At 61.5% G+C, this 55102-nt stretch carries 42 protein-coding genes; 32 read left to right on the forward strand and 10 right to left on the reverse strand.

The annotated features are described in order from the left end of the window. Window positions 1-115: 115 nt before the first annotated feature. The 22 genes from OSA81_10770 to OSA81_10875 all read left to right on the forward strand — a co-directional run bounded on the left by OSA81_10770 (window position 116) and on the right by OSA81_10875 (window position 26507). Window positions 116-1432: a glycine--tRNA ligase gene (locus OSA81_10770; GenBank protein MDE0899491.1), complete on the forward strand. Its 1317-nt coding sequence runs from the start codon at window positions 116-118 to the stop codon at window positions 1430-1432. After that, the gene (locus tag OSA81_10775; protein MDE0899492.1) at window positions 1432-1875 is read left to right on the forward strand and encodes a YtoQ family protein; all 444 of its coding nucleotides are present in this window, start codon (window positions 1432-1434) and stop codon (window positions 1873-1875) included. The genes OSA81_10770 and OSA81_10775 overlap by 1 nt, the downstream gene beginning before the upstream one ends. 70 nt (window positions 1876-1945) lie before the next feature. Next, window positions 1946-3412 (forward strand): sodium-dependent transporter, encoded by a 1467-nt coding sequence (locus OSA81_10780; GenBank protein ID MDE0899493.1) that lies wholly within the window; start codon window positions 1946-1948, stop codon window positions 3410-3412. Between the two features lie 50 nt (window positions 3413-3462). Further along, window positions 3463-4197 (forward strand): metallopeptidase family protein, encoded by a 735-nt coding sequence (locus tag OSA81_10785; protein MDE0899494.1) that lies wholly within the window; start codon window positions 3463-3465, stop codon window positions 4195-4197. A gap of 8 nt (window positions 4198-4205) precedes the next feature. Further along, window positions 4206-5009, forward strand: coding sequence for a hypothetical protein (locus tag OSA81_10790; protein ID MDE0899495.1), 804 nt, complete (start codon window positions 4206-4208; stop codon window positions 5007-5009). 13 nt (window positions 5010-5022) lie between these two features. Beyond that, window positions 5023-5673 (forward strand): endonuclease III, encoded by a 651-nt coding sequence (gene nth, locus OSA81_10795; protein ID MDE0899496.1) that lies wholly within the window; start codon window positions 5023-5025, stop codon window positions 5671-5673. A 77-nt stretch (window positions 5674-5750) separates the two neighbouring features. Continuing rightward, entirely contained in the window at window positions 5751-6320 is a 570-nt protein-coding gene (locus OSA81_10800; GenBank protein ID MDE0899497.1) for an HD domain-containing protein, read from the forward strand. Window positions 6321-6379: 59 nt separating this feature from the next. Then, the gene (locus OSA81_10805; protein ID MDE0899498.1) at window positions 6380-8881 is read left to right on the forward strand and encodes a M6 family metalloprotease domain-containing protein; all 2502 of its coding nucleotides are present in this window, start codon (window positions 6380-6382) and stop codon (window positions 8879-8881) included. Beyond that, on the forward strand, window positions 8881-9270 hold the full coding sequence (locus tag OSA81_10810) for a hypothetical protein (GenBank protein MDE0899499.1): 390 nt from the start codon (window positions 8881-8883) through the stop codon (window positions 9268-9270). The genes OSA81_10805 and OSA81_10810 overlap by 1 nt, the downstream gene beginning before the upstream one ends. 313 nt (window positions 9271-9583) lie before the next feature. Further along, window positions 9584-12826 (forward strand): carbamoyl-phosphate synthase large subunit, encoded by a 3243-nt coding sequence (gene carB / locus OSA81_10815; protein MDE0899500.1) that lies wholly within the window; start codon window positions 9584-9586, stop codon window positions 12824-12826. Between the two features lie 50 nt (window positions 12827-12876). Next, on the forward strand, window positions 12877-13884 hold the full coding sequence (locus tag OSA81_10820) for a histone deacetylase (GenBank protein ID MDE0899501.1): 1008 nt from the start codon (window positions 12877-12879) through the stop codon (window positions 13882-13884). A gap of 25 nt (window positions 13885-13909) precedes the next feature. After that, window positions 13910-14926 carry a methyltransferase domain-containing protein gene (locus OSA81_10825; GenBank protein ID MDE0899502.1) on the forward strand — a complete coding sequence of 339 codons (1017 nt, stop codon included), beginning with the start codon at window positions 13910-13912 and terminating at the stop codon, window positions 14924-14926. Next, window positions 14919-16112 (forward strand): M24 family metallopeptidase, encoded by a 1194-nt coding sequence (locus OSA81_10830; GenBank protein ID MDE0899503.1) that lies wholly within the window; start codon window positions 14919-14921, stop codon window positions 16110-16112. The genes OSA81_10825 and OSA81_10830 overlap by 8 nt, the downstream gene beginning before the upstream one ends. 20 nt (window positions 16113-16132) lie before the next feature. Continuing rightward, complete coding sequence (priA, locus tag OSA81_10835; protein ID MDE0899504.1) at window positions 16133-18637, forward strand: primosomal protein N'; 2505 nt, start codon at window positions 16133-16135, stop codon at window positions 18635-18637. 97 nt (window positions 18638-18734) lie between these two features. Beyond that, window positions 18735-19334: an HNH endonuclease gene (locus OSA81_10840; protein MDE0899505.1), complete on the forward strand. Its 600-nt coding sequence runs from the start codon at window positions 18735-18737 to the stop codon at window positions 19332-19334. Between the two features lie 401 nt (window positions 19335-19735). Beyond that, window positions 19736-20164 carry a hypothetical protein gene (locus OSA81_10845; GenBank protein ID MDE0899506.1) on the forward strand — a complete coding sequence of 143 codons (429 nt, stop codon included), beginning with the start codon at window positions 19736-19738 and terminating at the stop codon, window positions 20162-20164. A gap of 661 nt (window positions 20165-20825) precedes the next feature. Next, on the forward strand, window positions 20826-21239 hold the full coding sequence (locus OSA81_10850; protein ID MDE0899507.1) for a hypothetical protein: 414 nt from the start codon (window positions 20826-20828) through the stop codon (window positions 21237-21239). A 2-nt stretch (window positions 21240-21241) separates the two neighbouring features. Next, window positions 21242-21679, forward strand: coding sequence for a hypothetical protein (locus OSA81_10855; GenBank protein ID MDE0899508.1), 438 nt, complete (start codon window positions 21242-21244; stop codon window positions 21677-21679). Between the two features lie 22 nt (window positions 21680-21701). After that, window positions 21702-23009, forward strand: coding sequence for a TolC family protein (locus OSA81_10860; protein ID MDE0899509.1), 1308 nt, complete (start codon window positions 21702-21704; stop codon window positions 23007-23009). Window positions 23010-23014: 5 nt separating this feature from the next. Beyond that, window positions 23015-23710 (forward strand): ABC transporter ATP-binding protein, encoded by a 696-nt coding sequence (locus OSA81_10865; protein ID MDE0899510.1) that lies wholly within the window; start codon window positions 23015-23017, stop codon window positions 23708-23710. Further along, a complete protein-coding gene (locus tag OSA81_10870) occupies window positions 23707-25278 on the forward strand; it encodes an efflux RND transporter periplasmic adaptor subunit (protein ID MDE0899511.1) in 1572 nt (523 codons plus the stop codon). The genes OSA81_10865 and OSA81_10870 overlap by 4 nt, the downstream gene beginning before the upstream one ends. Window positions 25279-25292: 14 nt before the next feature. Continuing rightward, window positions 25293-26507, forward strand: coding sequence for an ABC transporter permease (locus OSA81_10875; GenBank protein ID MDE0899512.1), 1215 nt, complete (start codon window positions 25293-25295; stop codon window positions 26505-26507). 21 nt (window positions 26508-26528) lie between these two features. Here OSA81_10875 and OSA81_10880 read toward each other — a convergent pair whose 3' ends face one another. From OSA81_10880 to OSA81_10895, 4 genes are all read right to left on the reverse strand, one after another. Next, window positions 26529-27809, reverse strand: a complete 1281-nt coding sequence (locus tag OSA81_10880) for a PDZ domain-containing protein (protein MDE0899513.1) — start codon at window positions 27807-27809, stop codon at window positions 26529-26531. Window positions 27810-27816: 7 nt separating this feature from the next. Next, on the reverse strand, window positions 27817-28467 hold the full coding sequence (locus OSA81_10885; protein ID MDE0899514.1) for a hypothetical protein: 651 nt from the start codon (window positions 28465-28467) through the stop codon (window positions 27817-27819). Further along, window positions 28455-29036 carry a sigma-70 family RNA polymerase sigma factor gene (locus OSA81_10890; protein MDE0899515.1) on the reverse strand — a complete coding sequence of 194 codons (582 nt, stop codon included), beginning with the start codon at window positions 29034-29036 and terminating at the stop codon, window positions 28455-28457. Before OSA81_10890 ends, OSA81_10885 begins: the two co-directional genes overlap by 13 nt. Window positions 29037-29422: 386 nt before the next feature. After that, window positions 29423-29578: a hypothetical protein gene (locus OSA81_10895; protein MDE0899516.1), complete on the reverse strand. Its 156-nt coding sequence runs from the start codon at window positions 29576-29578 to the stop codon at window positions 29423-29425. A gap of 25 nt (window positions 29579-29603) precedes the next feature. Here OSA81_10895 and OSA81_10900 point away from each other — a divergent pair, with 25 nt between their 5' ends. From OSA81_10900 to OSA81_10915, 4 genes are read left to right on the forward strand one after another with little or no spacing between them, the layout of a single operon-like run. After that, complete coding sequence (locus OSA81_10900) at window positions 29604-29960, forward strand: hypothetical protein (protein ID MDE0899517.1); 357 nt, start codon at window positions 29604-29606, stop codon at window positions 29958-29960. Next, on the forward strand, window positions 29935-30819 hold the full coding sequence (locus tag OSA81_10905) for a type II CAAX endopeptidase family protein (GenBank protein ID MDE0899518.1): 885 nt from the start codon (window positions 29935-29937) through the stop codon (window positions 30817-30819). Before OSA81_10900 ends, OSA81_10905 begins: the two co-directional genes overlap by 26 nt. Further along, window positions 30816-32003, forward strand: a complete 1188-nt coding sequence (locus OSA81_10910; GenBank protein MDE0899519.1) for a threonine synthase — start codon at window positions 30816-30818, stop codon at window positions 32001-32003. Before OSA81_10905 ends, OSA81_10910 begins: the two co-directional genes overlap by 4 nt. After that, complete coding sequence (locus OSA81_10915) at window positions 32003-32260, forward strand: hypothetical protein (GenBank protein ID MDE0899520.1); 258 nt, start codon at window positions 32003-32005, stop codon at window positions 32258-32260. Before OSA81_10910 ends, OSA81_10915 begins: the two co-directional genes overlap by 1 nt. An 11-nt stretch (window positions 32261-32271) precedes the next feature. Here the strand turns inward: OSA81_10915 and OSA81_10920 are convergent, their stop codons facing one another. Continuing rightward, entirely contained in the window at window positions 32272-32772 is a 501-nt protein-coding gene (locus OSA81_10920) for a hypothetical protein (protein ID MDE0899521.1), read from the reverse strand. A gap of 138 nt (window positions 32773-32910) precedes the next feature. Between OSA81_10920 and OSA81_10925 the strand changes: the two genes are divergently transcribed. Further along, window positions 32911-33810, forward strand: a complete 900-nt coding sequence (locus OSA81_10925; GenBank protein ID MDE0899522.1) for a phosphodiester glycosidase family protein — start codon at window positions 32911-32913, stop codon at window positions 33808-33810. Between the two features lie 7 nt (window positions 33811-33817). Here the strand turns inward: OSA81_10925 and OSA81_10930 are convergent, their stop codons facing one another. Next, entirely contained in the window at window positions 33818-35908 is a 2091-nt protein-coding gene (locus OSA81_10930) for a TonB-dependent receptor (protein ID MDE0899523.1), read from the reverse strand. A gap of 187 nt (window positions 35909-36095) precedes the next feature. Here OSA81_10930 and OSA81_10935 point away from each other — a divergent pair, with 187 nt between their 5' ends. Both OSA81_10935 and OSA81_10940 read left to right on the forward strand, forming a co-directional pair. Further along, window positions 36096-37424: an aminopeptidase P N-terminal domain-containing protein gene (locus OSA81_10935; protein MDE0899524.1), complete on the forward strand. Its 1329-nt coding sequence runs from the start codon at window positions 36096-36098 to the stop codon at window positions 37422-37424. After that, the gene (locus OSA81_10940) at window positions 37421-38263 is read left to right on the forward strand and encodes a hypothetical protein (protein ID MDE0899525.1); all 843 of its coding nucleotides are present in this window, start codon (window positions 37421-37423) and stop codon (window positions 38261-38263) included. The genes OSA81_10935 and OSA81_10940 overlap by 4 nt, the downstream gene beginning before the upstream one ends. Before the next feature lie 41 nt (window positions 38264-38304). Here OSA81_10940 and OSA81_10945 read toward each other — a convergent pair whose 3' ends face one another. Together OSA81_10945 and metH are read right to left on the reverse strand one after the other, a co-directional pair. Continuing rightward, window positions 38305-40149 carry a bifunctional homocysteine S-methyltransferase/methylenetetrahydrofolate reductase gene (locus OSA81_10945; protein ID MDE0899526.1) on the reverse strand — a complete coding sequence of 615 codons (1845 nt, stop codon included), beginning with the start codon at window positions 40147-40149 and terminating at the stop codon, window positions 38305-38307. Next, the gene (gene metH, locus OSA81_10950; protein ID MDE0899527.1) at window positions 40146-43886 is read right to left on the reverse strand and encodes a methionine synthase; all 3741 of its coding nucleotides are present in this window, start codon (window positions 43884-43886) and stop codon (window positions 40146-40148) included. Before metH ends, OSA81_10945 begins: the two co-directional genes overlap by 4 nt. 447 nt (window positions 43887-44333) lie before the next feature. Here metH and dapF point away from each other — a divergent pair, with 447 nt between their 5' ends. Further along, window positions 44334-45281, forward strand: coding sequence for a diaminopimelate epimerase (gene dapF / locus OSA81_10955; GenBank protein ID MDE0899528.1), 948 nt, complete (start codon window positions 44334-44336; stop codon window positions 45279-45281). Here dapF and OSA81_10960 read toward each other — a convergent pair. Both OSA81_10960 and OSA81_10965 read right to left on the reverse strand, forming a co-directional pair. Then, complete coding sequence (locus OSA81_10960) at window positions 45278-46348, reverse strand: LptF/LptG family permease (GenBank protein MDE0899529.1); 1071 nt, start codon at window positions 46346-46348, stop codon at window positions 45278-45280. The two genes, dapF and OSA81_10960, sit on opposite strands and share 4 nt — an antisense overlap. Further along, window positions 46348-47763, reverse strand: a complete 1416-nt coding sequence (locus OSA81_10965) for an LptF/LptG family permease (GenBank protein MDE0899530.1) — start codon at window positions 47761-47763, stop codon at window positions 46348-46350. Before OSA81_10965 ends, OSA81_10960 begins: the two co-directional genes overlap by 1 nt. A 42-nt stretch (window positions 47764-47805) precedes the next feature. Here OSA81_10965 and OSA81_10970 point away from each other — a divergent pair, with 42 nt between their 5' ends. Together OSA81_10970 and OSA81_10975 are read left to right on the forward strand one after the other, a co-directional pair. Then, a complete protein-coding gene (locus tag OSA81_10970) occupies window positions 47806-53934 on the forward strand; it encodes a hypothetical protein (GenBank protein MDE0899531.1) in 6129 nt (2042 codons plus the stop codon). Window positions 53935-54299: 365 nt separating this feature from the next. After that, on the forward strand, window positions 54300-55055 hold the full coding sequence (locus tag OSA81_10975; protein ID MDE0899532.1) for a sulfite exporter TauE/SafE family protein: 756 nt from the start codon (window positions 54300-54302) through the stop codon (window positions 55053-55055). Window positions 55056-55102 lie beyond the last annotated feature (47 nt).

The raw sequence follows: 55102 nt of genomic DNA on the forward strand, positions 1-55102 counted from the left end.
ACCCCGATTGGGTTCGACCCCTGACCGGATTCGAACCCGTTGATCGTCGTATGTGCCAAGGGTACCTTTCTCGGCCTCCGAACACCCGGAAAACACCGAAGATACAAGGCTTTTCATGGCTACCGCCGATCTGATGGACAAGCTCGTTTCCCTCGCCAAAAGGCGCGGATACGTATTTCAGTCTTCGGAGATTTACGGCGGAACCGGATCAGTGTGGGATTATGGTCCTCTCGGAGTTGAGCTCAAGCGCAACATCAAGGACCGGTGGTGGTCCTCCATGGTGCATCGCCGGGCCGATATCGAAGGGCTCGATGCAGCCATCCTGATGCATCCGAAAGTCTGGGAGGCATCGGGGCACGTCGAGAGCTTCACTGACCCCCTCGTCGAATGTACGAACTGTCACCGACGCTTCCGCGCGGACCTGCCCGAGGTAGAGAAAGGCCAGTGTCCATCGTGTGGGACCAGGGACGTGTTCACCGAGCCTCGCCTGTTCAACTTGATGTTCAAGACCTTCATGGGACCGGTCGAGGATTCGTCCGCCACGGTCTACATCAGGCCCGAAACGGCTCAAGGAATTTTTGTAAACTTCCTGAACGTGCAGGGGGCGGCTCGGCAGAGGGTCCCGTTCGGGATCGCGCAGATCGGAAAAGCCTTCCGGAACGAAATCACGCCTGGCAACTTCATCTTCCGTACGCGTGAGTTCGAGCAGGCGGAGATGCAGTTCTTTGTGAAGCCTGGTGACGACGAAGAGTGGTTCGATCGCTGGATGGAGACGCGCATGCAGTGGCATCTCGACCTCGGTATCAGGGAAGAGAAGCTTCGCTTCCATGAGCACGGACCGGACGAACTCGCCCATTACTGCAAGAAGGCCTACGACGTGGAGTATGAGTTCCCGTTCGGCTGGAAGGAATTCGAGGGCATCCACAACCGCACGGACTACGACCTCTCGCGTCACCAAGAGTTCTCGGGCAAGCGCCTCGAGTATATCGATGCGCCGACGAATGAGCGATTCATTCCCTTCGTGGTCGAGACCTCGATGGGTGTGGATCGTACGACCCTCGTCGTACTCGCTGACGCATACCGCGAGGAGGAGATCGAGGGAGACACGCGAGTCATGCTAGCGCTCAACCCGTCGATCGCTCCGATCAAGGCCGCCGTCTTCCCACTCGTGAAGAAGGATGGAATGCCGGAGATCGCCCACAAGCTGAACGACGACCTGCGGGCGGCAGCGATCCCTTCGTTCTACGATCAGGCGGGTGCGATCGGACGGCGCTACCGCAGGCAGGACGAAATCGGGACGCCTTGGTGTGTGACCGTCGATGGCGAGTCCGCCGAAGAAGGGACGGTCACGATTCGTGATCGTGACTCACTCAAGCAGGTGAGGATATCGACCGAGAAGGTGGTGTCCTGGATTCGAGAGCGGCTACTCTGATGGGTGATATCGTCGTCTATGCTGCGGGTGAAATTCATTCTAAATGGCGCGAGGAACTCCGTAGTCATCTGGAGTCGCTCGCGGTCGAGGTGGAGATCGTGGGGCCCCACGCGGTCCACGACCGTTCGGACACCGTTGGTGAGGACATTCTCGGTGAGCAACCGGGACCGATGTATCGCGACCTGATGGGCGCGCGTGTGAATGCACTGCGGACCCGAGTGCTGATGCAGCGCGCCGATCTTTGCGTGGCGTTCTTCGGTCCCAAGTACAAGCAGTGGAATACCGCGTCTGACGCTGGGGCTGCAGTGGCCAGTGGTTTGCCGCTGGTCTTGGTACGTGCGGATGAGCATGTGCACGCACTCAAGGAAATGGATGCGCTCGCGACGCTCACCGTAGAGACGCTGGAGCAGGCGGCACAGGCAATCGCGTACATCTTCGAGTAGGCCTATAATCTCAGCCGGCACCGTCACGTGTTCGTGACGGGTCTTTCTCACCGTGTGTCGGAGTGCATTCGTGTCGTCGAAATCCGAAGTCTTTACCTCTCGCTGGGGCATGCTCCTGGCCATGCTCGGAATGGCTGTCGGGACGGGAAATATCTGGCGCTTCCCCCGCATAGCGGCGAGCAATGGAGGGGGGTCCTTTCTTGTCGCGTGGGTGGTGTTCCTCATCGCCTGGTCCATTCCTCTTCTCATTCTCGAGTTCGGGATGGGCAAAGCGACACGGCAAGGTGCGGTCGGGTCGTTCGTGAAGACCCTGGGGCCGGGTTTCGCGTGGATGGGCGCGTGGGTCGCGTTTGTCGCCACCGCGATCATGTTCTACTACAGCGTCGTCATGGGATGGACGCTCCGCTTCTTCGTCGGGACGCTCACAGGCGAGGTTCCGGGTGCGACGCCAAGCGCTTTCTGGGACAGCTTTCACTCCACGCCCGGTGCGATTTTGACGCATGCGATCGCCATGGCCATGGCCCTCTTCGTGGTCTCGAAGGGAGTCAGAGGCATCGAGACGGCGGCTAAGGTGCTCATTCCCAGCTTGATCGCGCTCGTGCTGGTTCTGGCGATTCGTGCGGTCACATTGCCGGGAGCTACAGAAGGCCTCGCGTTCTTATTCACACCCAAGCTGTCTGACCTCACGAACTACTCGATCTGGATTGAGGCGCTCACGCAGAACGCCTGGGACACGGGGGCCGGGTGGGGTCTGGTCCTGACGTACGCCATCTACATGCGCGCAAACGAAGACACGGCCCTCAACGCCTTTGTCATCGGATTTGGCAACAACGCGATGTCCCTCCTCGCGGGCATCATGGTTCTCTGCACGGTATTTTCCGTGATGCCGGCCGCGGAAGCGACAACGATGCTGGCCACGTCAGGCAACGAAGGACTCACCTTCATATGGGTGCCACAGCTCTTCGCGCAGATCCCCGGAGGGCGCTTCTTTCAAGCGCTCTTTTTCCTAGCGCTCGTGTTTGCCGCGTGGACGAGCCTGGTGGCCATGATCGAGATGGCGTCCCGCCTGCTCATGGATCTGGGTGTCGAGCGAGGAAAGGCCATCAAGATGGTCGGGGCCGCCGGACTGCTCTTCGGTATTCCGAGTGCGCTTCGGCTTGAGTTCTTCCAGAACCAGGACTGGGTCTGGGGTGTAGCACTAATGGTCAGTGGCTTTTTCTTCGCCTTCGCGGTGCTGCGTTATGGCGTCACCAAGTGGCGGGAGACCTTCATCAACCAGGAAGGCTCCGACATTCATATCGGCGCCTGGTGGGACTGGGCGATCCGACTTGTCGCATTCGAGGCGGTATTCCTTGCGGGTTGGTTCCTGTGGGCGGCTCGCGGCGAGGACTTCCAGTCCACGTGGACGCTGTTCAGCCCATACAACGTGGGTTCGGTCGTCATTCAGTTCGCGATCGTCGCCGGGGTGTTCCTGATGTTGAACAAGAAACTCGCCGCTGCGGTCGAACGAGGACATTCCCTGCGCTCCGGTGACTGACGCTGGCGGTCTTGGCGCATCCCATGCTACCCCGGAGGCGCCGACAGGACATGACGTTCGACGCATTTATGTTGTTTGCGCAGGACGCTTTCGAAGAAATCCCTGCGCTCTACCGGGAGGGCGTGGACGGATTGTCCGTACGAAGGGACGCACCGTCTCATCCGGATCTCGAAGGTGTATGGACGCTCGGCGAGTGTCTGACTGAAGAGCACCCTTCGGACTTCGGCAGTGCCGAGACGACGCGCTCCGTTCTGGCTCTCTACTGGGGGGCGTTCCGCGAGGTCGCGACGGAGGACCCGGATTTCGATTGGGAGGGCGAGATCTGGGAGACGCTGACCCACGAACTTCGTCACCACCTTGAGTCACTTGCTCGGGAAGACGACCTCGAGGGCGTCGACTACGCGATGGACGAGACGTCCAAGCGGTTTGACGGCCAGGACTTTGATCCGTGGTACTACCAGTACGGGGAAGAGGTCGAGGCAGGGACGTACCGGGTCGAGAACGCCTGGTATCTAGAGAAAGAGTGGACAGCCGGAGAGCGAGCGGCGCTCACGACCATGACGTTCGACTGGGACGACGGACACTACGCCTTCACCAGTCCGCCTCAATGGACTGACGTTCACTTTGTCCTGATTCACGGCATCGACATCGGTGACCGGACTCTCGAGATCGTGCTCGTGATGAAGCGCTCGTGGCGGCAGTCGCTAAGGCGATTGTTCGTTCGGGTTGGACGAGAAGCGACCGAGAGTGAGGCCCATGCGGAACCGCTCGACGGAGAGGGGTAGGTTTCGGCATGTCACTTCATGATGCGTATGCGCGGGTCACCCCGTTCGAGTTCGCCTTCCGGGACCAGTCTAGGGCGGATCAACTCGTCGCGGATGTCGAGGAGGAAGCAAGGGGCCGCGGTGCCGACGTGGCTGCCCCTCACGCATTCGTGACGATGGGGGCGGTGGCGGGGTTTGTCGCTGAAATCGAGGGCCCCGACGCTCCTGTCGGCGCAACCCATCAGTATGGCGCGCTGGCCTTTCAGGGGTATCACTTCACCAAGGCGTCCTTTCCTCTCTACCTCCTGACGACCCACGCGGTCAGATATCTCGTAGAGGGCTCGCCGGGGGGCGTGGCCTCGGCCCCGACTCCCGCCGGCTATCTGCAGCTTCCGCAGCACCTGTTCTGGACGGACAGTGGCCAGGGTCCGGAGTCTGTGGACGGCGTTTTCTGGACCACCACCGAGGACGGCGCGCTCCACGCGCTTCTCGCTTCGGGGGTTCGCTCGGATGGCTCGGGGCTCGGTGTCGTTCCCCTGCCTGAGGCCCCGATGGCGGATGCGAGCGACTGGTTGGGGCTCGACGCTCGCGGTGATGGCCGTGACTTCGCGAGTGATCTGCCCGGAGCCGACATCGACGGCCTTTATTCCGTTGCCTCCTCCGGAGAAGTTCTCAAACTTCTCTCTCGGTTCTGGGCGTACATGGAGGCGGTCCCAGGCGCGGCCGAGCGGAGTGCCCCGACGACGGAGGTCGCCGCAGGTGATGATGGGAGCCAGAATGCCGACCCAGAGCCATCTGCTCTACCCTATACGAGAGTCACTTTGTCCGGCTGAGGCCTGACCGCGAATGCCCCGAGAATCGAAGAAAGCGCGAATCGAGAGAGCGGCCGAGGTCTATGGCCTTCTCGAGTCCGAGTATCCGAATGCCCACTGTGAGTTGACGTTCGGGAACCCGTTTCAACTGGCAGTTGCGACGATTCTGTCGGCTCAGACGACAGATGTCAGGGTCAACATGGTCACCCCACCGCTTTTCGCGCGGTACCCGACGGCCGAGGCTCTCGCCAACGCTCAGCAGGAGGACGTTGAGGGGATTGTCCGAACGACCGGTTTTTTCAGGAACAAGGCGAAGAACATCATCGGGTTCGCGCGCGGGCTCATGGGGGAGCACGGGGGAGTCGTCCCCCAGACCATCGCCGAACTGTCAGCACTGCCGGGCGTCGGACGGAAGACTGCGAATGTCGTGCTGGGCAACGCGTTCAGCATCAACGAAGGTGTGGTCGTTGATACGCATATCAAGCGTCTGTCCACGCTCATGCGCCTTACGAAAGAAAAGACGCCCGAAAAGATCGAGCTGGATCTCATCAGGACGTTCCCGAGGGAGCAGTGGACCATGCTGGCCCATCTTCTCATCTGGCATGGCCGTCGCGTCTGTGATGCTAGGAAGCCACGTTGCGAGGCCTGTCTCGTGTCCCACCTGTGCCCATCGTCCCGCGTGTAAGCATGCCATTCCATGGGAGCACTCGTCCCATCTCACACTTTTCCTGGCCGCCATCGAGCGGCCGATGAGAACACTTTATGCCTGACCGAAATGACGCTGTCGTCCTCGTCGAGGAGTGGGTCGAGAATGACGGACTCAGGAAGCACATGTACTCGGTAGAGGCGGCGCTTCGGCACTATGCCCGCATGCGAGGCGAGGACGAAGATCTCTGGGGGATGGCAGGATTGCTGCACGATCTCGATTGGGAGAAGTACCCAGATCGACACCCACTGACCGCCGTTGAGCATCTGCGCGAAGCCGGGTACCCCGAAGAAATTCTTCAGGCGATCCTGGCGCATCGAGCCGACTATACCGGCGTCAATCCGACCACTGATCTGCAGAAGCACTTGGTCGCCTGTGACGAACTCTCAGGACTGGTGTTCGCGACCTGCCTAGTTCGTCCTTCGGGAATCGACGATCTCAAGCCGAAGTCGGTGACCAAGAAGCTCAAGGACAAGGGTTTCGCAGCTGGTGTGAGCCGAGACGAGGTCCAGAACGGGATCGAGCTGCTCGGATTAGATCGTGTGGAGCACATTCAAAATGTCATCGATGGCCTGAGAGTGGCGGCTGCCGAACTTGGGATCCGCGGAGAAGACGTCAGTGGCTAGCGGAACCGCGGTTTTCACGACTGGGTAGGTACCCCGCCCGCTTCTCTCGGCCGACACCCATGCCTCGCACTCTCGTCCTCCTCGCCTTCGGACTCCTAGCGACGCTCCCAATTGGGATGCGTGCGCAGGATGTCGAGATGCTGGGGGAGCGATATGGCACGCCCGTGCCCGATGGATATCGCCGAATGAGGGCTGCGGATCCGGGGGCATTCGAGTTCGAGCGTGCCTGGGTGGCTCGAGGCGTGGGCGAGGCGATGCTCGCGCCGTATATGGCTGCGGGTGCAGCCGCGATACGCGGGGCCCCACTCCCGCTCGGTCCTCGCGATGGTCCGGTGCAGGGAACGTTCGAGATCCCGGTCGTGCTGGGGCTCTTCAGCAACTCCGGATCTCAACCTCCGTTTTCCCGGGATACCATCCAGGAGGCGTATTTTGGCGCGGTTGGACAGACGATTACCGACTACTACGAAGAGGTCTCAGGTGGTCGGGTGACGCTTCGGGGTGACGTGCTCGACTGGGTTCAGACAGACCGGCCAGACACTGCGTACACGGTGGGTGAGAGCGGGCTGGTTGGCGACTCCCTGGGCGGTGGTGGTACCGGAAATTTTATCGTTGACCTGCTTGACCGGATCCCTCCGGTCGACTGGGGCCTCTACGACAGCGACGGCCCTGATGGGATTCCCAACTCCGGTGATGACGACGGATTCGTCGATTTGCTCGCACTCGTGCAGCCTACTCGTGGCGGTGAATGTGGCGGGAGCGGATCTGAGAATCGTATCTGGTCGCACCGCTGGTCCCTGTCCTCCGCGACGAGCGGGATGCCGCACACCACGGCGACACCCGCGGCCGGCGGAGGCTTGATCCGAATCAACGACTACACTGTCCAGCCGGCGGTCGCGTGCTCAGGTGGCGGTCTGTCCCAGATCGGTGTGTTCACGCATGAACTCGGTCACGCTTTCGGCCTTCCCGATCTCTACGACCCTGATCTGATCCACGCTGGCGCAGGAGCGTGGGATCTGATGTCCTCGGGTTCGTGGGGCTGCAACAATGTGTCGCCTCAGACGCCGTGCCACATGGGTGCGTGGAGCAAGGCTGCCCTGGGCTGGGTGGACGTCATCACCCTCGCGCCGGACACGGATCATGGAACGCTGGTCGTGGACCCGGTGCAGGGCAGTGGCACCGTGTACCGAGTTGACGCTGTCGATGGCTCTGGGGAGTACTTCCTCGTCGAAAATCGACAGCGTGAGGGCTACGATCTCGAGATCTTCTCAGAAGGTCTTCTCATCTGGCAGATCGATCCGGCTTTGATCGAGACGAAGTGGCCCGCGAATCGGGTGAATGCCGGCGAGCACATGGGAGTCTGGCTCCGTCAGGCCGACGGTCTTGGGGATCTCCAAGCGGGGTCCGGTCGAGGCGACGCCGGGGATCCGTTCCCAGGACAGTCCGGGAATCGAGCGTTCCATTCGATCACGACGCCGAGTGCGCTGTCCTGGCCGGGGGCTGAGACCGGCTTCACGCTGTTCGACATCGTTCCCGCTGGTGACCAGATCAGCCTTCACGTGGTGACGGGCTTTTCCGAGGTGACGGTTCGTGCCGATGGCGCTGCGAGCAGCGACGATCTGTTCACGGTGAACGGAGTCCCGGTTAGCCCCCCGGCGACGACCTTTCTCTCGTCTCCGTTCGTTGAGCACGCGATCGAGGCGGCATCGGGTGAGTTTACCGGCCCTGGGGTTCGAACGCCGTTCCTGTCATGGGCGGACGACGATGACGCGATGCGTGCACGCACCATCATCACATCGGTCACCGATGTGGAATACGTAGCGAACTATTCGGGTATCGAGTACGAGTTGGCGCTGACTCTGACCGGGGGCGTCGCTGGAGTCGAACCAGCCTTGTTCTCGAGCAAGCCGGTGGGAGAGGACCTCTGGTTTGGCCCAGGTGAGGCCGTAACCCTGGAGGCCGTCCCCGTCACTGGATTTGAATTTCTTTCCTGGTCAGGGGCTCTGGCAGGGCAGCCGAATCCGGCTGTGTTCACGATGGCAGGACCGCTGGCTGCCGGCGCAGACTTTGCTCTCACATATGCCGTTCCGGAGACCACACTCGAACTGCCTTCTGGGACGCACTTGGAGGTGCAACTCGAGGTAGCGAACGGGACCGCCCCTATTCGGTGGACGCTGGTTGATGGTACGCTCCCTGACGGGCTGGCGCTCTCAATAGTGGGGGAGATCACGGGCGCGGCTCTCGACCTTGGACCGGTCCCGCTCACTTTCGACGCCGTAGATGCGAACGGGCTACCGTCCACCGGGGTGATCACGCTCGATCTCGTGCCCCCGCTGATACCGATTGAACAGTTGGTGCAGCAATTTCTGCTCGTTGGAGAGGGGCTGAACAGCGCCCAGATCAGTTTGCTCAACCGGCAGGGCAACGGAATCGGCGCGTACGATCTTGGCGATTTCCGCGCCTGGGTTTTGGGTAATCCAGTGTTAGCGCTTAGTGCCAATTTTTCGGCGGTACACAGAGAGACCTTGGTGATCCCGATGGGCCCGAAGAACAGGAAGTGGTGATGAGACCGTTCAGATCGCGACTTCGGGTGGTGGCTATCGCGGGCCTCATTGTCTCGGCGGCGTCCTGCGATTCGGGACCGAAGGGCCCGGGCAGCCTGCTGGCTCGAGCGACCGGCGAAGAACTCGCTGGGGTTCTGATCCAGGTGGAGGGCCTAGGTATCCAGAGCTTTTCTGGACGTGGCACGACCCGGGTGTACGCAGCGGAGACCCCCGGGGCCGCGAACACGCACCGCGTACTTCTGATCGATCCCGTTGGAGGCGATCTCGGCTTTGAAATTTTCGTCGAGGACCGAGCGATGGAGGGGCCGATCATCACTGTACTCCAAGCCTCTCTCCTAAACGATCGTACGGCGTCCGCAGCCGTCGCCACAGTTGCCATCGAGCGCTGAAGCTCCGGTCTAATCGGGGCTGTCGGACCGCTTGCCGACCTATCCTCGTTCCACCATCTTGCGCGGGCCGTTTTTCACACCCTGCGGGGTGTGTGGTGCGGTCCGCCAGAAGTGCCTTAAAACTGATCATTTGGCCGCCCGTGAGGCGGAGGAACCGCCCATGACCGCATCGACTTGGATCACCATGATCGTGGTCATGACGTTCATTTGGGGTGGTTTCGCGACGGTGCTTCTCACCGCGATCCGGAAAGAATCCGGCAAGAGCGATGGGTAACATCCGCTACTCCGTGCGACCGCGGCATCTGCGAGGCCCGTGCCCCGACGCGACGACCTAGAGACCATACTCATTCTGGGGTCCGGCCCGATCATCATCGGCCAGGCCTGTGAGTTCGACTATTCCGGTACTCAGGCCGTTCGCGCCCTGAAAGAAGAAGGCTACCGGGTCGTCCTGGTCAATTCGAACCCTGCCACCATCATGACCGATCCGGATCTCGCGGATCGGACCTACATCGAGCCTATTACGGCCGAGTGGGTTGAGATGGTGATCGAGCGGGAGAAACCTGATGCGCTCCTTCCGACCATGGGCGGTCAGACCGCGCTGAATGTCGCGATGGATCTACACCATGCCGGGGTGCTCGGAAAGCACGGCGTGGAGCTGATCGGGGCCAATGCTCGCTCGATCGAGATGGCAGAGGACCGCGAGAAATTCACGGAGGCGATGCATCGTATCGGCCTGAAGGTGCCGACCGGGGGCTTCGCCAAGACGATCGAAGAGGCGTTCGAGGTCGTCGAGACGACGCACTATCCCGCGATCGTGCGCCCGTCGTTCACGATGGGCGGGACCGGCGGTGGCATCGCGTACAATCGCGAAGAATTCGAAATCCAGGTCCGCAAAGGCCTCGACGCATCTCCGATCACCGAAGTGCTCATCGACCGCTCCGTCATCGGGTGGAAGGAATACGAACTCGAGGTCGTTCGCGACGGCAACGACAACGTCATCATTGTGTGCTCGATTGAGAACTTCGACCCGATGGGCGTACATACCGGTGATTCGATCACCGTTGCACCCGCTCAGACGCTCACCGACGTCGAGTACCAACACATGCGTGATGCCTCGATCGCGATCATTCGCGAGATCGGTGTCGAGGCTGGTGGCTGTAACGTCCAGTTCGCGGTGAACCCGGACAATGGCGAGCTCCTCGTAGTGGAGATGAACCCGAGGGTCTCTCGGTCTTCTGCGCTCGCTTCGAAAGCGACGGGATTCCCGATCGCCCGGGTTGGGGCGAAGCTCGCCGTGGGATATCACTTGGACGAGTTGCCGAACGACATCACGGAGACCACACCGGCCTCGTTCGAGCCCACGCTGGACTATGTCGTCGTCAAGCTGCCCCGCTTTGCGTTTGAGAAATTTCCGGGAGTCGACGACACCCTCGGTGTCCAGATGAAGGCCGTCGGCGAGACCATGGCGATCGGCCGTACGTTCCGGAGTGCCTGGCAAAAGGGATTCCGTGGACTTGAGACCGGAAGGCATGGCTGGGTCACCGGTAAGACTTTGGAGGACGACGGACTCGCGAATGGTGAGGTCTCGACGTTGGTCTCTTCGCTACGACGCCCGACTGCTGAGAGGCCATATCAGTTGAAGCGAGCCTTTGAGGCTGGGCTCGGCGTTGAAGAGATTTTCGAGGCGACGAAAATCGATCGATGGTTTCTGGACCAGCTCCAGCAGATCCTGGAGTGGGAAGGGCGTTACTCCGGGGCAGACGAGGTCAGCACCGACTTCCTCCGGGCGATGAAGCGCGAGGGATTCAGTGACCTGCAGCTTGCCGAACTGCGCAACGAAGACGAAGTCGCGGTGCGCGAGCGGCGCTGGGACGTGGGTATTCGAGCCACGTTCAACGTCGTCGACACGTGTGCCGGAGAGTTCCCTGCGGAGACGACCTACTACTACTCGTCGTACGAAGACGAGACTGAGAGTGTGCGGTCGGAACGGGACAAGATCGTGATCCTCGGCAGCGGGCCGAACCGCATCGGGCAGGGCATCGAGTTCGACTACTGCTGTGTCCAGGCGGTCCTCGCGTTGAAGGAGGCAGGGTACGAAACCATCATGATCAACTCCAACCCTGAAACTGTTTCCACGGACTTCGACGTCAGCGACAAGCTCTACTTCGAACCGCTCACGCTCGAGGATGTCTTAGAGATCCTCCATCTCGAGCAGCCCAAGGGCGTCATCGTCCAGCTTGGCGGACAGACGCCGCTCAAACTGGCGGAGGGCCTTGAGGCCTTCGGTGCCCCCGTACTGGGCACTCCAGTCGACGCGATCGATCGCGCAGAGGATCGAGACCGCTTCGATGAAGTCTGTCGGATCATTGGGGCTCGTACACCAGACAACGGCATGGCAACGAGCGAAGAGGAAGCCATTGCCGTGGCTGAAAAGATTGGGTTCCCGGTTCTGGTCCGCCCAAGCTATGTCCTCGGCGGCCGTGCCATGCGGATCATCTACGACGAACCCTCGCTCAAGCAGTACTTCGAGGAGGCCGTAAAGGCGTCTCCGGACCACCCGGTGCTGATCGATCGATTCCTCGAAGACGCGTTCGAGGCAGATGTCGATGCGCTTTGCGACGGCACCGACGTAGTGATCGGCGGAATCATGCAGCATATCGAGGACGCAGGAGTTCACTCGGGCGACTCGGCCTGTGTTATCCCTCCGTACGCCTTGTCCGGCGATTCGCTCGAGGAGATCCGTGCTCTGACCCGCAAGTTCGCGCTCGAACTCGGAGTCATTGGACTCATGAACGTGCAGTATGCCATCCGAGACGGGGTGGTCTACGTGCTTGAGGTGAATCCGCGAGCCTCCAGAACGATACCGTTCGTCAGCAAGGCTACAGGCTACCCGCTGGCCCGTATCGCATCGCGAATCATGGCCGGAGAGCGACTTGCTGATCTCGACGTCCCAGAGGAGCCGCCGGTGCCCGGGGTCGCGGTGAAGGAAGCGGCCTTCCCGTTCAACCGGTTTGACGTCGATGTCCTTCTGGGTCCCGAGATGAGATCTACCGGTGAGGTCATGGGTTTTGATGACTCCTTCGGGATGGCATTCGCAAAGGCGCAGGTATCCGCGGGCAACGATCTTCCGGAGGCCGGCAAGGTTATCGTCACGGTGAACGAGCGTGATCGCGAGACGGTGACGCCCATGCTGCGGCGCCTGCGGGACCTCGGATTCGAGTTGATGGCGACCAAAGGCACACAGGCGTATTTGAGCCGCCTCGGCGTACCTGCCGAAATGGTTTACAAGGTCGGCGAGGGGCGTCCGAACATCGTCGACCACATCGTGACGGGTGATATCGCGCTGCTCATCAACACGCCGCTCGGCAAGAAGTCGCAGTACGACGATTACGCCATGCGACGGGCTGCGATCACCCACAGTGTCCCCTATCTAACCACGATGTCGGCGACGTCGGCGGCCTGTGATGCACTGATCGCTCTGAAGTCCCGACGCCGCGAGGTTCTGTCGATCCAGGAACGTATCGCCTCCCTCCAGACGCCTGTCGGCGCAGCCTAGGACTGCGCAGCACACAACCGCGCCGACGCTGAACCCAGGGCAGGACCAGCATGACTGATCGGACCGGCTTCTTTTTGCACCATGCCTCGCCGCTGCATGACACAGGCTGGGGGCATCCTGAGCATCAGGGCCGCCTGCGCGCACTGGCTTCGACCGTGGGAAGGGACTTGCTGACGCTCCACGGTCATGTAGAGCAGATGGCCCCTGCCGATGCGTCACTCGTCGATATCGGCCGTGTTCATTCCGAGTCTCAGATCGCCAACGTGCGGGCTGCGTGCGATCAGGCTTCGGCCTCGGGCAGCATCGCGGCAATCGATCCCGATACGAAAGTGTCTTCCGCGTCGTGGGAAGCTGCTCTCGGCAGTGCTGGGACTGCGATCGTTGCGGTCGCTGCCGTGGCGCGCGGCGAGCTGGCGAATGCGTTTGTTGCCACACGGCCGCCGGGGCACCATGCCACGCCAGATCAGGCGATGGGCTTCTGTCTGTTCAACAACGTGGCCGTGGCGGCCCGCTTCCTGCAGGCCGCAGGACTTGCCGAGCGGGTGCTCATCGTCGACTGGGATGTCCACCACGGAAACGGCACTCAGGACACGTTCTATTCCGATCCGACCGTGTTTTTTCTGTCGTTGCACCAGTGGCCGCACTATCCCGGATCCGGCGCGGTGCATGAGACGGGCGAGGGGCCAGGCGTGGGCACGACCCTGAATGTGCCTCTCCCTGCGGGCACGAGCGCAGATGTCTATCTCAAGCACTTCGAGGCGGCGATCCAGACCGCTCTCGAGCGCTTCCAGCCAGATTTTGTGCTGGTCTCCGCGGGATTTGATTGCATGGCAGGAGACCCGCTCGGGGAGTTCCTGCTGGAGCCGGAGCACCTCCACGGCATGACCCGTTTCATTATGGACAGGGCGGCCGCTACCTGTGGTGGGCGGGTGGTGGCGCTCCTGGAGGGTGGGTACGACCCGTCACGTCTTGGCCACGGCACGGTTGCCGTCATTCGTGCGCTGGCCAGCCTAGAAGGACCGGTCAGCGGTAGCGACGCTACGCGCGTTGCCCCGTAGGCGGGCGCAGGTACCTTTCTCCCCCATGTCATCCGCCGAAGACACCGAGGTGTACGCACCCTCAGTCCCGTCCATGCTCGACCTCGTCCGGATGAGTCCCAAGCGGCTCTTTCCTCCGGGCGGTGTCGATCTGTACAGGCAGATCGCAGTTCTCACTGAGATGGCGCCGGGGGTTGAAGTCCTCGACGTCGCTGCGGGGAAGGGCGTTCCACTCGAATATTTCGCCACTGAGTTTGGTGTCACGGCCTCTGGCGTGGACGTCAACCCCGAGATGGTCTCGGAAGCTGAATGGTGGAGTCGTGAGCTTCAGCAGGGCCAGCGGATGCAGTTTCAGTCCGGACGGTCCGATGCCTTGCCCTACCGCGACGGCATTTTCAACACCACAATCGGCGAGATCGGCTTCTCCAACCATTGTGAGCCGGCCGATGCGATTCGCGAGCTCGTACGGGTAACGAAGCCCGGTGGTTTCGTCGTGCTGGTTCAGCTGGTCTGGAAAGCACCCGTAGACGCGAGTCGCCGCGAGGTGTTAGCAGCGCACCTCGGGGCCCGACCGCTCATGGTTGTGGAGTGGAAGCGACTTTTGAAGGAGTGTGGCGTCGGCGAAGTGCACGTAGAGGACTGGTCGGACGATGAGACCGCCTTTCGGCCGGCCGTAGTGAAACCCTTTTCGGATTTAGCCGAGATGTTCTCGCTTGGTGAGCGCATCGGCATTCTCCGTCGGGTCTGGCGTCGGTGGGGCTGGAGGGGTGTGAGCTCGGCGATTGCTCGAGGGAACGAAGTCCACAAACTCCTCACGAGTGAGAGAATTCTCGGGCTGGACCTGCTGCGCGGTCGGAAGGAGGGTGGGCGGGTGGCGGAATCGAGTGCCGAGGTCAGCGACAGTGAGACTTCCGATACTGTGGAAAGTCCAGAATCCGTCGCAACGCTCCCGCATCCAGCAGATCTCGACTCCAGTCAATCAGAAAACGAAGAGAGTGAAATGGCCGATACGCACGGTCTCCCGCTCTTCCAAGGTGAACCGCAGGGAGAAACCGATGAGTGACGCATTGTTGTGCACACAGGAAGGTGTTGAGCGGGTCCAAGCCGCGCTTTGCGATCAGGGGCTTGATGGCTGGTTGTTGTACGAGTTCCATCATTTGAATCCCATTCCCGTCACACTGCTTGGGCTAGGCAAGACTACCCGCCGGGCCTTTGTGCTCATTCCGGCTGAGGGGGAGCCCGTGGCGATGATTCACGCCATCGAAGCCTCGTCCTGGCGGCACTGGCCCTTCGGTCGAAAGAGCTACTCCGGCTGGAGGGACATGGAGGAGCAAATCGCGGAACTGGTCGAGGGTCGAGCACGACTGGCCATGGAGGTGTCGCCAGGTGCAGCGGTGCCTACGCTCGACTACGTGCCTGCCGGAATCGCGGGTGTCCTGCTCGGGCACGGGGTCGAGATCTCGAGTTCAGGTGATCTGATCTCGCAGTTCCACTCTGTCCTTTCCGACAAGCAACTCGACGATCACCGGCAAGCTTCTGAAATCGTAAAGGACGTCGCTCGACGTGCCTTTGACTTTGCCGCAGATGCCATTCGCGCGGCCGCACCGATGACGGAAGGTGCGGTGTCGGAGTGGATCGTTTTGGAGCTCAATGCTGCGGGGCTGGTCGATCAGGTGTCGTGCATCGTCGCGATCGGGCCACGCGCCTCGGATTCTCACTACGCTCCGATTGGTGATGGGGAGACGATCAAGCGTGGGGACCTTCTTCTGATCGACCTCTGGGGGTCCTTCGAAGGTTCTGTAGCGGCAGATCAGACGTGGATGGGCATCATGGCATCGTCGGTCGACACCCGGACTCAGGAGATCTGGGAAGCGGTCCGTGATGCACGTGACGCTGCCGTGACGTTCTTGCAGGAGCGGTCCGATGCCGGCGAGGAGGTCAAGGGCTTCGAGGTGGACGACGTCTCGAGAGCGGTCATCACCGAGCGCGGATATGGCGAGTATTTTGTCCACCGTACGGGCCACTCCATCGACACCGACCTGCACGGCAGTGGTCCGAACTTGGACAATCTAGAGAGCCGAGATGACAGACGCCTCCTGCCTGGCGTGGCATTCTCGATCGAGCCCGGGATCTACATCACCGATGATATCGGTGTGAGAAGTGAGATCAACGTCCATTGGGGCGTTGAGGGCCCAGAGGTCACACCCCTAGAGTATCAGACCGAAATCTTCTTGCTACTGGACGATTGAACCACGCTGGTCCTGAAAAGGTGCGGTCGTCTGTTCGAGTCGACGTCGCGCTTCCGCTTCCTATTTATAGGACCTTTACCTATCGGGTCGATGGAGTAGCTCCCCCGGTGGGGACGCGTGTACTCGTGCCGTTCCGCCAAGAGGAACGCATCGGGTGGGTGGTCGGACCGGGTAGTGATGCAATGATTGATCGTATCAAGCCTGTCTTGGCGGTCCTCGACGAGACTCCGACCGTTCCGCCCGATCTCCTCGAGCTTTGTCGATGGATCGCGTCGTACTACGTCGCCCCGCTGGGCATCGTTCTGAAATCAGCTCTTCCCGCTGTGTTGTCGGATGTGTCCCGCGACATGGTGACGCTCCAGCCGGGCCCTAGCAAAGGGCTTCGCGGGCGGGAAACAAAGCTCCTTGACTGGCTCTCGACGAAGGACGGTCCGCAGCGGGTCAAATCGATGCGAAAGGCCTTGGGCATGGGCTCCGTCTGGCCTGAAATCCGATCACTGACTGCTCGGGGCCTTCTACACCACGAGACCGTAGCCCCGCCGCCGCCTTCGGTGAAGACCCGCCGGACTGTGACGTTGGTCCGGCATCTTGAGACCCTCGCGGAGCGCGAAGAGGCGTTTGGTCGAGCGGGTCGGCAGAGAGAGGCCTACGAATACCTAGAGGCCGGCGGAGGTGCAGCCGAACTATCTCGCCTGACGGGCACCGAGGGCTTCAGTCGGCCCGTGATCACAGGACTTGAGGAGAAAGGGCTCGTGTCCGTGACGGACGAGGAGGAGTACCGGGATCCTTTCTCCAATACCCCAGTGGTGCCGCCGCCCAACTTCACCCTCACCGATCACCAACGCGTTGCGCTCGACGAACTGACATCGGCTCTCGGTGTCGAAAAGCCTAGGCCTTTTCTCCTGCAGGGCATCACGGGCTCGGGCAAGACGCTCGTGTACATCGAGCTGCTGCGCAAAGTGTTGGCTCAGGGGCGCACGGCCATCGTGCTCGTGCCCGAGATCTCTCTCACCCCGCAGACGGTGACCCGTTTTCGCTCACACTTCGGCGACGAAGTTGCTGTGCTTCACTCGGGACTCTCCGACGGCGAACGATACGATGCCTGGCGCCGCCTTCGACGAGGCGAGCGTCGGATCGCTGTGGGAGCGCGTTCAGCCTTGTTTGCGCCCCTGGAGAACATCGGTGCGATCGTCGTTGATGAGGAGCATGACGGGAGCTATAAGCAGTCGGACGCTCCGCGGTACCACGCGCGCGATCTTGCTGTCGTTCGTGCCCACGCTCACGGGGCGATCTGCGTTCTCGGGAGTGCCACCCCGTCACTCGAAACATGGCATAACGCGAACACCGGAAAGTTTGGGAGATTGCTCCTGCCGGAACGCGCCGGTGGAGGGAGCCTGCCTGAGGTCCGGCTTGTCGATCTGCGCACGGAGCGGAAGAAGCGAGGAGGAGGGGATTCCAGAGGTCAGGTGAAGGGCCGGCGATCGGAGCGTGGGGCCGGCGTGCTGTCCAAAGAGCTGGTGGAGGCCGTGGACGAGAGGCTCCGTAAGGAAGAGCAGGTCATACTTCTGCTCAACCGAAGGGGTTACTCGGCATTCGTTCAGTGCCGGGAGTGCGGTGAGGTCGAGCAGTGCGAGAACTGCTCTATCTCGCTCACCTACCACAAGGTCACGCAACGGATCGTGTGTCATCACTGTCGCTTTGAGGCCGCGGCGCCGAGTCGTTGCCCACGTTGCGGGTCCGATGACCTGTCATTTCGCGGTCTCGGTACGGAACAGGTCGAGCGAATCGCCACCGAGACCTTCCCGACCGCGCGTATCGCCCGAATGGATGTCGACACGACGTCGGGCAAGTGGGCCCACCAGCGTATTCTGGAGCGGGTTGAGCGGCTCGAAGTCGACATTCTCCTCGGCACACAGATGATCGCGAAAGGACTCGACTTCCCGCGGGTCACACTGGTGGGCGTCGTCAACGCGGACGTCGGGATGAATCTCCCCGACTTCAGGGCGAGCGAGCGCACCTTCCAACTCCTCAGTCAGGTGGCAGGCCGAGCAGGTAGGAGCTCGCTTGGAGGCGAGGTCTTGATTCAGACGTCGCTGCCTGATCACTACGCGATTCGGGCCGCGGTCACGCATGACCTCGAGACGTTCGCGAAGCGCGAACTCTCAGAGCGCGCGCACCCGAGCTATCCGCCGCACGTGCGAGTCATCAATGTGGTCATCAGCAGTCCCGACCAACTTCTGGCGGCGAGCGCGGCCGAGGGTGCGGCCGGGTGGATGCGCCGAGGGCTGACGGGACAGGTCGCGTCGTCTGGTGAGGCCAGCCAAGCGGCAGGTCAGGTCGAGATCGTTGGCCCGGCTCCCGCCCCGATCGAGCGACTGCATGGCCGCTGGCGGTGGCACTTCCTGCTCCGTGGGAGCTCCCCGGCGGCACTTGGGCACGCGGCTCGGGCTCTGGCCGAGTATCACCGGCTACCGTCCGGAGACGTCAGGTTGTCCCTGGACCGGGATCCCGTGGCGGTTCTGTAGTGCTCCACCCGGGCGATGCGAGGGATTGAGAGCGCTCCGTCCGCACCGTAGCTTCGTCAACTAGGGTTGATGACTGGCGAAGGTGAGGAGGGGGAGCTTGGGCTGCCTTGCACTGAACGCATCATTTGAGCCGTTGACGATCGTCCCGACCAGGCGTGCGGTTCGCCTCGTGCTCGACGGGAAGGCTGAGATCCTAGAGCAGGAAGAACTTCGTACTTACCGGTCGGCGCGACGCTCCGTTCCTTGTCCGTCCGTGATTCGGCTCGTCCGCTATGTGCACGTCCCGTACCGGTTCAGGCGTCAGGTCACGAACACATTCCTCTTTGCCCGCGATGAGTACACTTGCCAGTACTGTGGCCGGCATCGGAGCGACCTGCGCGGCCGGCAGGTTCTGACCCGAGATCACATCGTACCGGTCTCACGGGGCGGTGAGAATCGGTGGGACAACGTCGTGACCAGCTGCTCATCCTGTAACAACCGGAAAGCAGACCGGCTGCCGCGCGAGGTTGGATTGCACCTGCGCTCGGAGCCAACTGAGCCAAATTACGTACACTTGGTGTGGGTCGTCCGCCGGGTCACCAACACGCAGTCGAAGTACATCCAGATGTTCTATGGCCAGGATGCGCTCGATGCAGTGGACCTTGACTCCTCTTGGCTCGACTCGGAGAGCCCGCCCCAGTCTTCTAGCCAAGCATAAAGACGCTCACAGATCTGCGAGTACCCGCGTATGGTTCCCTTATGCGTGTACTCTGTTCCAACAGATCATTCACCCGTGGACCGGGTCCTGAACCGCTTAGTACGTGAAGCCCGGCTGGTCGGCGTGCTACGCTAGGAATCACTGCAGTGCATAGGAAAATTCGAAATTCCCTGCATGTCAAAGGATGCGTCGGCGTGGGTTTTGACGACCACAACCTCCTGATGATGGAGCCTCGCACTGGCATGCGCAGGGAATCGAAGGTAGTTAGGTGAGTCCAGTCCGGCCTGCAACCTTCCGACCTCATGGCTGAATTACCCGAGTGCCCAGAATACTCCCAGCGGCCGCCGGCACCGATTCCGGCCCGGGCGAAGCCAGCTGTTATCGTCGAGGGGAAGGAGGGTATGACCCCTAATTCCACCGATCCCGTTCTCTCGCAAATGGATCGGGCGGCAGGCGCTCCGCTGACTTCGGCACGTGAGATGACTGCGACGGATGCCCTGGTGGAGCCACCGGAGACCCCGGACGAAACCGAGCATACCGAGGCTGACGGGCAGGATTGGGTGATCCGGGTGCTTGGCAGTTCCGGGGGGTCGCGTGGATCCTCGGCTCCGCTCCTGCTCCTTGGCTTCTGGAAGTCCGGTGAAGAAGATGGCCCGCACGCGCTCGAGACTCTTACCGTTGGCCACACGATGTCTGGACTCTCGAGATCCACTTTGGAGCATGCACTCAGCGTGGCCGGGCCGCCGACAGTGCGACCGGACCGCTCGCGCGACCCTGAACCGCGAAAGCGTGGTGGAAAAAGTAGTGCGGGCAAGCCCCGCCGCAGGTAGATTTGTCGGTCAGACTTTCGAAATCCGATCCGCGACCGGTGGATCGCAGCTGGGTCCCCTCAACACGGTACCGCAACACGGTGTCAAATAAGTTGTCCGAGCCCTCGACAGATGGGGAACTGGTTCTCAGAGCGCGGAAGGGTGATGAAATCGCCTTTGGTCTCTTGGTGGAGCGGTATCAGCGTGCTGTATATGCAGTCGCTGTGTCGGTCACAGGACGGCATGAAGATGCCGAGGATGCGGCTCAGGAAGCCTTTTTGGTCGCACTGCGTCGTCTCGACGAATGCCGGAGTCCCGATCGTTTCGGGGGATGGTTGATGACCATAGTGAGAAATCGGTCGAAAAATCTCATTCGGAGAGAATCGCTACGGGAGACCGATCAGGTTCCGCCAGGCGCTCGTTCCTGGGCGCCGATGCCGGATCGAATCGCGGAGACGAGAGAATTGAGAGACCTTCTGGAACAGGCTTTGGCTGGCCTGCCGGAAGTGCAGCGACAGATCGTACTTTTACATGACTTGGAAGGTTGGAAACATAGGGAGATCGCGGATAGGCTGGAGCTCCCAGCTGGGACTGTCCGGTCTCACCTTCACTTCGCAAGAAAAACGCTTAGGCTGGCGTTGAAAGAGATGCCCGGTGTGCCTGAAGTACTGAGGAAAGTGCAATGAATAGAACATTCGATCGCTCAAGCGGCTCGCCTGCCGAACTCGGCCGCGACATGGTCCTCGCGGAAGCCTTGGCTTCATTGGATCCCGCGACTAAGGACCCGAACTACTGGTTACTATTTCGTGGCTGGGTCATGACTGGCGCGGCTGGTGAGCTGGCGCGCCGCCGTGTGATGGCGGAGTTGACGGTCTCCGACGTCTTGACCTCTTGGTCTCGGACGGTAGTCCCGACGGCACTCCTCGCGGCGGCCATTGCCGGGATCATGTTGTTACAGGCGGGAGACGCTCCCAGCGCGAGGCATGTCGGGGTCGAGGAATTACTGGTCTCCGAAGTCTCCAGTGAGACTGTGGCAACGCTCTTGTTCGACAACGGCGCGGAAGGCGTTGTGATGTTTGCCTCGGACGGCTTCTAATCATGGGACACAGCGCATGGACTCGGTTCGTGACCGTGCTGGTTTTGGTTGCGGTATTCGGCGCCGGCGTGCTGCTCGGCTTCGCGGCGGACAGCGATCTCGATGAGGAGACGCACGACGGGGTGGAATCTTCCGCAGTTGCGGGGGAAGCCACTGCTGAGGAGACGGCGGATCCCCGTCCTCCGCAATACACGCTGGTCGGTCCTAACGAAGCGCAGCTCGTGCGCATCGACTCTATAGTGGCGGAGCATCGCACCCGGACAAACGCATTAGCGGAACAGAACGAAGAGACCCGCACCCAGTACCAAGAAGACTTTGCGGAGATCGTTCACTCCACGCGTGAGGCCATCAAGGGTGTGCTGTCTCCGGACCAGGCTTCGCAATACCAGCGGTTGCTCGATGAGCGCTACGGTAGATCCGACGCCGTTCGAGAGAACTAGGACCACCGGAATCCAACCTGACATGAAGAATGTGGTAAGAGGATATTCCCTCCCATTGGCCTGTGCCTTGGTGTGCAGCGCCTTCGCCTTACCGGAAGCTGTCGGTGCCCAGCAGAGCATCTCACTCGACGAGGCCCTCGATCGGGCACTCATTCGCAGTCCGGTCATGGCGCAGCAGCAGCAATCAGTCGACAACGCGTATCTGACGCGGAAGACCACGTGGGCGACGTTTCTACCATCGCTGAGCGCGAGTGGCTCCGGGTCTTTACGCAGTGCGCAGACCTTCAACGACGCGACCGGCGTGCTTGAGTCCGGAAGCTCCGATTCCTACGGAGCCGGGTTCTCAGGCAGCTGGACCGTATTTGAGGGCACGCGGCGATTCCGTGAGTACGATGCGGCCAAGGCAGATGTCCGTGCCGCGGAAGCTCGATATGCGGACTCCCGCTTTTTGGTCACACTCCAGACAAAAAATGCGTTTTTCAACGCCCTGCGGCAGGCTGACCTGTTAGAGGTTCTGGTTGAGCGGGTCGCGCAGGCGGAACAGAACATGGCCATCGTCCGCACACGGACGCTTGTTGGCGAGGCCACCGTATCTGACTCCCTGCGTGCGCGTCTCGACGTCATGAACGCTGAGCAGGCGGTGCTTCAGGGGCAGACATCGGTCAGGGCGGCTCGCTTTGCACTCGGTCGACAGATTGGGATGGCGGAGCCCGTCCTGCCACTGCGTCCCGGGGATCTTGATCCGACACAGCTTCCATTGACTGAAGACGAGATCATGCGGCTTGCCGAATCGGTCTCCCCCCGAGTGATTGCGGCTAAGGAGGCCACGGTTGCGGCCGGAGCCAACGTGTCGTCGGCCAAGACGGTGTATATCCCCAGTCTTCGCATGTCATCGGGGTACAACTGGTCGAACCAGACCGTGTCGTTCAGCGGTGGCAACACCAGCTGGAACATGTCGCTCAGCATGAGCTACCCGATATTCAACGGCTTCCAGCGTGAAACAAGTATCGATCGGGCTCAGTACGTACAGAGAGTGACGTCGCTTCGGGAGAACGACGCGCGGCTTGCTGCACGGGAAGAAGCAGATGCTGCGCTTCAGAATCTTCTGACGGCTGAACAGGCGATTGTAATTGCAGAAGGCGCCGCATTGGTAGCAGCAGAGGATCTCCGTGTCGTCCGCGAGCGTTATGCGGTCGGAGCAGCGACGATTCTCGACATCCTCGTGAGTCAGAACGCCGTGACGCAGTCGGACGTGGACGTGATCACCACGAGGTATGACTACATCCTGGCCCGAGCTGAGCTCGAGGCGATTCTGGGGAGGGAATTGTGAGCGAAATCATTCGCACACAGGGACTGACGAAGCATTACGTACTCGGGGCCGAGACGGTTCGTGCCTGTCGAGAAATTGATCTCCTCATCGAGAGGGGCGAATTCGTCGCGATCATGGGCCCGTCCGGTTCTGGAAAGTCGACCTTCATGAACATGATCGGCTGCCTAGACACCCCGACTTCTGGCGAATATTGGCTGAATGATCAGCCGGTGAGTTCGCTCTCCGATGATCAACTCGCGAGGGTTCGTAACCGCGAGATCGGATTTGTCTTTCAGACCTTCAATCTTCTGCCCCGCGCCACTGCGCTTCACAATGTCGAACTCCCGCTGATTTATGCGGGCGTTGGAAAGAAGGAACGTAGACGCAGGGCTACCGAGAAGCTTGAGTTAGTGGGACTTGGTGATCGTATGGGCCACAAGCCTCCGGAAATGTCAGGCGGTCAGCGCCAACGTGTCGCGGTGGCACGAGCGCTGGTGAACGAGCCGGCCCTTCTCCTAGCAGATGAACCAACAGGCAATCTCGACTCAGTTACCAGTGACTCCATCATGCGCCAGCTCGGGGAGCTTAACCAAGCGGGGCAGACGATCGTCATCGTAACACACGAACACGACATTGCACTTCATGCGAGGCGGCAGGTGCACCTGAAAGATGGCTTAATTGAGCGAGATTTTCTCAATGAGCCTATGGAGACTCCAGTATGACGCGGTTCACGAAAAATCTTGCTCTCGCTTCGTTCGGCTTTCTCTCGGTGGCTGGTTGCCAAACTGGCGAGTCCCCTGAGGACACCGGGCCGACACTGATCACTGCGACGGCGTCGATCGGCGATCTGCTGATCCGAGCCGAGGCGACCGGCACGGTGGAGCCGGTCCGCGAAGTGGAAGTGAAATCAAAAGCGTCGGGCGAGGTACTGCGGCTTTATCACGACATCGGGGCCGTCGTTACTCGTGGCACACTGCTCGCCGAAATTGATCCCCGTGACGTCAGGAATCGTTACAACCAGACAGAAGCGGACCTCGCGGTAGCGCAGGCTCAGCTTAAAATCTCCGAAGCGCAGCTCACCCGTCAGCAGCGGCTGTTGGACGCTCAGGTCATTACTGAGGCGGAGTTCGAAAACGCCACGTTGTCCTTTGCGAATGCGCAGGCCTCACTCGTTCGCGCGCAGACGAGCTTCGACCTGGCCGAACTACAGGTGGCAGATGTCAGCATCCGGGCCCCAATGGACGGCACGATTCTCCAGAAGAACGTCGAGGAGGGCGCCGTGATTCAGTCGGCTTCCTCGAACGTCTCCGGGGGAACGGCATTGTTCGTCATGGCGAACCTCGCCGACATGCAGGTGCGCACCCTGGTCGATGAGACTGACATGGGAGAACTGGCGCCAGGCCTGATCGCGGACGTCCGGGTGGAGGCTTTTTCCGATCGGAACTTCCGCGGTGTGATCGACAAGATCGAGCCTCAGGCGACGGTCGTACAGAATGTCACCATGTTCGCTGTCATCGTGTCGATCGATAACCAATCAGGGCTCTTGAAACCCGGCATGAATGCGGAGGTTGAGGTGCACATCGACGAAGCCAGAAACGTCGTTGTTGTGCCGAACAACTCGATTGTGCAAAGGTCAGACGTCGGACCGGCAGCGATGGCACTCGGTCTGGATATGGAGTCGATCGATCTGACTCCGTTCATGAGTGCAGGCCGAGGTGGTCGCGGGGGACGTGGTGGTGCGGCCGCAGGGAGCCGGGGGCGTGAAGCTCGCGGTGCCCTTGAGAGTGCGCAGGGCGGGGCACCTGCTGAGGGAGCGGCGGATGCATCCGGTGGTGGTCGACAGGGAGGCTCAGGAGTTGAAGACGGTGCCGCTATGGCTCAAATGCAGGGACTCCGTGCGCAGTTGGAGGCCGGTGAGATCACTCAGGACTCGATGAGGACTGCCATGCAATCACTCCGAGCAGCGGGTGGATTCGGTGGTCGTCGGGATGGCGGACAATTGGATGCAGGTGGCGATGCCGGAAGCGGCCCTCCGGAAGAGTCGCAGCCCGCGGTCGTGTTCGTACTTGGCCCGGACAGCATTCCTCAGCCCCGTGCGATTCGAATTGGACTCGGTGACTGGGACAACACGCAGGTCGTGAGCGGTCTCGACGAAGGAGAGACACTCGTCATCGTCGGTGCTGCCCAGCTTCAGGCTCAGCAGCAGGCCTTCCTTGACCAGATGCGTTCTCGGATGGGCGGAGGTAGTCCCTTTGGTAGCGGTGGTGGCGGCTTCGGCCGCGGCCGTTAAGGAGACAAGGCGACATGCTCGTATTTGAGATCATCATGGTTGCGATGAGTGCCGTGCGCGCGAACGTCATGCGCTCGATCCTCACGACTCTGGGAATCGTGATCGGCATCGCTGCCGTGATCACCATGGTCGCGCTCGGAGAGGGCGCTCAACAGCGTGTCGAGCAGCAGATCAGCCGGATGGGTACGAGCATCCTCACGATCCGACCGGGCCAGCAGATGTTCGGGGGCGTCTCGCGAGGAGATGCCGAGCTGTCAATCGAAGACGCCATTGCTCTGCGAGCGGAGTCAGGCGGGCTGCTTAAGGTCTCGCCGGAGCAGCAGTCTCGCCTGCAGGTAGCGTACAAGCGCTGGAACTCGAATACACAGATCATGGGTGTGTGGCCTGAGTACTTTGAGATATACAACCATAAAGTGAAAGTCGGGCGATGGTTCGATCAGGGGGAGGTCCAGGGCCGTCGTCGCGTCGCCGTGCTCGGATTCAACCTGCCCGAAACGCTCGGTGACACACCAGCGGAGCTCCTGGTCGGCGAGACGATTCAGATTCGAGGGATCCTCTTCGAAGTTATTGGTGTGCTTGAGGAGAAGGGGGATGCCGCTTGGGTGCGTCCTGATGATCAGATCTTCGTGCCCCAGTCGACCGCTCAGTACAGGGTCATGGGGGGGCGCGATCGCCTCAACTCGATTTACGCGGCGACCGAAACGCCCCAAGAGCTTGATCTGGCCTTCGCGGAGATCGACCGGATCGTTCGGCGGGAGCATCGCTTGAAGATGGGTGAGGACGCCGACTTCAACATCCGAAACTCCGCCGATTTAATCGCGACGTTCAACGAGGCGAATCAGACGATGAATGTGCTCCTCGCGGGCATCGCCGCTGTGAGCCTTCTCGTCGGGGGCATCGGCATCATGAACATCATGCTGGTCTCCGTGACGGAGCGGACGCGTGAGATTGGGGTGCGAAAAGCCTTGGGTGCCACGCGCGGAGGGATTCTGACGCAATTCCTCGTCGAGGCGCTCTTCCTCTGCATTATGGGTGGGATTATCGGCGTCGCGGCTGGGTACGGCGCGGCTGAGGTTGTGACGCGAATCACTTCATGGGATACCGCCGTCGCGCCGGAAGCGGTGTTCATAGCGATCGGATTCTCGGCCGCGGTCGGGCTGTTTTTTGGAATTTGGCCCGCGAGCCGAGCTGCAATCCTCAACCCGATCGACGCGCTGCGCCACGAGTAACCCGCAGGCGCGGATCCGCTACTAACGCCTGAGTAGCACCTGGACGCTGGCGCCCTGACGAACTAGCGAAACTGGAAGGGATTCTCCGGCCATCGAGATGCCGAAGCGCAGGTCTTCAACGGACCGCACACCCACCTGATCGAGCCTCGTGATCACATCACCCGGCACGATCCCGGCCAGGGCTGCAGGCGTACCCGCTGACACGTCCAGCACGAGGACGCCACCGCTCACACCGAAGTACTCAGCCAGCTCAGGTCGGATGTTGGTGACCTCCGCACCCGCGACCCGATTCCGTCCCACAAGATACGGTGTGAGGGGCCGAAACTCGGCCCGGGGATTCCCTCCTTCTGGGACGAGAACGTTGGGTTGCCCGCCGGAGGGCGCAATCGTGTACTCTAGGCCCGCTGTCTGGCGTGCGGCCTCTGCCATCGTTGTCTCGAGGCCACTGGACCGCAGCGCGGCCTCATTGAGCAGCGAGCTGAGACGAAGGAACTCATTGTCCTGCCTGATGTGCACGTCGCCCTGTCCCCCGACGCGCCGGAGCTGTTCCTCACGTTCGCCCATGCGCAGCTCCAGCTGCGTCACCATCTGATTCAGCTCCACCATCTCCTGACGGAGCGAATCGTGCTCCTCTCCACGGAAGATGAAGAACTCAAAGGGCACCTGAACTGTGCTGCCTCCGGCGATGACGGTCACTTCGGGGTCCGCACTCGAGGCCTGCCGGATTCGGATTCTCTGAGTTGTGCCATCACGCTGAGCCGATCGAATCTCGACCTCGCGACCTTCGCTTCTGATCAACTCGACTCTCATCGAGTCCATCGCACGCACCCACCTTTCGACCATGTCCGGTGCGTATCGGACCTCAACCACCTGCGAAGGCACGAAGTCATCGGGGCGCACAGATGCGGTCAGGCGTACCCGGTGCTTCGTCCCGGCTCGACCAACCTCCATGACTACGCCGTCACCAGGATACACTTCCAGCCGTTCGGCAAGCTCCGCAAGCTCCCGAGCCTCATCTAGGTGATTGATCGCGAGCAGTCGATCTCCCGGCCGGACACCCGCTTCATCGGCGGGACTGCCCGCGACGACACCAATGATGATGACGCTTTCGGTGCGACCCCATTCGTCCTCGAGCACCTCCAAGGAAATCCCGATCCAGCCGCGCTCTTCAACCTCGGTCCATCGACTCTGTGAAACAGCCTCGACCGGAGTGCTGGCCAGACTGAGGACGGAAAGGGCCGACATGAGGGTGATGCCTAGGGCCCGGTGCAGGATCCGGTCGGTGTCGTGAGAGAGTCGCATGGTCGGCCTAGAACCAGTTGTCGCGCTTGGAGGACACCATGCGGGCGGCGACGTCGCGCTCTGCCATCGCACTCGCGAGCATCCCGTTCAGGAATGGATCGCCGGGTGCCTGCCGCACAGCGGCCTGACTAACCATCACCAGGTGCTCCAGCGCCGCGAACCGGCTGACCGGATCGCCGCCGTAGTTATCGCCACCACCTGCAGCGAGGATTTCCCGGTACCGGGAGACGGCTGTCACATATTCCTGTTCGGCGACGAGCACAGCCGACGCGGCCCCCTCGACGTTCGCGAAATCCATTGCGACCGGCTCGATTGTGCCTGGATCGGCGTGCGTCAGAGCGACACCAGTGCCCGTGCCGCTCAGGAAAAGGACGAGCGCTGCTGCAGTCTTCATCCAGCCAGGTGTCCTCACGAACCCGAGCCGCTGAACGAGGCCTGGATCTTTCATCAGGCCTTCCGAGCGAAGTCGCGCCTCGAGCACGTGCCAGTCGCCCTGGGGTGGCACCATGACCGGGAGGGCGCGCAGCGCTTCGGTCTGACTGCGCAATGCGTCCGACTCGTCCGAGCATGCCTTGCACGTGCTCAAGTGATCGGCTTCCTCCGGGGTCGGCTGCTCATCAACGAGCCGAGCGAGGTGCTCTGCGTTCAAATGCTCCATGCTTCTGCTCCGTGTTCCTGCGCGGCTCCGTCGAGGCCTGCGAGCATGACTCGCATTTTGGCCCGAGCTTTGAATAACTGTGATTTAGATGTCCCGGCAGTAACCCCGAGCACGTCACCGATTTCTTCATGGGTATATCCCTCCACATCGTGGAGGATCAGGACTCGGCGCATGCCTTCGGGGAGACCGTCGAGCGCGCCTTCCAGTCTCTTCTGAAGCAGGGAGTCGCTTGCCGCCGGTGCGATGGCGATGTCCGCGACCACCGGGGCCTCACGCTTCTCGCGGGTCTCTGCCTTTCGCAACGCCTGCAGTGCCGCGTTTACCGCGATCCGGTGCAGCCAGGTGGAAAAACGGGCATCGCCTCGAAACGTTGGAAGCGCTCGAATCGCCCGAATCCAGGCTTCCTGTGCGTAGTCCTCTGCCAGATCGTCGTCGCCGGCGATCCTGCGAACAACAGCGTAGACTCGAGGCGAGTACCGGTCATACAGCGACCGGATCGCGCGGGCATCACCATCCGCTGCGAGGCGAATGATTTGATGGTCGGTGAGGTTGATTGAGTTTGTCTTCATTCCAGCTACTTCGATGTATTTGGGCGCTGCAGGGTTGCCCCCCGAATTACGACTGTCGTTGGCGTCGGAGGGCGCGAGTTCGAAGATGGGATGCCTCAGGCGATACCGTACCCTTTCGGGCGGCGGGAGTTCGCCGGATCGGGTAGATTTTCTTAGCTTCTACGCCCTTATCTTGGCTCTCCAATTCGCACTGATGATACGGTTTCCGCGCTGCACGAAGCGCTATGGGTCGCTCGAAGCGGTTCGAGACCCGACGCTTACAATCGCCCCGGGCGAGGTGTACGCCCTGCTGGGGTCCAATCGGGCGGAGAAAACCACGGCGTTTCGTTGTCGCGCCATACGGCTGAAGCCTTCGTCGGGAACGGCATCACTCCTCTCATGGCGTTCTACCCGGCGATCAGAAGGAGCGCGGCACGCTGGAGACGCTCCTCCACGGTGCCCATGTCCTCTAGAGAGACATCGCCATCGGAACGTTCGTGACCGTGGCGTTGGTAGATGTGGCGGCGGGACTCAATCTCGGTGGCATGCTGCTCACGTTCCAACCCGGGCCCATTCACATTGGTGTTGGTGACCTTCCTGACGCTGCTGCCGCTCGCAGTTCTCTTCGGATGGATCTTTCTCGGCGTCGCTGCTGCTTCGCCGTCGTTCCAGAAAGCTCAGAACGCACTGACGCCGGTCTACTTGCTGGTCCTCACCCTGGCGATGCTACCAGTCTTCAGGGGCATCGACTTCGGGCCACTCTTGGCGATCACTCCTGTCGCTGGAGTGTCTTTCCTGATCCGAGGCTTGATAACCGGGGGTGCGAGCGCTTCTCTCGGGTTCCTCATGCTTTCCTCCACCACGGTTTACGCGGTTGGCGCGCTGGGTCTTGGCGGCCCGAGCGTTTGGGAGCGAGCAGGTGTTCTTTGGTGTTGGCGAGGATGAGGCAGTCGTGACCGCCGAGATATGGATCGAGCGCTGGCGCAGCCGCAGGTCCGACCGACCGGTCCCCGACCCACAGGCAGCCATGCTCTTCGTCGCGGGTGTCGCGGTCCTCTTCTTCTGGGCTGGGAGTCAGCTACAACTGTGGTTGGGTGAACGCGGACTTCTCGCAGCCGAGTGGCTGCTGCTCTTCGTCCCGTCCGTGCTCGTGGTTTCGCTCTACGGGTTTGATCCGGTGCGTACGTTGTCACTTCGAAAGCCGTCGGGCCTAGGTGTCCTGGGCAGTGTCCTACTGATCATGGGCGCCGTGCCTCTGGTCTGGTTCATCGGCTGGATTCAGACGTTCATTTTTCCTGTGCCATGGGAACTGCTTGAGGGTCTGGAGGACCTGGTGACGGCGGACACGATGGGTCGTCTGGTCTGGTTGCTACTGCTTCTGGCTGTGACACCGGCAGTGTGCGAGGAAATCCTTTTTCGCGGGATGCTCCTCGGTGGCACGCGGACGCTCCAACCCTGGCGAATGATCGTGCTCAACGGGGTAGTCTTCGGAGCGTTCCATTTGTCCTTCGAAACGGCGATTCGATTTGTGCCGACTGCGACGCTCGGGATGGTGATCGCTTGGGCCGTCTGGCGGACCGGTTCCATCTGGGCGGGCGCGCTCATGCACTTCCTGAACAACGGCGCCATCGTCGCTCTCGCCTCCGCTCCCGCGGCGCAGAAACTCTTTGCGACTCCGGACGCACCGCCTCCGTGGTGGCTAGTTCCGGTGGGGGCGGTCCTCTTCGCGCTCGGGGCACGTATACTTCTGCGACACCAGACCCCTGTTGGGGTTGATGCATACACACTGATTGAGGAATCATGACGGACGACGACCGCATGCCGGGCGCCACACATCTTGAGTGCACCGCCACCGGAGAACACTTCGAGAGCGAAACACTGTCCGGCCTATCTCCGACAGGGAAGCCATTGTTCGCGCGCTATGACCTAGACGCTGTCCGTCCTGGATTTGGTCTCGCCGACATGGCTACACGTCGGGCCGATCTTTGGCGTTATGCGGAAGTTCTTCCTGTTCGTGATCCCAAGGCGAGGATCGCCCTGGGAGAGGGGTGGACTCCACTGATCGATGCACCGCGCACCGCGGCTCGGCTTGGCGTCGAGAAGGTGTGGGTGAAAGACGAGGGGCAGAACCCGACTGGAAGCTTCAAGGCGCGGGGTCTGTGTCTCGCTGTGTCACGCGCGTTCGAACTGGGTGCCGAGGCAGTGGCACTTCCGTCGGCCGGAAATGCGGGAAGCGCTGCGGCCGCCTATGGCGCCGCTGTGGGGATGGATGTGCACGTGGTGCTTCCATCAGACACGCCGGCGCCCATTCTCGAGGAGATGCGGGCACTGGGGGCCGACGTCCAGCTCCTCGACGGACTCATCAGCGACTGTGGCAAGGTTGTGAAGAAGGGTGTCGAAGAGCATGGATGGTTCGATCTGTCAACGCTGAAGGAGCCCTACCGCGTCGAAGGCAAGAAGACGTTGGGTTACGAGCTGGCCGAGCAGCTCGGGGGACGTCTCCCCGACGCGATCGTCTATCCGACGGGTGGTGGCACCGGGCTGATCGGGATGTGGAAGGCGTTCGACGAGATGCAGGCGCTCGGGTGGGTCGACGAGAAGCGTCCAAAGATGTTCACTGTGCAGGCGACCGGGTGCGCCCCGATGGTCCGCGCGTGGGAATCCGGAGCCGATCACGCTGAGATGTGGGAGGGCGCGACGACGTACGCATCAGGCCTTCGAGTCCCGGGCGCTGTGGGCGACTTCCTGATTCTGAATGCGCTGAGAGAGTCGGGTGGTGGCGCAGCGGCAGTTCCCGACCATTTGATGGCTGAATGGGTGTTGAAACTCGGTGCGGACACCGGCATCTTCGCGGCCCCGGAAGGCGGTGCCACGGCGGCCGCGGTGCCGATGCTGATGGAGAAGGGACTGATTTCACCAGATGACGAGGTCGTCCTGTTCAACACTGGCAGCGGGCTCAAGTACGCCGGCATGACCCCTGTCGACTGATGTCGGCTGTCGCGCTCTTTTCGTTTGGGTTGGGGGTCGGGTTCGGACTGCTCGTCGTTGCTGCCGCGGTCACGCTGCGCGCACGTCGGAGGAAAACGTTCAGGCCGCGCTGTCTAATCGACGACTCAGCAATCGAGAGGATCATCGAGGACGGCGAGCTGGCGATCGAGGAGGAAGCGCTTGATCTAGATGAGATCGAAAACGAAGAGGATCGCTTCTGGTCGGAGAGCTGGGATGAGCCGACGGGGGACTGGTGACTCCGTCGGGCTCAGCGACCGATGCGGTAGTACATCTCGGGGAGTGGGACGAGTCGGCCGACGGACGGGGACGTATCGTCCGGGTTGTTGCGCCGGATCCAGAGAGCTCGGTTCACGTTCAGAAAGACACCGATCGCGTGGGGTTCGTGGATTTTCCAGTCGACCCCGATCGGGGCTCGGAATACAAGAGCCCAGCCGGTGCGTTGATTCGGAGGTCCACCGGATCGGACGAGCCAGGCTCCGGCGCCTACGACCGGTTTTGCCGCTGCTGCTCCGAAGTACCGCTTGAGCACCGTGGAGAAGCTGACGTCCTTGAAGCGCCAGGTGCCAAGCGCGAAATCGAGACTGGAGGAGTTCCGGAACAACTCGACATTGAGCGCGATCGTGCTGCTCCCTCCGATGGATATCCCGAACCGCACCCCGTCGCCGACGTCCGGGCCCGGCGTCTGAGCCAGTACAGGGGTGGTCACGAGGGACAGCGCGAGCACCAGTGCGGCAGCGGTTCTCTTCAAAGCAAATCAGCGGAGTGGAGTAGCGGGGACGGGGGCGAGACACCCGCCTTCCGATCACGTCAGGGTCGCCGGAGTATAGGCACGGTCCGACGACGGGTCCACGGAGGTCGTGTCGGGCTGTTTGTCGGATCGGTGGGTATGGTGGCGCTGGCCGCCGGGTGCGCCGCACCGGACGCGCCTGACGCTCTTGAACTTACGCTTCCAGCAACGGCCATGGCGCTGCTTGTACCGGATTCCGTTCGAACTGTTGAACTTCATTCCGGAGTCACGTACCGGTACCTCTGGTCACCTGAGGGGCCGTGGGCAATCCACGTCGTTCAAGCGGATTTGCGTGCGCGATGTGATCTGGAGTTGGGGGTGCTCCGCCCGGACGTGCGGCAGCGTGGCGGCAACGGCCACGCGACCGTGAGCGACATGGTGCTGAGGGTGAGTGATCGAGTGTTGGTGGCGGTGAACGCGGACTTCTTCACCCCCGAAGGCACGACCCTCGGTGCAGAGGTTGTCGGTGGAGATGTTCAGTATGCCGCCGAGAGACCGACTGTGGCGTGGCGACTTGGTCTCGATCCGTGGATAGGGCCAGCCAGCATCGATGCCGCGGGCCTGCATCTGGGTTGGCTGGTGGGTGCCGTAGCGGGGGACGGAGTGACCGAGGCGGTGGGCGGATTCCCTGACCTGATCGATAGGGGAGAGATAGTGGGCGATCTGGAGGTCGGACGGCGGCCAGCCTTCGCGGCGGTGCGGCACCCGCGGACGGGTGTTGGATTCGACAGCCGTTCTGGTCAGTTCTGGATCGTGGTTGTCGACGGGCGTCAGATGCCCCACTCAGCCGGGATGTCACTTCCGGAGTTCGCGGCGTTATTCGACGCGTTGGGCGCCGATGAGGCGCTCAACCTGGACGGAGGTGGTTCCTCAGCCATGGTCGTTGGACAAGGCCTGGTCAACCGACCGTCTGATGCCACAGGTGAGCGCGCCGTGGTCAACGCACTGGCCTTGACTCAGAATCCGCACGGCTGTGCCGCAGGCCAAGCACGCCCCTAGAGGTTGGTCAGCGGCCCCAGGTGATGCCCAGTCCGACGCGGTAGGTACGCGTTGGGCCTGGTTCGAAGTACCGACTGCCAAACGCGTTGGGGACCACCGACGAGTTGTACGTCGCGTCGAGCATGTTCGCGACCCCGATGAACGGAGCCAGGTTGAATTGACCAAGAACCAGCCCGTACAGGCCGACGCGGGCATCGGTGATGAAGTAGGCCGGAGAGTAGGCTGAGCCGTCATCGCGCACGACCAAGCCGTCCTGCCACAGACCCCGGAGCTCGATGAACCCGACCCCGCGGTCGAAGAGCAGCACAGCATCGAATCTCTGTGGGGCGAGTCCTGGAATGTTGTTGCCGGAGAAGACGGCGTCGTCGGTTTCATAGAACTCGTACGTCGCGTCGATGTTGGTGTAAGCAACTCGTAGTTTGAGATCCTGTAAGAGACTCGCGTCCGCTGCGATCTCCCACCCGAAGTGCTTCGCCCGCGCGGCATTCCGGTAGTAAGTGCGACCCGGGTCGCTCGGTACGTCGAATGGAACCAGCCCGTCCTTGATTTTCGTCTGAAAGATCGACCCCTCTAAGGAGACGCGGTTCGCGACGACGGTGCGTACCCCACCTTCGACCGTGACACCCGACTGTGGCTCGAGGCCGGGATTAAAGCCGCCGGCCCCTGACGGCTGATTCGCGAGCTCCGTCGTGGTGGGAGTCTCGAAGGACCGTCCGATCGACCCAAAGATCTCTGCTTCGTCGGCGACGGCGATGACAACACCCACGGAGGGGCTGAGTGCGCCCATGGAGCGCTTGCCCGAGTCGTCAGGGTCTCCGTCAACCAGATTGTCGTCGACACTGAAGTTGATGTTGTCGTAACGCAGTCCCGTCAGAATTGAGACATTCGAGCCAGCGTCGAGACGTGCTTGCACGAAGATCCCCGAGCCACGAACACGCTCATTCTGATCCAGTCGGAGGTCGGCGAAATCTGGCTGACCGGCATCGTTACCGTAGTTCAACCGGTCGTCGTTCTGCATTTCCGCTTCGAAGCCCGCTCCCCAACCGAAGGAAGCTCGGTCTCCAAGCGGCATCGCGCCCTGGAAAAGGCTCCGAATTCCTCCGGCGCTTCGACTTAGGTCGATCACGCGGCCAGGAATAGGATTGTAGAGGTCGCGCGTGATGCCCCATGTCGCGAATTCAGCAGTCGTGGACTCGCCGAGATTCCCAGTCCAGGAGGCGCCGAGCTGTCCCTGGGTCACCTCCTTGATCGCGCCGCTGCGCACGTTGAAGCCCCAAGCCGAACGCTGCCCTTCTTCCAGGGTCCTCTGGGGCAGAGAACCAGGGTTCTCCGCGTCCAGGCTCATCCCGTTCCCGACCACGCGGAGTGTACCGTTTCCGACAGGGAAGCTCACCGTGGCATTGAGCGTGGATCGACTCGCCGCCCCATAGGCGGTGCCATCGTCTGCGACGGGATCACGGCGGAATCCGTCGTAGTTCATGTTGGTGTAGCCGACTCGATAGCCGGCGTTTCCGGCGGTGCCAGTCGCGTTGCCCTCGATGCTGAGCATTCCGAAGTCACCTGCCGTGGTACGGAGGCTGACCGAAGCGGGCACCAAGGCCGGGTCGGTCGTGCGGAAGTGGAGTACGCCCCCTGCGGCGTTTCCATACAATGCGGCGTTGGGGCCCCGCAGAACCTCAACCCGCCCGAGTCCCGCGAGATCCAGGTGGTCCAGAGTGGCCTGACCGTCGGGGAGAGTCGCCGGGATCCCATCCACCAGAACTCGTACGCCACGGACGCCGAATTGTGAGCGGGCGCCGAAGCCACGTATCGCGATGCGCTCACCCACCGCAAAGTTGAAGCGGTTGTGAATCTGCACGCCGGGGACCGCTCGGAGTGCCTCTTCGATGAACGAGGACGCCGTGCCGCGCGTCAGTTCTGGACCGGCCACGACCGAAACGGGATAGGGAGCCTTTGTGCCAATCGTGCTGCCTAGCACCCGCACGAGAATCGGCTCGATCGCGACGACGGAATCGGGATCCTGGGCTTCGACGCCTGGTCCGAGTGAACCAAGAATCAGCAGGACGGAAGCTGCTACCACTGGACAGGAACGAATCACGCGCCCTCCACCTCACCAGAAAAGTACGAACGGGACCTCGATGGGACCGGCACATGATAGCCCGCGGTGAAGGGGTCGCCTATCCCCGCCGGGACGAGTGCACCCCCCTCTTTTGTGGATCCGTGCTTCTGGGCCTTGAAGAGCGGCCCGTCTCCCGAAGGCTGGCTCCTCTCGCTAGACTTGGCGCATGATCCCGGATCAGCACGGGGGCGTTCACCCCGATGACCTTTCGCGACGACGAACCGCTGTGCTCGAGCGCCTCGGAGGGGGTGCGATGGTCCTCGCCTCTGCGCCCATCCAGTTCGCATCCCGTGACACGGAGAGGCTCTACGTCGCCGACCGGGAACTCTTCTATGTGGCCGGTCTGACCGAACCGGAAACGGTCGCGGTGCTGGTCGGGGGCTCTGAGCCACGTCTGGTCATCTTCGCTCGCCCGCGCGACGCTGATGCTGAACTCTGGTCGGGTGTGCGCCTTGGGGTCGAGGCGGCCGTCGAACAGGCGGGTGCCGACCAAGGTTATCCCGTTTCGGAACTTGCGGCGGAGCTCCCTGCCTTGTTGGCGGGTGCCGATCGGATCCACTACCGGCTCGGGCGAGAAGATCTCGTGTCCTCACTGGTTACTGGCGCCCTCACGACCGCGCGCGCCGGTGGCGCGAGGCAAGGGACAGGTCCGCGTGGGTTGATCGATCCGGGGGAGATTCTCGATGAACTCCGGTTGATCAAGGACGACCGCGAGCTGTCAGCGCTCCGAGCCGCGTGCCATGTGACGGCCCACGGACACCGTGCGGGAGCGTCGCGGATCCAGTCTGGGGTTGGCGAATGGGTAATCGAAGCAGCGATCAACGGCGCCTTTCGAGAATCCGGAGCGACCAGGCCGGGCTTCGACACGATCGTCGGCGGCGGACAGAACGGATGCGTGCTGCACTACGTGAGCAATGACATGCGCATCCCCGAGGACGGACTCGTCCTAGTCGACGCCGGCGCAGAAGTCGCCCACTACCATGGGGACATCACAAGGACTTGGCCGGCCTCAGGGCGTTTCACAGATGTGCAACGCGACGTCTATGAACTGGTGGACGCAGCCAAACGAGCCGGAGTGGAAGCGTCGACGCCTGGGAACACCATTATGGGTGTGCACGCGGCGGCGACCGCCGTGCTCGTGGCGGGCCTGGTTGATCTAGGTGTGTTGAAAGGGGCGCCTGAAACCCTGATCGAAACCGGCGCGCACAAACCGTTCTTCCCCCACCAGACGTCACACTGGCTCGGCCTCGACGTCCATGATCCGGGGGACTACCAGAGGGCGGGGAAGCCACGAGAACTCGTGCCGGGGATGGTCTTCACTGTGGAGCCAGGACTCTATTTTCGCCCTGAGCTTTGTTCAGGGCGTGCCTCTCGCTTCGCTGGGATCGGTGTGCGGATTGAGGACGACGTAGCGATCACACCAAATGGTTGCGAGGTGCTTACTGCTGACATTCCCACCGCAGCTGATGAAGTCCAGGGAATGGTCGGCGGATGAATCTGCTTCTCGAAGCGCTGACAAAGCCGGGACCCTTGGTCACCGTTGAACTGCGACCGCCACGATCTGATTTGGCACCGGAAGCGGGTATGTCGGCCTGGATCGACCTCCATCACTCGCTCGGACGACTCGCGAAGCAGGAATTGTTCGTCTTTCTCACGGACAACGCTGTTGGGGCCGCAGAGGAGGAGAACCTCGTGCACGTCGGGGGGAATGTCGGAGACTCCGTCGACTTGAGGCGCATCGTCCCGATTTTGACCTGCAAGCACAGCCGTGACTATTGTGAGACCTTCGCCGCACGCGCGGGCGCGGACGGCTTCGAGTCGCTGACGGTTCTTGGGGGAGATGTGTCGGTCCCACCCCCTCGCTGTGTCCCCCACGGGCGGGATCTTCGTGAGATTCTTGGAGAGCGCATGCCCGAGATGGCACTGGGCGGGTGGGTGAATCCTCACCGAGACACGGCCCAGCAGGTGGGTTTCCTAGAGTCGCCCGATGCCTGTGCTAGCTTCGCGCTGAGTCAGGTCGTTTCCCACCACTCTCTGGACAGGGTGTCGAAATTTCTCGAGACGCACGCTTCGACTGGCTCGACAAAGCCCGTTGTGTTTGGTGTGTTCTACTATCGCTCGGCAAACCCGAAGACACTCGACATCCTTTCGCACTTCTTTCCTGTGCCGGTTGAGGAGATCTCCGAGGAGTTCGCCGCGGGCAGCTCAGCGGAGGAGATCTGCGCGCGATCGATCCGTGAGTTGCGGGCAATTGGTGCGGAAAAGATCTACGTCAGCAACCTGGGGGAGCGTGGAGTTGGGCGTCGCCTTCGCTCCATTCTGGAACTCGTCTGACCCCAGGTCAGGCAGAGTCAGAACAGCTCTTCACCTGACGGTCAGGCAGTAGATCGAAGTCCGCTCTCGCGGAGCACGCGAAGAGCGATTCCAACGCGCCGGTGGGGTGCGGTCAGATGGAATCCCTGAACGAGCGGTCGAATCGCATCGATGGTTTCGAGAGCGATTTGCACGCCCTCTTCGGTCGCAGCGTCCGGGCCGGATTCCTGGGCTCGCCTCATACGTTCGACGATCTCCGGGGGCACCTGTACACCGGGCATTTCGTTGGCGAGGAACTCGGCACTCCGCAGGCTCTGAAGCGGCCAGATGCCGGCCAGGACAGGGATGACTGAGTCCGTTTGATCGAGGAAGCTCCGCAATCCGTCGACATTAAACACTGGCTGGGTTATCGCGAAGTCTGCCCCAGCCTCCACTTTGTATCGGAAGCGCGAGATCTCTCGCTCTTGATCCACGACTCCCTGATTCAGTGCAACGCCCTGGACGAACTCGGTCGGTGGCCCGATGGAGTTGTTCCCTGGATCCACCCCCCGGTTCAACCCGTGCAAGACGTTCGTCAGCCCGATCGAGTCGATATCGAAGACGGCGGTCGCATCCGGGTAGGGACCCATCGGCGGAGGATCTCCCGAGACCACGAGCACGTTTCTCAGTCCGCAAGCCGCGGCGCCTAGGAGGTCCGAGATCATGCTGAGCATGTTCTTGTCGCGACACGTGTAGTGCACGATGGGCTCGATCCCGACCTCGCGTTCGATGATTAGGGATGCGGCGAGGGCTCCCATCCGGCTACCACTTCGTGGGCTCTCGACGATACTTACCGCGTCGACCCCGGCCACTTTGAGCTCTCGGGCGGGCTCCGTAAGTGCCGAGGCGTCCCAACTATGGGGCGGAATGATTTCGACTGAGGCAACGCTGAGGCCACGGGCCAGTTTGCGTCCCCAGGCAGATCGAGCTTCCAGTGGGATCGGGTCAGAAAGTGTGGGTTGTTCGACCACCGTAGCCGCTACAGACACCGATACGTGCCGTGGCTGCAGCACCTCAACAGCTTCGCGCATTTTGCGTGTGTGGTCCGGCGTCGTTCCGCAACATCCACCCACGAAGCTCACGCCGACGTCGATCATGCGACTCGCGTACTGCCCCATGTACTCGGGGCTTGCGAGGTACATCTTCCGATCTCGGACGGTCCTAGGTAGCCCTGCGTTGGGCTGCGCAGAGAGTGGCAGTGAGGTTGCCTCGCTCATGTCCTCGATCGCATCGAGCATGACCGCAGGACCGACCGAGCAATTGAGCCCGATCACGTGGGCACCAGCGGCTTCCAGTCCCGCGGCTACATGGGCTGCGTCACTTCCATACGCTGTCTTGCCGTCCTGCCCCAATGTCATCTGCGCAAAGATCGGGAGGTCGCAGCAAGCCCGAACTGCTTCAATGGCACACCCGATCTCGCTCATGTCGGAGAACGTCTCGAGCACGAACCCTTGCACCCCGCCTTCCAGCAAGCCTGACACTTGTCGCCGAAAAAAATGGGTCGCTTCGGCCAGAGAGGTCGGGCCCCACGGTTCGATCCGGATCCCCAGAGGACCGATCGCGCCCGCGACCACGGCCTGACCCGATGCGGCTGTCTTCGCAAGCTCCGCCGCGACGCGATTCAGTTCCTCCGTGCGATCCTCCAGCCCGTAGGAGGACAGCTTCACCGGATTCGCGCCGAACGTATTGGTCTCCAGCACTTCGGCACCCGCCGCGACATATTCTGCGTGAATACTGCTAACCAGTTGCGGCCGGCTGAGGTTCAACTCGTCGTAGCAGACATTCACGAAGACGCCGCGGCTGTATAGAAGCGTGCCCATGGCGCCGTCGAAGACGTGGACTCGCCCGTCGTGGATAAGATCCTTCATGGGGCGGTTCCGGGCTCGTAACCGAGATTGGGCTGCAGCCAGCTTTCGGCTTCCTTGAGAGTCCATCCCTTTCTTCGGGCGTAGTCTTCGACTTGGTCACGGCCGACCCGTCCGATCCCGAAGTACCTCGACTCGGGATGAGAAAAGTACCAACCGCTTACAGAAGCGCCCGGTGTCATCGCAAAGCTTTCGGTCAGTGCGACGCCAATGGTGGCCTCCACGTCGAGGAGTTTGAACAGTGTGAGCTTCTCCGTGTGGTCAGGGCACGCGGGGTACCCCGGGGCCGGGCGGATGCCCGAGTAGCGTTCAGCCACCAGGGCATCGTTGTCGAATGCTCCGGAAGCAGCGTAGCCCCACATGTCGGTTCGCACGTATTCGTGCAGATATTCTGCGAATGCCTCGGCAAGGCGATCAGCAAGCGCCTTGACCATGATCGACGAGTAGTCGTCGTGCTCCGCCTCGAAGGCGCGGGCCATACGCTCGGGTGCGTCCCCTGCGGTGACCACGAACGCACCCAGCCAGTCCGCCCGTCCCGAATCGGCTGGGGCCACGAAGTCAGAGAGAGCCACGTTGTCTCGGTCACCCTTCCCGAACTGTTGTCGGAGCCCATGAATGACGGACGAGTCGGCGGAGACCGATTGACCGAGGCCTACCCGGATGTCGTCTCCTTCGGCTTGCGCAGGGAAAAGGCCGACGATCCCTACTGGTGATACTCCACCATCGGCGATCATGCGGGCCAACATCGCTTCGGCGTCTACCAACAGCGCGCGAGCCTGTTCGCCGACCGTCTCGTCCTGTAGGATCGCCGGGTATTTGCCGTGGAGTTCCCACGCCGTGAAGAACGGGGTCCAGTCGATGTAGGGGCGCAGAGTGTCGACGGTGACGTCCTCGATGACGCGTACACCCGGGGACGCCGGCGTGGGCGGCTCGTAGGATGCCCAGTCGAGCTTCAGGGCTCTCCGTCGTGCTTCGTCGAGGGGCAGGAGCTGGCTCTTTGCGCCGCGTTCGGCACGGCGCGCGCGCAACTCCGAGTAGTCTGCCCGAGTCGCTGCGAGGAAGTCGGGACGACGGGCATCGTCCAGAAGTGTGGCCACTACACCGACCGCACGGGAGGCATCGTGCACGTGGACGACGGGGCCGTCGTACTTGTCTTCGATCTTGACCGCTGTGTGTGCTTTCGAGGTCGTCGCTCCTCCGATGAGGAGAGGCGTGTCGAAGCCCGTTCGCTTCATCTCACTTGCCACGTGAACCATCTGGCCGAGCGACGGCGTGATCAGGCCGGAGAGTCCGATCACATCCACTTTCTCAGCACGGGCGACTTCGAGGATCTTCTCCGCAGGGACCATTACGCCGAGGTCCAGCACCTCGTAGCCGTTACACTGCAGAACCACACCAACGATGTTCTTCCCGATGTCGTGAACGTCACCTTTCACGGTAGCCATCAGGATCTTGCCTTTCCCTTTGTTGTCCGTCTTTTCCGCGTCGAGATAGGGAACGAGCCACGCCACGGCCTTTTTCATGACCCGGGCACTTTTCACGACTTGTGGCAGGAACATGCGTCCGCTCCCGAAGCGATCGCCGACAACGTTCATGCCGTCCATGAGAGGACCCTCGATGACGTCGAGCGCGCGTGGAAGTGCGATGCGCGCTGCCTCCGCATCCTCGTTGACGTACTGGTCGATCCCATTCACGAGTGCGTGAATGATGCGCTCTCGGACCGGAAGTTCCCGCCAAGAGAGATCCTCAAGAATTCGATGTTCTGTCGTGCCCGTACGCTCCTGAGCGATATCCGTGAGCACGTCGGTGGCGTTGCTGGTGCGGGCGAAGATCACGTCTTCGACCGGCTTCAGAAGGTCGTCCGGAATGTCATCGTAGGCGGACAGTGCTCCCGCGTTCACGATGCCCATGTCGAGGCCCGCCTCGATGGCATGATAGAGAAAGGCCGCGTGCATGGCTTCGCGAACCTCGGGGCTTCCTCGGAACGAGAACGATACGTTGCTGACTCCGCCGCTCGTCAGTGCGCCTGGGCACGTTTCTTTGATCCGGCGAACCGCTTCGATGAACCAGATTGCGTACTGCTCGTGTTCCTCGATTCCTGTGGCGACGGCGAAGATGTTCGCGTCGAAGATCACGTCCTCGGGAGGGAATCCCTCCTCATTCACGAGGATGTCGTACGCCCGAGAGCAGATCGTGACCTTCCGCTCCAAGGTGTCAGCCTGGCCGGCCTCGTCGAACGCCATGACGACAGCGGCCGCCCCAAATCGCCTCACGAGCCGAGCCCGTTCTCGGAATTCTTCCTCCCCGTCCTTCATGGAGATCGAGTTGACCACGCCCTTGCCCTGCAGGGTCTTCAGGCCCGCCTCGATAACGGCCCAGTCAGACGAGTCGACCATGACTGGGATGCGCGCGATGTCTGGTTCCGAACCCAGGAGGTTGAGAAAACGGCTCATCGCGGCCACCGCGTCGAGCAGGCCTTCATCCATGTTCACGTCAAGAATCTGAGCGCCGCTCTGCACCTGCTGAAGTGCGACCTCCACCGCGGTCTCGTATTGATCGTCACGGATAAGTCGCGCGAACCTTCGTGATCCGGTGACGTTCGTGCGCTCTCCGACATTCACGAAAAGAGACTCGGGCCCGATGGTCAGCGGTTCCAGTCCGGAGAGGCGAGTGCGTGTCGGCAGCTCTGGCATCGGCCTCGGTGCAATGTCGGCGACAGCATCGGCGATCGCTCGGATATGATCCGGCGTGGTGCCACAACAGCCGCCGACGATGTTGAGGAATCCTGCCGTGGCGAAATCCGCCGTGATCTGCGCCATGTGTTCGGGCGTGTCATCGTACTCTCCGAACTCGTTCGGCAGGCCCGCGTTCGGATAGCAGCTTACAGGCACAGTGGCGGCGTCGGAAAGCTCCTCGAGGAAGGGGCGCAACTGGTCGATACCGAGCGCGCAGTTAAGACCGACCGATAGCAGGCCGCGCCGCTTACCGGGGCCGGGCTGCACACCGTGCGAGACTGAATTCCACATCGCCTCGGGCGTTTGGCCCGAGAGGGTCCGGCCACTCTGATCGGTAATCGTGCCCGAGATCATCACCGGGACATCGTCTTCGAAACCTTCAAGGACATTGGATACTGCGAAGAGCGCGGCTTTCGCATTCAGGGTATCGAATGCGGTCTCGATAAGAAGCACATCTACTCCTCCAGACAGCAGGCCCCGAGTCTGCTCCGAGTACGCCAGTACTAGGTCGTCGAAGGTGACGCCCCGGGCGCCGGGGTCACCGACATCGGGGGAGATCGAGGCCGATCGGGTCGTGGGCCCAAGCGCCCCTGCAACCCAGGCGGTACGCCCGGGATTGCGGTCTTCAAAACGATCGACGGCCGCCCGCGCGACTCGGGCCGCGGCTTCGTTCAACTCCTCAGCAATGTCGTCCAGACCGTAATCGCGGAGTGAAACACGGTTCGCGCTGAAGGTGTTCGTCTCGACAAAATCGGCTCCCGCGTCGAGGTATTGCTCATGGATGTCGCGGATCATTTCCGGCCGCGTCATGCACAACAGATCGTTCGCGCCGAACAGCGGGATCTCGTTGTCGGCGAACCGGGCACCCCGGAAATCCTCTTCGGTGGGTTCATGACGCTGGATCATGGTACCCATCGCGCCATCGATGATCAGGATGCGCTCCGTGAGAGCCTCGTCGAGGAGCCTAGTGCGCTCGGTTCGCGGGAGGTGGCCGGCCGTCGTCATCGGTTGTCTCTCCAATGCAAAGCCCCTCGCAGAATACACGATGGGGCCCAGCTTTTTAGCTTGTTTGCCGCCAGACTCCGATGAGCCTGTCGTGCGGGCCGCAATACGCTTCAAATCGCCCCTGCATGATTGTACCTCAAGCTAATGTCACCCCATCGGCTCATCCAGTATGCGAACTTGATCATGAAGATGTTGTCCGGAATGATCCTGAAGAATTAGTCTGTATTTTTGCGAAATCCCAGGCCTCATAGCTTGCCGGCGTGGCCTAGATGATGAGTGGTCAAGCGGAGCATCGCCCCGATATGGTATCGTCGGATCTAGGCGTTTCACCGCCACCCACCTTGTTCGACGTACACTCGAATCGGTTGGTTGCGATGACGTCTGTCTCTACGTTCCTGGCCGTTGGCCGGTTTCGACTGGTTCCCTTGGTTTTTTACGGTCCCATTCATGGTTCGTTGGCTTCCACGTCCTCGTCTTGATCGCGCCTTTTACAAGGCACATGGCCTTGGGAACGACTACCTAGTCTTCGAAGAGGGTGATGACTGGGACGCCTCGCCTGAGAATGTGCGTGCGGTGTGCGACCGCTTCTCGGGAGTCGGATCTGACGGGATCGTTGTGCTGGCTGATCCGGGGCAACCGAGGCGTTCCCAGGTATCTGTGGAACTCCGGATGTTCAATCCTGACGGTGGAGAATTTGAGCGAAGTGGCAACGGCCTTCGCATACTCGGGTCCTACCTTGCCCGATCGATCGAAGGGCTCAGGAACATTGATGTCCGTGTCGGCGGCGAGGAGGTGCACATGATCGTTCATGGGCGCGCTGGTGCCGTGCATGACCTCTCGGTGGAGATGGGGATCGCCCGCACTGGGCCACCGGCCGTCGACCTGAATGTCGGCGCGATCTCGCGGACAGATGGCATGCGGATTTTTCTCCCCGGGCCGGCAAGAGAGTCACTTGAGATCGTTCCTGTTTCGATCGGAAATCCTCACCTTGTCGTTGTCGGTGTCGATGGTAAGAGTACAGGGATGACCGAGTTCCAACTCGCGCGCCTTGGCCCTTTTTTGGCTGGACATGCGGCCCTGGAAAACGGGGCCAATGTTCAGCTCGCGGTACCCGACGGACTCTCTGAGTGCCGAGCCTTGATCTGGGAGCGCGGGGTCGGGCGCACCGCTGCCTCGGGTACGAGTGCATGTGCGGTTGCCGTCGCGATGGTTTCCTCAGGCCAGTTATCGCCCTGTGAAATCGCGGTTGCGATGCCCGGGGGCAGTCTGTCCGTCACCGTCAGCTCCGACCTCGATGTTGTCCTGCGTGGGCCGGTCGAGGAGGTGTGTGAAGGGCAAATCAGCACACGGCGTCTGGCCGAGATGACGCGTTGTGCAGGCCAGGACTGTGCCTAGGTTCGCACCCGAGCCATGAAGAACAGCCCTGCGATCGCGAAAATCGTATTGGGCAGCCAGGCCGCAGTTAGTGGGGCCAGGGCGCCTGCTTCTCCTAGGGCGCCCGTCACCCGCAGCAGCATCATGAAAACCAGCACTGTGGCCAGGGATAGACCAATTCCGTAGGCCGCGCCACCGCGCTTGGCGCTGGTCGCTAGGGGCGCGCCAAAGAGGATGATCACGAGTGTGGTGAACGGTATCGAGATCTTCTGCTCTCGTTTCACCAACAGCTCGTTGGCGTTTCCACCGGTGCGCTGGATGATGTCGGCGAAGCGGTCGATCTCCGCATACGTCATCTCGTCTGGCTCTGGCGGGACCTCAAGCAATTCGTCCGGCTTTTCCAGGATTGCTGGAATCACCATCCGGTCGAACTCAAAGGTGGTTACCGAACTGTCGGTCGGGAATGTCCGGAGGTAGCCCTGAGCAAGCGTCCACCCACCGCCTTCGTCATACCGAGCGGCCTGGGCCGAAACATGCATGGGGCCGTCAGAGTTGCCGGGGCCTCGCTCCATGATGAGGCCTGTCACACGCCCGTCTGAGGCCGTGAGGCGGTCGACCTGCCATGTAACGCCGGCTTCTGACTCGTATACGAAGTCAGAACGCCAGGATCGACCCGGGGTCTCCGATCGCAGGATCTGCGCCGAAATTCGGTTGGCTCGTGGCACAAGTTCAGACAGCCCCAGGGCCGCTCCGGTCAGGAGAACCCCGATGAGAAGCAGGGGCAGTGAGAGCCGATGAAATGAGATCCCACCTGCTTTCGCAGCCACGATTTCGTGATGCGTCGTCATGCCGTGAATCGTGAACACTGTCGCTAGCAGGGCAGCGACGGGAAACGACCACTGGATGAACAGCGGAAGCTGGTAGAGATACGACTGCGCTACCTCAGCGCCTGAGAGTCCCCGGTCGATGTAGTCGTCGAGGTTCTCCGCGATGTCTCCGATTATAAAGAGTGGTGGTGAGGCTGCGAGCACCATCAAGAAGAGCTTGAGGAAGGTGCTGACGACCAGCCGGTCCAGGATCCTGAACATCAGCTTGCCCCCTCGCCCGACCGGTTCGACCCGAAGAATCCCGCGATCGTATCTCCGATCCCACCGCCGCGACTGGTGCCCGCGGAATGCCCCATGCGGGCCAGCAGGAAGAGTGCCGCCACAAAGAAGACCACATTCCCGAGCCACATTGATATGGCTGGGTCTGCGATGCGCCGGTCGGCGAGCGATTCGCCGCCCAGAAGCCCTACCCAGTAAACGAAGAAGATCACGGCCGACGCCACCACAACGAAACCAACTCCCGCCGTCGGGAATCGGAGAGCGAGCGGCGGTCCGATCAGGACGAATACCAGACACGCGATCGCGATCGCCCACTTCTTGTGGATCTCTACACGGAAGCGATTGATTGATTGCTCGAGTGCGGCCGCACGGGCTGCGCGCGCGCGGGTCCCCGCGACGACCTGCTGAGTCAACGCGTCCCGGGAGAGGTAGGTGCCGCGGGTGCCGACGATGTCTCTCCTCCGGGCCTCACCCGTCCAGGCCGTATCAGCGGCTATGGGCTGGTTGAGCGCGACGCGCACCGACTGCATCGAGAGTTCCCGGCTCTCCGTGCGGATCGTGTCCAGTTGGGCTAAGCGGTTCCGTACGTTTTCGCGGAGCAGCGCAAAGCCCATTTCGCGATCCGAACGGTCGGAACCGCCGAGCCGACGCTCAAGCTCGTTCCCCACGTTACGAAGAGGAATAATCTGCTTTTCGAAGTACAGGCGTTGGAAGCCGCCGTCGACCTGTACCTCATGCACAACGCCGTCGTAGAGGGTGAGGTAGAGATCAGTCCGCTCATCGTTGAACGCCATTTCACCCGATGCAGCATAAGTGGTGTTTTGACGCTCCGGATCGTTCGAATTAAAGATCCGAACGTTTTCCATTTCGTTGGCCTTGTGATCAATTCGGTCGGCGGTCAAGAAGAATCGATCGATTCCGTTACCTGTCCTAAGTTCGTTGACGACCTGCTCACGCAATTCGAGCGTCGGACTCTTGCGGCCAATGTCGAGTAGAAGATTTTTTAATGCGTGATTCGATTCAGGCAGGATGGTGTCATTGAAAAACAGCATGATGAGCGTCGCGATGATGCCGAGGCCGACCACGGGTGTCATGATACGTGCAGGTCGTACACCTCCAGCGGACATCGCGGTTAGCTCATTGGACGAGGCCATCTCGCTAAATGCATACAGGACCGCGACGAGAACGGACATCGGGAGGGACAGCGCGATCGTATGAGGTAAGGACAAGTAGAGAAACTCACCGATCACACTCCAGGGGAGGCCCTTGCCAACCAAGGAATCCACGCGCTGCGCGAGCGCATTCACAAAGATCAATCCCGTGATCGCGGTCAGCGAAAAGAGAAAAGGGCCGAGGTGGGCCCTGATCAGGTATCTGGCTAGAACACCTATACGCATCGCAGCGGTTCTCGTTTCCTCTTGGGTGGACATGCGTCCGGCTTGATTCCGCGACTCGTTACACTGCTTGTGGCCCTTGTGGTCCCCTTAATTGCGAGGGATACAGACGTGCGTCCGGGCGCCACCCGCAGCGGCGTGGAATCGACGGACTCCCGAGGCCTGGGGCCAGCCCCCAGGCCGGCGATCTCGGACACCATCCTGCGGCCTGATCTGACACTGCCGAGCGGTGCGGTTCGGGCAGGGCTCACCGCCTCGGCGGATGAGCCACACGTGACGCTTGGCATGCGCCGGATTCGGGTCGGACCAGGGGGGCTGGGGCAACCGCGGACGGTGCCGGTCGGGACTGCGTCGACGATCGGCCCACTTCCTAGGATTACTCTAGAGCCGATCGATCAAATCGTCCTCAGAGGAAACGTTCGAAATCTGGGCCTGTCGGGTGCCGATCTTTTCTTGCCCCCGGCGCCGCGGTCGAGGGTTCTCCAAGTTCCGGAGGATACCGACGGCCGCTTCGTCACCGATTACGCAGACCTGGCGTTGAATGTCCGCAGTCGCATGGAACTCGGTGGCGCTTGGAGTCGCTTCGAACCGTGCGACGCGACGTTCGGAGTGGGTTGTAACCCGTCGCTCATTCCACAACTGAGTCCGGACGTGCAGTTCGGGGTCCAAGTGAACGGATCCATTCTGGACCGGGTCTTCGTGGATGTCGATTTTGATCAGGCACGGGAGTTCGATGCCGCGAACCGGATCAACTTTTTCTATCAGGGCGGTGAAGATGACGTGCTCCGAAGGCTCGAAGTTGGTGACGTCACTTTTCGTCTCCCTCAATCCCGATTCCTGACCGAAGGGATCCCAGCAGGGAACTTTGGATTTCAGGCTGAGGGTCAGGTGGGCGCCGTCGATTTTCAGACCGTCTGGGCTCAGCAACGTGGCGATCTCAATTCGCGCGTATTCCAGCTTTCCGGCCTGGGTGACCAACGTGGCTTCGTCCAGGAAGACACGCTGGTTCTAGACGACGCGGACTACGTACAGGGTCAGTTCTTTTTCCTGGTGGATCCAACGCAGATCGATCTTTATCCGCACGTCGATGCACTTCAGTTGGATCCGGCGTCAGCGCCGGCCAGAATCACACCGGGTGACCAGCCGCTGCAGCTTTACCGCTTCGAGGACGATCCTGTCTTTCGTCAGCAGGTCGAAGGCTTCATCCAGGCCGATGCGGTCGCTGATGACGGGGTTACCGAGGTCCGCGAGTCCGGCTGGTTCCGGTATCTCCAGGAAGGAGTCGACTATTCCGTGCACTCCAGTGGACTGTGGGTCGCACTCCGACAGCCACTGAGCCGAGAGGAGATGCTGGCGGTCACGTATATAACGGCGGTGGGCGACACGATCGGCGACTACAACCCCGAATTGATCTACAACCAGGGAGGCCGGCCTGAACTGAGGCTTCTCAAGGCTTCTGGCGCGAATCATCAGCCTGGCAGGCCGACGTGGGAGCGAGAGATGCACCAGATCTACCGCGTCTCGGGGTCACCGGATGTCGAGGCTGGATCCGTCGACCTTTCGGTGTCGCTTGGAGAGCTATCCGCCGGTCGCACGTTCAAACGCAGGCCGAACGGGTCGGACATCACGTTCCTCCGGCTCTTCGGACTCGATGAGGAAGCGCCGACAGATCGCATCGATCCATCGTTCGTGTACTCACCCGGCCAGGATTTCTTCCAGGATCAGCCACCCGTACAGGGGACGTTCATCGTATTCCCGACGCTTCGGCCGTTTGTCGAGCCGCCGCCCGTCCCGGCGCTCAGCCTCAACGAGTTCGTGGCTGGACAGATTCTGGGCGATGACGCGAACGTCGGGATCTACGAGCAGGAGGACCCTTTCGAGCGGAGGAACGCTGGTCGCTTCCGACTGACCCTTTCGTACCGAATCCGTTCTCAAGGGGTCATCTCATCGTTCTCCCTCGGCGCCTTCGGAATCCGTGACGGGAGTGAGCGGATATTGCTCGACGATCGCGCGCTCACGCGTGGGATCGACTATGAGATCGACTACGATGTGGGCCAAGTGCGTCTCCTGGAACCTGAAATACTGTTCGCATCAGCGCCCAATGCGTCTGTTCGGGCCACTTGGGAGCAGCGTTCTCTTTTTCAGGTTACGCCGACGCAGGTGTTTGGCTTCAAGACCCATGTGGACCTCGGCTCGAAGGGCGGCATGGACCTTCTCGGGCTCTACCGTTCTGAGAGGTCGGTTGCCAATCGGCCGATCCTTGGGACCGAGCCAGGCGCGGCACTCCTTGGTGGACTCAATGGTCGGTACGACACCTCGGTCAGCTGGGCGGACCGGGTGCTGGAGTCGATTCCAGGTCTGAATGTCGCAGGGGTTTCCACGTTCTCCACGAACGGAGAAATCGCTCTGTCGGTACCGAATCCGAACACGCTTGGGCAGAGCTTCGTCGACGACTTCGACGGTGCTGCGGAACTCCCGATCGCTCTCCGGGCACCGAACTGGATCCTCGGCAGCGCACCGGAGTTTAGAGACGGCGCCGAGTTGGTGCTGCCAGACGTGGTCGACGAATCAACAGCCGGTTCACTGGTCTGGCAGCACACCTGGGTACTACGGTCGCCTTCGGGGGACAGTCTCGGGGTGCACGAAGGTCTATTCCCCCGTGCGGACATCGACAACCAGATCAGAGTCGCGGGGTCCGAGGTGCGTGAGTCTGGCCTCCTTCTCTCCCTCGGCTCTAGTCTGTCAGGTGCTCCCCCTGGCTGGCGATCGGTCACGACACCGCTATCGACGAACGGCTTGGATCTTACGAAGACCGAATTTCTGGAGTTCTACGCGGCGGGCGGTCAGAGCCTCTCCCTTGTCATCGATCTCGGAATAGTCAGCGAAGACGCGTTTTTCGTCGATGATCAGGGAAACACCGCGGGCACGCGGTCCGACGGGAGGCCATGGGGACTCGGTATGCTCGATCAGGAAGCAGACCCACGCCTTGGGGAGATCTGGAGTGATGCCCGAGATCAGGTCGGGGTGTGGGACAAGTCGTGTCTGGCCGAGCGCGGCAGGATCTATCCGATCGGTGATCCGAGCGCGGTATGCACCAGGGGCAACGGCCGTCCCGACACGGAGGACGTCGATTCCGACGGGAATCTCGACACAGCGGAGCGACACCTGCGGTACGTCGTGGAGCTGAGCGGCAGCTCGCCGTTTCTCGAGCGCACCACCCAGGAGACTGGGACGGGCTTCCAACTTTACCGGGTGCCGATCCGTGGTTCGGGTGCGGTCGAGGTCGGCGGCGCGATCTCTGATGCCGACCTCCGTGCCGTTCGGCACCTCCGCATAACGGTGTCGGGAGCCGGCGGTGAGGTACAGCTCGCGCGGATGCGTTTGGTCGGCTCACGGTGGATCAAACGGGCGGGCGGGGGCGTGCTCGATGGGATCATCGGCGACACGCTTTCTATTGGCGGCCGGCTCGAGGTCTCCACGGTCTCGGTCGTTACGGAGGGAAGCGACTATGTCTCGCCTCCCGGAGTACTCGAGGAGATGGCCGACCCGACGCAGGCTTTCATCGGGCAGGGAATCGAATTCAATGAAAAGTCGTTGGGGCTCGTATTCGAGGACGTGCCCGATCAAGGTCGGGCTGAGGTCTATTTTCGCTTTCCACAGCGCCCGAGGGATTTTCTGTCGTATCGTGAGGCCCGCCTTTGGGCGGTCGCCCGCTCAGGGGATTTCGGCACGACCCGCGGCAATCGATTCTTCTTCAAGGTCGGGAGTGACTCCGAGAATTTCTATCTCTTCCGGACCGCTCTGAGCCCTCCTGTGTCGGGCGGATTGACGTCGGCCGACTGGCTTCCGGAGGTCGTAATCGATTTCACCCAATGGCTGGACCTGAGACGTCGGGCAGAGGAATTGCTGTCGACGGCGCCCCCGGCGCCCGGCGATCCTCCGGTCCAGGTCTGGTCGACTGACTCGACGTATGCGGTCGTTCTGGGCGATCGTGGTCGGGCGCCGAACCTGGCAGCGGTGCGGGAGCTCTCCATGGGCGTCTGGAACGAGAGTGGTCTCCCCTCTACCGGCGAGATCTGGATCGATGAACTTCGCCTTGGCCGCCCCGTTCGGGACCCAGGCTTCGCAGGTTCCTTCAACGCTGAATTCGACGCTGCCGGCGTCCTCGTGACCCGCCTGAACTTCACGGATCGCGGTGCGTTCTTCAGACAACTTGGGGATCGGGCGACCTACCAGAACGACCGCACGCTGAACCTCTCGTCAGCGCTGGCTATCGATCGCTGGCTGCCGAGTGGTTGGGGATTGGACATCCCGGTCACCTTCGATCTGGCAAAATCCAGTCAGGCTCCGGTCCTCCTCGCGAATTCCGACGTTCGTGCCGATCAGATTGCAAGTCTGCGCAATACGGAAGCTAATCAGACTCGCGTCGGCATTTCCTTGCGGAAAAGGACGCAGACCGCGAATCCCGTCCTCAGCTTCCTCTTGGACGGCCTCGACGCGCGAGCCTCTATGAGCAGCGTAGATGGTTCGACGGTCACGACAGAGAACGAGTCGACCACGTTAGATGCGGGGGTGGGGTGGTTCCGGGAGCCGGAGACCAAGGACTTCGGGATCGTCCCGGGTTTTGCCCAGGACGTGGTTCGTGCCGTATTGCCGGGATTTCTCGAGGACAAGATCGCAGACTCTCGTCTCCGGCTGACGCCTGTGCGTCTTTCGTTGGGGACGTCCTATTTCCAGCAACGCAGTGAGGTCTTCCGTTACGAAGAGATCGTAGTCCGCCCGGACGACGCACTCGCGATCGCGACGTTTGCCCCGCGCGAGTTGCTACAGTTTGCTGCAGACATGCGCCTGCGTCCGCTCGAGCCACTCACTGCCGACTTCACCTTCCTCTCGGTGCGTGATCTTCTCGAGCCGGTGAAGGCCAGCGCGGATATGGATGTGCAGGAGCTGATTGAGGCGGAGCGAGCTCGGCTCGCGGGCCTCGATCTCGGCTGGGAGACGAATCGGACGCTACGTACTGACTTCGTCTACCGCCCCTCCATCGTATCCTGGCTCAGGAGTGACATCGACTGGTCTACGGTCTATCAAAGCGATCGGAATACGAACTTTGTCGAGCGCAAGACCGCGGGGGCTGACACGACCACGGTGCTCGCCCGAAATGCCCGCGGCCAGCGCGATTGGGGGGCTACGACCGGCGTGAATCCGTCTGCACTGGCAGTCGCCTGGTTCGGGGAGGCGTCCGATGGTGACGATCTAGCGGTCGCACAATTGCGTTCGATCGTCTCCGCCGTCCGTCCAATTACGGTGACGTATCGTGACGGGATCACGTCGCGGTTCAATCGTGCCCCGGTTGATCCACGTTTCGATTATCAGTTGGGCTGGGGCGATTTCGACACCTATCGGTTCATTGATGCGGACACTGCTGCCTCCCTCACTGATCGATCCAGCTGGCGGATCGCGTCGGGAGTGACACTGCCCGGAGGTGCCGGTATTCAGGTCGGGTACATGGAGAGCGACGCGGAGACGATCGACACACGGAGTGACCGTCGGACGGTTCAGAGAAATTGGCCCGACGTTCAGGCGACGCTCCCAACGCTCCGGCTGCCGAGCTACACTGGGATCCAGGCGATCAACCTCTCGACCGGTGTTGTGAAGACCAAGAGAGAAATCGAGTTCGGAGGCCGGGCGCTACAGCGGCGCTTTGACTCGGACACGCAGGTTCCACTGGACGTGTCCATCCAATGGTGGCGGACGTTGGTAACGACCTACCGTGGCGCCTATCGCAACGGGACTGGCGTTGATCCGACCGGTGACACGGAACGAGAACAGGTGAGCCACCGTGTTTCACTCAATACGCAGCTTCTCCCTCCAGTCGCGATCGCCCGTCGCCTGGATCGACCGATCAGCCTGTCGCTCATCGGCGCCTACCGGTCAGATTTGAATTGCCGCGTCACGGTCACTGGAGACGATTGCGTCGCGTTCATTGACCTGGTTACGAAGACGGCGAGCATGTCCATGAACACGAGCGTTGGGGGCTTTGAGTTTGGCATTCAGTTGAGCTATGACGACCGCCAGTCCTTCGTGGGGCAGCAAACGGGGTCCACGCAGTTCCAGGTCGGAATCTTCGGTCAGCTCGATTTCGCCGCAGGGGGCCTGCCGATCGGGGGCAGATAGAAAGCTAGTTCATACGTGCATGGGAGAGCCCAGGGTGACCTGTCATCCTTGCCCATGCATGATGCCGAAGCTAGGTCGCAGAAACGCGCGGAAAGGAGGTCGTTCACTCCTTTCTGATATTTGTCCTGAGCGTCAAAGAAGCCACGGATGGTAGCAGGGCGTGCATACGGAATTCCCGACGGGGTCTGGGACAGCTCTCGAAGGATCGTCTTACGTGGTGACATGCGGTTCGGTGTTTCTGTGGGACGTTACAGGGTGCTATTTCTTGAATGGTCCTGCGGCACTGAGAGTTGCGAAGTGTCATCACTGGACGGAGCCTCCCGGCTTCGCGAGGATGGTGCGGTTACCGTCTACCGGAGCTTGGTGTGCCTGAAGATCTCTTGACCCCGTTGTTGCTTGTGGGCGCTGGCCTGATCGCCGGTACGATCAATTCGATCGCCGGGGGCGGGTCTCTTCTGACTCTGCCGCTGCTCATCTTCCTGGGTTTGCCCCCAACGATGGCGAATGCGACGAATCGCATCGCGATCTTCATCGGTGGAGTGGGCGCGACGGGCAGTTTCCACAAACGAGGACTGATCCCGACCGAGTGGGTGAAGTTTGCGCTTCCTCCGGCCTTGGTGGGTGTTGCGCTCGGGACCTGGGGTGCCATGACGATCGGCGACGTCGCCTTCGAACGGGTGCTCGCGGGTGTCCTTGTCATGGCGGCCGCTTGGATGATCTGGCACCCGGTGAAGTTTCCAACGGGAACCGAGATCCTAGCACCCGCCCCAGAGAAGAGATGGATCCGTCGCGGGGCGTTCTTCTTGTTTGGCTGCTACGGTGGCTTCATCCAAGCAGGGATCGGATTCATGTTTCTGGCGCTCCTTTCAGCCAATGGATTGGACCTGGTTCGTGGCAACGCTGTGAAGGTGCCGCTGATCCTAGCTTTCACGGCCCTGGCGATCCCGATCTTTGCCTACGCCGGGCTGCTCGACTGGACCGCGGGACTGACCCTGGCCGCCGGCCAATTCTTCGGTGCCAAGCTGGGAGTTCACCTTCAGGTTCTGAAGGGACAGGCATGGGTGCGGAAGGTACTGACCGTGGCGATCGTCGCTTTCGCGATCAAGCTCGTTCTCGGCTGACTTCGTCTTCGCCCGGGCTGTAATAGCGACGCCCCGGCCCGCCGCAC

It is taken from the genome of Longimicrobiales bacterium (assembly GCA_028823235.1).
Taxonomy (GTDB): Bacteria; Gemmatimonadota; Gemmatimonadetes; order Longimicrobiales; family Gaopeijiaceae; genus UBA2589.

What these genes read in the sequence shown, in the direction of transcription:
- OSA81_10770 (MDE0899491.1), top strand. Translation starts at nt 116, where the DNA reads ATGGCTACCGCCGATCTGATGGACAAGCTCGTTTCCCTCGCCAAAAGG.
- OSA81_10775 (MDE0899492.1), top strand. Translation starts at nt 1,432, where the DNA reads ATGGGTGATATCGTCGTCTATGCTGCGGGTGAAATTCATTCTAAATGG.
- OSA81_10785 (MDE0899494.1), top strand. Translation starts at nt 3,463, where the DNA reads ATGACGTTCGACGCATTTATGTTGTTTGCGCAGGACGCTTTCGAAGAA.
- OSA81_10790 (MDE0899495.1), top strand. Translation starts at nt 4,206, where the DNA reads ATGTCACTTCATGATGCGTATGCGCGGGTCACCCCGTTCGAGTTCGCC.
- nth (MDE0899496.1), top strand. Translation starts at nt 5,023, where the DNA reads ATGCCCCGAGAATCGAAGAAAGCGCGAATCGAGAGAGCGGCCGAGGTC.
- OSA81_10800 (MDE0899497.1), top strand. Translation starts at nt 5,751, where the DNA reads ATGCCTGACCGAAATGACGCTGTCGTCCTCGTCGAGGAGTGGGTCGAG.
- OSA81_10805 (MDE0899498.1), top strand. Translation starts at nt 6,380, where the DNA reads ATGCCTCGCACTCTCGTCCTCCTCGCCTTCGGACTCCTAGCGACGCTC.
- OSA81_10810 (MDE0899499.1), top strand. Translation starts at nt 8,881, where the DNA reads ATGAGACCGTTCAGATCGCGACTTCGGGTGGTGGCTATCGCGGGCCTC.
- OSA81_10820 (MDE0899501.1), top strand. Translation starts at nt 12,877, where the DNA reads ATGACTGATCGGACCGGCTTCTTTTTGCACCATGCCTCGCCGCTGCAT.
- OSA81_10825 (MDE0899502.1), top strand. Translation starts at nt 13,910, where the DNA reads ATGTCATCCGCCGAAGACACCGAGGTGTACGCACCCTCAGTCCCGTCC.
- OSA81_10830 (MDE0899503.1), top strand. Translation starts at nt 14,919, where the DNA reads ATGAGTGACGCATTGTTGTGCACACAGGAAGGTGTTGAGCGGGTCCAA.
- OSA81_10845 (MDE0899506.1), top strand. Translation starts at nt 19,736, where the DNA reads ATGACCCCTAATTCCACCGATCCCGTTCTCTCGCAAATGGATCGGGCG.
- OSA81_10850 (MDE0899507.1), top strand. Translation starts at nt 20,826, where the DNA reads ATGAATAGAACATTCGATCGCTCAAGCGGCTCGCCTGCCGAACTCGGC.
- OSA81_10855 (MDE0899508.1), top strand. Translation starts at nt 21,242, where the DNA reads ATGGGACACAGCGCATGGACTCGGTTCGTGACCGTGCTGGTTTTGGTT.
- OSA81_10860 (MDE0899509.1), top strand. Translation starts at nt 21,702, where the DNA reads ATGAAGAATGTGGTAAGAGGATATTCCCTCCCATTGGCCTGTGCCTTG.
- OSA81_10870 (MDE0899511.1), top strand. Translation starts at nt 23,707, where the DNA reads ATGACGCGGTTCACGAAAAATCTTGCTCTCGCTTCGTTCGGCTTTCTC.
- OSA81_10875 (MDE0899512.1), top strand. Translation starts at nt 25,293, where the DNA reads ATGCTCGTATTTGAGATCATCATGGTTGCGATGAGTGCCGTGCGCGCG.
- OSA81_10880 (MDE0899513.1), bottom strand. Translation starts at nt 27,809, where the DNA reads ATGCGACTCTCTCACGACACCGACCGGATCCTGCACCGGGCCCTAGGC.
- OSA81_10885 (MDE0899514.1), bottom strand. Translation starts at nt 28,467, where the DNA reads ATGGAGCATTTGAACGCAGAGCACCTCGCTCGGCTCGTTGATGAGCAG.
- OSA81_10890 (MDE0899515.1), bottom strand. Translation starts at nt 29,036, where the DNA reads ATGAAGACAAACTCAATCAACCTCACCGACCATCAAATCATTCGCCTC.
- OSA81_10910 (MDE0899519.1), top strand. Translation starts at nt 30,816, where the DNA reads ATGACGGACGACGACCGCATGCCGGGCGCCACACATCTTGAGTGCACC.
- OSA81_10915 (MDE0899520.1), top strand. Translation starts at nt 32,003, where the DNA reads ATGTCGGCTGTCGCGCTCTTTTCGTTTGGGTTGGGGGTCGGGTTCGGA.
- OSA81_10925 (MDE0899522.1), top strand. Translation starts at nt 32,911, where the DNA reads ATGGTGGCGCTGGCCGCCGGGTGCGCCGCACCGGACGCGCCTGACGCT.
- OSA81_10935 (MDE0899524.1), top strand. Translation starts at nt 36,096, where the DNA reads ATGATCCCGGATCAGCACGGGGGCGTTCACCCCGATGACCTTTCGCGA.
- OSA81_10940 (MDE0899525.1), top strand. Translation starts at nt 37,421, where the DNA reads ATGAATCTGCTTCTCGAAGCGCTGACAAAGCCGGGACCCTTGGTCACC.
- OSA81_10945 (MDE0899526.1), bottom strand. Translation starts at nt 40,149, where the DNA reads ATGAAGGATCTTATCCACGACGGGCGAGTCCACGTCTTCGACGGCGCC.
- metH (MDE0899527.1), bottom strand. Translation starts at nt 43,886, where the DNA reads ATGACGACGGCCGGCCACCTCCCGCGAACCGAGCGCACTAGGCTCCTC.
- dapF (MDE0899528.1), top strand. Translation starts at nt 44,334, where the DNA reads ATGGTTCGTTGGCTTCCACGTCCTCGTCTTGATCGCGCCTTTTACAAG.
- OSA81_10960 (MDE0899529.1), bottom strand. Translation starts at nt 46,348, where the DNA reads ATGTTCAGGATCCTGGACCGGCTGGTCGTCAGCACCTTCCTCAAGCTC.
- OSA81_10965 (MDE0899530.1), bottom strand. Translation starts at nt 47,763, where the DNA reads ATGCGTATAGGTGTTCTAGCCAGATACCTGATCAGGGCCCACCTCGGC.